Genomic DNA, 57,671 nt, shown 5'->3' with positions numbered 1-57,671 from the left:
TTTGGCAATCTCTGTCACGGTCTCGTCATAGATATTGATAATCCAAAGGGGAGGCTGCGGAGAGATCGCAAGAAGAGCCTGACCGGCGCTCTCCCGAGCGAGTGGAGCAGGATCATCAAGGAACATGGCGGCGAGCCGTTCTTCGGCCACCATTGCCCGCTCACCAAAACCGCCAATCGCCTCTGCCGCCATGGCTCTTAAAGCGAAGTCTTCATCATCGAGCCAGCGCATGACCTGTGGTAAGAGCATCGACGCTTCCTGCCGATAGGCAATGACCCCCTGCATTCCGGCTGTTCTCAATTCGAGCGGCAAATGACGATTGGTCAACAGCTTCTCGATCACAGTCAAGCCCTCGCGAGTGGCTCCCATCTCGACGAGTGCCGCAATGGCACTGAGCTGAATTTCCTCCGGGTAATGGCTGTCGAACGCAATCAGCGCCAGATCGGCGGCTGTGTCATATGCCAGCGAACCATACCGGCCCAGTGCAGGTAACACCCACAGAAGTGTACTTGCAGGTTCTTTGCCCGATTTCACTTCAGTCAGCACTTGCTTTAATGAGACCACTCCCGAAGGTGCTCGCGATCCCAGCCTGGCCAGAGCAATCGCAGCTCTGCGGCGAACCAGATCATCCACGTCGTGGCTCTCGACCAGTCGTTTGAGATCAGCCAGCAACTCCGGCGCAGGAGGCTGTGTATAGTCGAGCGTCTGCAAGGCCAGATCGACGCGCTGGCGGGCATCTTTGGCAGCATCATCTCGTGGCTCTCTTGCAGGTTGTTCTCCTTCAACCTGCATTCGTTCAACCTGTGGATGATCGGCCCAGGCAAATCTTCTCAAGACTTTTCCGCCCGTCGCCTGTTCAAAGCCCGATAATGGCCAGTCGCCAGGGGACAGACAGATTCCGAGAGACACCATCGTCAAGAAGATACGGGTGGTTCGAGCGGGCGGGCAGAATTTGTGCTGGCAGGACATGAGTCACCACCATAACGACCTGTCACAGTCGTCACGATGCAAGGGGCCTTGGTCACCGGATGCACCCTTGAATCTACCATAATCCTGCCAATGGCCCACCTCGAATTGCCAATTGATCGATTCGGGCAGAGACCTGAGGATCTTCGATCAAAGGTGGGGCATGCTGAGGCTTGATTCGTGCATCGATCACGAGGCTACCTGTGCAGCCAAAATGCTTGGCTTCGGTAAACGCACCAATGCCATCGATATCAACGGCAGGGTTCGATCGGGTGAACGTCACCCATAACCAGTTGTTGAGTGTGCGTGCCGAGAAATCAGCATCATCCACCAGCAGAATCAGAGGGAAACGGTTGATCGGCGAATCTGCGGGAAACGCGTCGCAAAACTCGCGCAGATCTGCGTTATGCGGTTGAAAGGCTGGAGCTTCAATCGCCAGCACACCCGGCATACAGAGTTTGGGATTTCGAAATCCATCTGGCAAATGAAACTCTTCTGTGATGCTGGTGGGTAGCTCGCGACGAACGGGCCCGGTGGCAGCCATGACCACTTTTGAGCCTTCGTTGAAACCACTCCCAGAATAATCGAGTGTGTCAATTGTTGTTTTGGTTTGAAAATGCAGATCACGCGACCAGTCAATCCGTCGCAAGAGATGAGCGAAGTAGGCCTCGATATCGTGAATGTCGAGCGATGGTTCGTCTTCATGAGCCACAATCAACAGATACTTGGCCAGCGAGAGCTGCCCCTGTCCAAGGATTGCATTGGCCTGTGTGAGGAGTTCCTGGGGACGATTTCGCTTCGCATAAGGCGTATATCGCTCACTGCCAATTGCCAGCAGCAAAGGGTGCACACCAGCCGCATCGACGGCATGCACGGCCTTCACACCGGGTATGACAGTGGGAATGATCGGGCCAGTGATCTCATGAATGATCTCACCAAACGAGGTATCTTCCTGAGGTGGCCGACCGACGACCGTTAATGGCCAGATGGCGTCTTTGCGGTGGTAAACCTTATCGACCTGCATCACCGGGAAGGGATGCGGCAAGCTGTAATATCCAAGGTGATCACCAAACGGGCCTTCAATCTTGGTTTCATGGGGATCAATCGAGCCGGTGATGACAAAATCGGCATCGGCCCAGAAGGGAAGTTCTCCCCGGCGCGAAACCATGCGAATAGGCCTGCCACCCAGTGCGGCCCCAAAGAGAAGTTCCGAGAGCCCTTCAGGCAAGGGCATGACGGCGGCCAAGGTCATCGCCGGTGGGCCACCGACGAAAATATTAACCTTGAGTCGTTCACCACGCTGGGCCGCATGGGCATGATGGACTCCAATACTGCGGTGAATCTGATAATGCAGTCCGATTTCACGATCGGGCAGATAATCGTTTCCTGTTAACTGGACTCGGTACATCCCGAGATTCGACTTAGCAAAGCCCGGTGCGAAAGGATCTTCACTATAGACCTGCGGTAAGGTAATAAAGCCGCCTCCGTCGTTGGGCCAGCTCTTCAGTTGTGGCAATTGGCCGATCGTCGTTTCGCAGGCTGTGACCGGGCCCGAACGCACCCGCCGCACCCACATTTTCCAGAGAGTCAGTGGCACATCCCAGTATCGCCACGGCTTTTTCGCCAGTTGCTGCGGATCGATCTTGAGTTCGACCAGATGACGAACCGCTTCGAGCTCTTGACGAAAAAGAAATCGTGTCCGTTCAATCGTTCCAAACAGGTTGGAAACCATCGGAAAGCGGCAACCTTTGGGTCTGGTAAAGAGAAGAGCCGGGCCCTTGGCCAGATAAACCCGCCGCTGGATCTCAGCCATTTCCAGGCAGGGATCGATCTCGACATCAATACGCTTCAGCATTTGATGTCGTTCGAGATCACGCACACAGGCCTGTAAACTCGCATATCCCATAGTGTTTTCAGTCATCCTCGGGGATGGGGTGGATTCCAGACCACCCGCAGATTTTCGACTTCTCGCGGTTTGCTCTTGATGGCGGACGAGTCAGTATGAAGTTCAAAACAAAAGATTATAGCGCCACCTCTTGAAGCCAACCTTTGTGCATTGCATTCTTCCAGTGGAATTGCGCGAACAGTTCTTGAATTCACAATTCTGCCAGTCCCTCAAATTTTGAGACTTGGAGAGCCGGGAATATGTCCAGTTCACAGATTTCGCCAGAGAGTGTTCCCTTTTCCGATCCACCACCTCTGGGCTATCGATCTGAACAGGGCCGAAAGGTCTATGTTGGTCTGATGATCGCGTTTGCCATCGTGACGGTCGCGGGCCCGTTCGCGATTCAGTTTTTTGAGCAGTTCCGCATGCAGCGGCAAATCGAGAAGGGTTTTACGATTGTCCGCAGCTTCAAGCCGATGCTTTCTGCCCGATGGGGAGATTTCCTGGTTGTCGCAACGGAAGACCAATATGTCGGTGGTGTGGGTGGCATGAGCGTTCGTGGTTCACTCGTGGCGTTCTCTCTGAAGGATGGATCAAGCGTTAAACTGCCGATGGAAGCCAATGGCGACATTGCGAGGCCACTTGCTGATAGTGCCGCCGTAGCAGTCCTTGCGAACGACCAGCAGGCGCACCTTGTCACCATCGATGCACTGTATCGCGTGGAGAAAATTGAGGGTGGTCTCTCGGTCGAGCGAGAAACGCAGTTTGATATGACCGCCATTGGCCCGGGCGAAGTCGAGTCGGATGCGATGTTGATTCGCGGCAGACCTGTCTGCAGGAATTCGACCTCGATTTTATCTATCGAAGGAAAACCGGTTCTGCTCCTGGGATTAGATCTCATCGATGGTGATCTCAAAAGTTATGATATCGAGCTGAATCTTCCCGAATTCATGACTCCCGCTGATGAGCCACCGGCAGGCAACGATGAAGAACCTGCGATGGTTGCCCCGCCTGGCGAGAATATGGTCGTCTCGACGAATAACCTGCACGTGAAGACGGCCTCTCTGGGCGCCAAGGTGTATCTGGTTGCATCGCAGGATGGAAAAACCGTTTATCGCTCGATGGAGGCTGATCAGTTTCTCCGACCGGACGAACCCCTGTTTGATCAGGATCCCAAACCCAATCCTGCCACCTCGAACGCCGAGGACTGGGAGAAGCTCGATGTTCCCGCCGATTTGTTACCACTCGCGATTCTGCCGACGCCCAACGTCACGCGGTTGGTGATGCGGGACGTGAATGGCCAATTCTATTCGGTCTACGAACGAACTGCTGCTGGCTGGTCTGCCGAACCCAGGCTGGTCACCCGTGCGGATCTGGAGGTGAATGCCGATGCTGACGTCTTTGCAGTTCCTGGTGCCAGTGAAGACACAATCGTCTTTGTTACGAACGATGTGGCCCACGGATTGCGGATGCATTCGCTGGTTAACGGAGACCTGCAGAAGCCGATCAAGCTGGCCGGTTGGGCTGCTCAGCCCGCAGTGGCCTATTACCTGGGGATCATCCAGTGGAACATGATCTTTGGCTTTTCCGTGCTGATTTTCATTGGCCTGGTACCCACCATTCTCATGGCCATGTTCCGTACCAATCAGTTGGAGCTTTCGGATCAGACAGTGGAGATGGCCTCGATTCTTCGCCGGGGAATTGCCCGCACCTTCGACTTTATGATCTTCTCCATCCCGCCGTATGCACTGGCCGGTTACTACATTTATCAGATGGACTGGTCCGAAGTGATCGGGACTTTCCAGAATGGAAACATGGTTGAGAAGGAGCTGACGGAATGGGCCATCTGGGCCTTAGTGGTGGGCCTGGGCTACTTCAGCTATTTCCTGATTGTGTTTCTCATGTACTGCTGGGTCGAAGGGACCTGGGGCACGACTCCCGGCAAGTTTCTCTGCCGGATTGAGACCTTGAGAACGACACTCAGACCCTGTGGCTTCTTTCGCTCGATCTTGCGAAATGCGGCCATTCTCATCGATGGTTTTTTCAACTACGTCGTGGGAGTCATGCTGATTGGCCTGCAGTACAAATGGCAAAGAGTCGGCGACCTGCTTGCTGATACCGTGGTGGTACGCACCTATCGACCCCAGCACAATTCTGACGAAATTTGAATCGTTTAGACTTTGCCAGACTTGTGAAATGTCCGAAATTCAGGGGATCCACAGGTTAAAAAGCAAAGGGCGTTCGTGCATGATTGCAGACGCCCTTTTCGTTCAGCAAAGCCTTTTCATCCATCCCACCACGAGAGCCAACCTTAGTTTGTTGGAGAACTCGGCTTCGTATTCGATGGGTCACTGATCCGAATCAATCCTCGACCAGTGCGAACAATCCAACTGTTATCAACAGCGGCGACTCCATAAACGACCTCGGTGGTCGAGATATTGCTTTCGGCGACCTCTTCAATCTGTGGTCCGCTTTTGAGCGTCACGACAAAGCCAAACTTTCCAAAGAAAGTGACGTGTCCATTATTGGCAACTGGAGAGGCCCAGACTTCACCGGGGAGCCTGTGTTGCCACTGGATCGCTCCATCGCTGAGTCTTGCACACGTCACGACACCCACTCGATTCACAAAGTAGACGAAATCTCCCACAACAACGGGTGAAGCATAGCCCGAAGAAACCTTATCAGACTTCCAGACCAGACGAGTCTGCTCGGCCGAACGATCATCCAGGCGAAAAACTCCACTTCCCGTAGGTTTGCTGGAAGGTGGACTCTGCGGACGCTCACCGCTGGATGGCGAACCCGCCGATTCATTTCCTGAAGGACCCGGAGGCTTTGATGTGACATCCTTAGGCTGTTCACCTTGAGAAGTCTGAGCAGGTGCAGTTGAAGTCGTCGAAGTCGATGGAGTGGCGCCAGGTGGGGTTGTCCCACTGCGTCGTCCGCCGCCACCGCCCCGCTCTGTAGCGGCACCAATCACAACGAGATCTCCGACCACTGTGGGAGATGCTGTGGAGTTCCCCTGAATCTCTTCGCTGATCCAAAGTGTGGCCCCATTCTCAGGATTCAAAGAGCGGACACTCCCAGCAGTCGAAATGAGGATCTGAGACTGGCCAGCCTTGTCGTAAACCGCTGGCGAACTCCACCCTGTTTGTGACGGATGATCAACCTTCCAGCGGTTCTGGCCAGTCTTTCGATCCAGAGCCAGAATGTAGGAAGGGCCTGCATGCGCCACTTGAATGACACACAGGTCGTTCACCAGCAGCGGTGAACTGGCATAGCCATGCGGGCCCTTGAACTCACCATAGTCTTTGACAATAGATCGCTCCCACTTCAGATTTCCGGAGTGGTCGAGTGCAAACAGATCGCCGCTTTCAAACATGGCGTAAACATGACCATCATCGACAACGGGCGTCGGAGCCCCCCGGCTGACAGTGTCGCTATCCTTCACCTTCTGAGTGGCGGAAAACTCCTTCTCCCAAAGAAGGGCACCGTCAGCAAGATGAAACGCGAAAAGGTGCAGGTGCTCCTTCATCTCTCCCGAGATGGATGTCACATAAACGACATTTTTCCAGACGACAGGGCTGGATTGCCCGTAGCCTTTGAGTCGGATCGACCAGTTTCCCTGAACCTGACCTCGCGCTTCCCAGGACCATGGGAGCTGGCCACCATCCAGATGGCTGTCTCCCCGGCCTCGAAAGCCAGGCCATACTTCTGTCGCCTGAGATGTGCCCCAAAGAGACAGACCAGCCGTGATCCATCCACAAACCTGCAAGTACAATCGATTCATTTCATTTGCTCTCTATGGACGACCGCTAAATTCTAATGTTGTGGAGAAGTCATGCTGTTTCCGCCAACACATCTTTATCGAATGGCAGAAAGTCACCCACCGCACTCAAGCGATGAAGTGACTTTCCAGGCAGTATGCCTGAATGAAGATTTTCTGGAAGCGTAGGCGCCAATCATTAATGAACGACTGGCGGCCATATGCTGCAATAAACCACGCAAGGGGGTGGACAATCATCAAATTGTTCTCTGGCAGCGTAAGCCCCAAACGAGGATGAACAACTGGCCCTCATCCGCTGCCCCCAAAGCCCGCAAGGGCCCGCAAGGGATTAGAATTCGGAAACGACTTCGTTGCCGTTGCGACTGTGAAGTGCGCGATGGAGTGTGATATCGATGTTTTCGGAGAGGAAGCGAACGGTTCCGTCGCCGATTAATACGTGAGCGCCACCTGTGTGGAGACTCCGTGGGCCATAGAAGCCGACGCCGTGAACTTGAACATCGGGGATGTTGCTGTTGGGTCGGTTATAGCCATTGGTGGTGACGTAAGTGCTGAGTGAACGAACCCAGGAGAGGCCGCGTCCCGAGCCATCCGTTCCACCTTTCCAGGTCTTTCCGGGAATGACGGGAGCGAGATCAGGATTGCTGATGAGGCCTGTTGGCCAGCCACTGCCAGAACCCATGTAGCCGCCCGTGGCGGGAGCTCCACTGCTGGAGGCACCAGCAGTCCCAGCGAGGAGCTTTCGATAGGGGAACGGTTCGCTCGTGCTGTCGGGGCTTCCATCGGCGCGAATGGTTTCACTCATGAAAACGGTATTGGAAGTCCCGTCAGTGATATCCCGGAAGCGGACGCTGGAGTTAAACCAGAAGATCCCATCTGTGGGAAAGCGGTCGTCGTAAAAAGTGCCGGTCCCGCTCCCGGTGCTGACCATGTAATTGTTGCCGCCGTAGGTGAAAGTATTGGCTCCGGAAGCAAATCGATATTGCGTGGGAGCAGGATCACTGGGGCAGAGGAAAACGGGCACCACGTTCGGGAAAACGGTCGCGAGTGCCGGATTGACTGTAGAACTGGGGCCGGAGCCAATCTGTGGAGGCACGCTGAAGTTGATCAGATTCTGCACATTGCCCTGATCAATATACGGGAGAATTCGAGCCTGGACCGAGTAAGTTGAGCTATTTCCACCCGTGGGAAAGACTGTGAAAGTGCTCTCGTAGTTATGGAGAGCCAGGCCCAGTTGCTTGAGGTTATTTCGGCATTGAGTTCGCCTCGCGGCCTCTCTGGCCTGCTGCACGGCAGGTAACAGCAATGCGATTAATATTGCAATAATCGCAATTACCACCAGCAGTTCAATCAAAGTGAAACCATGTCGTTTCTGGATGTTCATGCGAAGAGACCTCCTCGATCAGTTGTGTGAGAGAACAACATTTTGGACTGGAATTTTGATAAACACTGACAAATCAAGCTAAAAATGACGCTCCTGTCGTTGCGATCCACCACTGGATTGCGGGGTAAAACCAGGCATCCCAACTACTGCAACTGCATAACAGAATCTTTAGAATCGTCACTGCAAAATCATTCTAGAGCCCACTCGATTAATTGCAATTCAATTGCAATAAAATTCTGGTTGTGTATATTCGCGTGCTCAGGAGAAGGGGATCGCCACGACATCTGTGGTGGGTGTTCTTGAGTTTTTCACTTTCGGGACGGGAGGGCTGGTATGCCTCGCAATCGTGTCCATGAAGCACAGCAGTCGGGATGGTCGTCACTAGCCGCCCGGCATCTCCTCGCGAGGACGGGATTTGGCTTCGATCTGGAGCAAGAAGAGAAACTGGCGGTCTTATCACGAGAACAGGCCGTCGATCAGCTTCTCGAAGACGCTCAGAATGCCCCCTGCCCTACGCCGCCCGAGTGGGTCAAAACACCCTGGGTGAATACAGAACGGCGTTATGCAGATACCTCGGCTGACGAATTTCGCGGCAAGCATGGTGCGACCAACGGACGGTACGCCCGCGAGATCGCCGATCTTCGCCGCTGGTGGGTCAATGAGATGATGACGTCTCCGGTGCCACTGCGGGAGATGATGACACTCTTCTGGCACGGCCACTTTGCGTCGAGCATTGGCAAAGTTCTGATCTCCCAAGCCATGTACGAGCAGAATGCGACTCAACGAAAGCATGCGTTGGGGAACTTTCGGCAACTGCTGAAGGCCATGACGATTGATGGCGCCATGATGATTTATCTCGATCTGGAGGACAGCGAAAAAACACAGCCCAATGAGAATTACGCCCGCGAACTCTTTGAACTCTTTGCTCTCGGGCACGGTCATTACACCCAGGCCGATATTCGCGAGGCGGCTCGTGCACTCTCGGGGTGGCAACTGAATGCTCCACCTGGCACAGCCCTGCCCCAGAGACCAACCAACCCAGCGGATAACCGGCGCTTTACACGCGATGGTATTGTCGCAGAACTGGTGGTCGAGCGGCACGATGCGGGCACCAAAACAATCTTTGGAAAAACCGGCACTTTCGGTCTCGATGAAGTGATCGAACTCACAGTCAATCACCCGGCTTGCGGATTATTTCTTGCTGAAAAACTGGCCAGCTACTTTGGTCTGAGCGATGAAACCGGTCGAGTCCAACAGCAGATGGCCGAGGTGTTCCGATCAACCGGCGGTGAGATCGCACCGATGCTGCGCGTGCTGTTCACTGCCGACGAATTTTACACCGATGGGTCCAGAAATCGTCTCATCAAGAGTCCGGTCGTGCTCTGGGTGAGCACCTGTCGCCAATTGCAACTCGACACGACCTTTACGCGGGGAGTCAACAAATATCTGGCAGCCCTGGGTCAGGAACTCTTTGAGCCACCCAATGTCAAAGGCTGGCCAGGTGGTGAAACATGGATCAGTGCAGGAACTCTGGCACTGAGATACCACCTCACGGATATTGTTCTGGAATCGAAAGAGCCACCGGGAATGGATCCCATGGGCCGGGATCGCGGTCGGCCAGTCATACTTCCCAAAGATCCTGCCGAGCGAGCCAAATTCCTCGCACGTCTGGAAGGAGGAATGTCCGACGGTGAAGGGATGATGGCACCTCGTCGCGGCGAACGGGAAGCCGGCCCCGCTTACGACGTCAAATTCTCGCCAGACAAACTCTTTCCTGCCGGTATCCCGGACTCGTCTGCCGATCTGGCGGATCAGCTGCTGAATCGATTGCTGGTGGATTCACCACGGGCAGAACTTCGGGCAACTGCTATGGAGGCCGCGACACGAAACGTGGGACCTTTGCGGGTTCAGGCAGTCCTGCGGCTGATCCTCAGTTCGCCCGATTACCAGCTCACATGATTGGTTGTATCAAGCGGACATTCTCATCCATCGATTCAGTGCGAGGTCAACATGGCAATCTCTCTTTCCAGTCGACGCGAGTTCTTGAAGCAGGCAGGATTGTTGACTGCCTGGAGTCTGACACTTCCGCAGTTTGTGGTGCAGTCACGCCAGGCGCTGGCTCATGCACCCATCGAGGGTTTACCCGATGATCGCATCCTCGTGCTGGTTCAACTGGCTGGCGGGAACGATGGGCTGAACACACTCGTGCCTTATGGTGATGATCTGTATTACAAGGCACGTCCCAAGCTCTCTGTAGCGCCACAAGACGTACTCAAGATCGACGATTACTGTGGTTTTCACTCCGAAATGTACGCTCTGCGGGAGTTGTGGGAAGATGGCCTGCTGAGTCTGATTCAGGGTGTGGGATACCCGAATCCTGACCGCTCGCACTTTCGATCCACCGAAATCTGGGAGACTGGTTCCGGATCGGAGAAGAACATCGCCAGTGGCTGGATTGGCCGATACTTTGACAGCGAATGCTCAAAAGCGGTGACACCAACGCTGGGTGTGCAGCTTGGCGAACGAACGGCACAAACCTTTGCCGGCGATCATCCGCGCGTTGTGACTCTCTCGAATCCTCAGCTCTTTCAGTTTTCCGGCGGATCAGCGCGAGAAGACGAGTTGGCCAAAGTTCATGTTCCCTCAGTGAGTGCGAATTCTTCTTTGGCATTTCTGCAGCGAACAGGGAACGACGTCCTGTCGGTTTCGAGACAGCTTTCCGAAAAGGTGAGGTTGCAGCCGACAACAAGGGATTACCTGCCCTATCAGTTTTCGCAGACACTCCGACTGGTGGCGAAAATGATTGCCGCAGAGGTTCCGACCAGGGTCTATTACGTATCGTTGCCAGGGTTCGATCATCATGCCACACAGAAGATGCGTCATGCGATGCTGTTGCAGGAACTGAGTGAGAGCCTTTCAAGCTTTGTGCGCGATTTGAAAAACTTAGGGCATCTGGATCGCACACTGGTCGTCACCTTTTCTGAGTTTGGCCGCCGTGTGGCCGAGAATCAGAGTGAAGGTACGGATCATGGGACAGCGAACCTCATGTTCATGGCGGGAGGAACTTCCCGAGCAGGGTTCCATGGCACGCGTTCCGATCTTTCCCGACTGGATGACGTGGGGGACTTGCATCACACCACCGACTTCCGCAGCGTTTACGCCTCGATTCTCAAAGACTGGCTGGGAGCCAACCCCGCCGGCATTCTCGATCCGTCAATTCTTCCCATGGCGGGAATCCTGGGCTGATCTCCACGATTGAACGGCGGGCATTCTTTTTACTCAACAAATCACGGTCAGTCGCTGTCACAGCAACTGACCGTGATTCATTTTCGGGACTGTTCAGTCGTGATGATTTGTCAACCAGAAATCAATTTTAATTCCTATCAGTTACTTAACACGACATTCATACAGAATTCACATCAACAAACGAGTGTTTGCACCTAATTCCATGTGATTGAGAATGCTCAAACTTTCCCAATTTCTGTAGCCAGGCAAACTGAACCTGTGCCCCGCAGGTTTGCTCATCGCACGGTTTTTGAATTGCGTCATTGAGTCAGGTTCGCGAGGAGCGAACCACCAGCTCTTCCCTGTTATCCAGTCATGATTTGAGGATTTTGTTCATGCGAAGCCGAAGTGGTTTCACTCTGATTGAGTTACTTGTGGTCATTGCGATCATCGCCATTCTCATCGCTCTCCTGCTCCCGGCTGTTCAGCAGGCGCGAGAAGCGGCTCGCAGAACTCAGTGCAAGAACAATCTCAAGCAGATCGGCCTGGCACTGCACAACTATCACGATGTCTATCAGGCACTTCCTTCCGGGAGCATTGTACTGCTGAATGCTGCCGGGACAGCTTACAACGGCCACGGTTGGACATGGCATGCCAGCCTGCTGCCGTTCATTGATCAGGCTCCCATGTACAATGAAGTTCAGGGATTGAATGGTATGGGGACTGAGGGTGGTGGCGTAGGCGATGCGAAGCAGGATCTGGTGGGTAAAGCTCCATTGACTGTCTTCTGGTGTCCTTCACAACCCGATGTCACATTGGGTGTTCAGAAGAATGGCTACGCACCATCCAACTACAATGCCAACATGGGAACATTGATTGGAAACGATGGCGACGACTGCCTGAGTGGTGGTCGCACATTCGCCACGATGACACAGGCCGGTGGCTGCATGAATTGCGATGGAATTTTCTTCATCAGCAGCAGCGTACGCTTCCGGGATGTCACAGATGGGCTCTCCAATACAATCTTCATCAGCGAAGTGGTCGATTCGGGTGGAGATGCCGACCGGCTGGGTGGTGGCGGCAGTGATCGCAAGCATGGTTTTTCAGGTGGTGCGGACAGCAATCCTCCCACAGAAATGTCGGAATATCTGATTGCCGCCGAAGGTAACGACCCCATCAATTCGTACACCGAAGAAGCTGCAGGAAGTTATCACACCGGTGGTGCCCACTTCCTGATGGGTGATGGCAGTGTCCGTTTCCTCTCTGAAAACATGCACATGCCCACTTATCAGGCCATCAGCACCCGCGGCAAGAACGAAACTGTGGGTGAATTCTAAAGCCCGGTGCCGATATGTGTCGGGGCTGACCTATCAAATCCAGTCGAGAGAATCAGCCCCATTTCTTCGATGATGAGGCCTCGACGCAACGATCATCGTGTGGCTTATCAGAGATTCATCTACACCTGTTTTGTGGGAGTTGAGAATATGAGCTTCCCTGCCACTGGTCGTAAACTCCTGCTCTGTTTGTGGGCGATCGTCGCTGTTGTGACGCCCGGGTGTTTCGGCGTATCCGATGCTCCCGCACTGGGACTCGTCTCTGGGACAATCCTTCTGGAAGGTGAACCCGTCAGTGGTGTTCGCGTCACCTTTCATCCGGATCAGGGGCGACCGGCATTTGGAATTACCAATGCCAGTGGCCAGTATGAACTGACCTACATTCGGGAGACTCGTGGTTGTAAAGTCGGCCATTGCCGAGTTGTGCTGGGATCCGGAGAAGAGGGGTTGGATAACACGTCTGCCGAAGGAGATGGCGCCGCCCAGTTTGAAACAGCCGCCGACGAAAAATGGTTACCGGCCAGGTACACCACGGCATCAACACTCGAGGCCGACGTCAAACCTGGCAAGAACGTCATCGATTTTAATCTGACGAAGTAGCTGCCTGAATCATTGAGGCCGTCCTGTGGATTGCCCGCGTTCTTGTCATGCAGTAAAGGATGGTGCATTCCGTCGAAACTTCATGATACCCTACAAAACCGGGATGGGTATCACTTCTCTTTCACGGCCAATCTGATACCTCGTGTATGCTGTCTCGATTCACAATGGATTGAATCCATAACATCACTCCAGGGAGGCATCTCAATGTCTCATCGGCAACAATTACAGGCGGCATCTCCAGCATGTGAACTTTCCCAAGTTCCATCGGAACTTACTGAATCACTGCTGGCGAAAAAGTGTCTCCCTTGTGAAGGAGGCATTCCTCGACTGGGACCGGCTGAGATTGCCACTCAATTGCCGCTTGTACCGGGTTGGCAGGTCTCGGATGACAACAAGATGATCAGCCGCTCGTGGCGAGCCCGCAATTTTGTCTCGGCAATGGAGCAACTGAATGCGCTGGCCGATATGGCCGAGGCTGAGCAACATCACCCTGATCTGCATCTGACAAGTTATCGCCACATACGAGTCGATCTCTGGACACATGCGATTGATGGGCTCTCAGAGAACGACTTGATCCTGGCAGCAAAGATCAATCAGTGGCTGCAGAAGCAATCGATCACTTAAACCAAAAGTCGATCATGCTCGCTTTGATCCTGCCTGTCACTCGCTGGATCATCACCAGGCGCTCATCTCATATTCTGTCAGGTAACCTCGCAGCAGGTTTTCCATCACTGCGATCAATGGGAGTGGCCGTTCGACTTCCAGAGTGATCGCGCGGGGTGAACGCACAATGGTCGCTCTCCCCGGTTGGAGATAAGGCAGAATTGCTGCTGCGGAGGGAAAATCAATCGCCTGGATGCGACTGGACGCTTCTTCACCAAATCCATCATTCACAAGACCACTGTAATCAATCCAGGTGGACCACAGTGAAATCATGGGAGTCAAAATCGTCGCGCTGTCCATCCACAGGTAACCCAGCCCCTGCCCCTCCTTAGGCAACGATTTTTTACCGGTCATCGTTTTGGCAAAACTTGCCTCGTCATTTTGCAGAAAACGCAGATAGGCCTTGATCGCTTGAGGATGCGACGCCACGACCAGATGTCGATCGGTCAAACATAATGACCATGTGGTGCGCAGAATCGAATAGCTTGGGGTCTCGATGGTATAGATGGTGCGATCCATGAACTCGGTCTGCTGGACTTTGGCACCATCTTCAATGCTCACACTGTTCGCTACGACTTTCATAATCTCAGCAAAAGCAGCGACCGCCTTGCGCGGGTCACGCACTTCCCAGCTTCCGATCAGACCACCGTCGAGCATGGCCCCCTGCTCACTTGAAGCAAAAAGTATCCATGTGTCGCCGAAAGCCGAAAAGATATCTTCCTCAACCATCACTCCCAGTTCGGTATTCATCTGCTGAATCGTTTCATCCAGCAGTGTCTGACTCCCGGGGACGGTTTCCTTCATCGTTTTGCGAAGCGAGTTGAGCCACTGAGCCGGGCTGAGTTTAAGTGCTGCCACGAGTTCGGCTTTGGCAGGCACACGTTCAAAGTCTTTTTCAGTGAGTGCCGGAGTATCGAGCACGTGCCACAGACCCTGGGGTTCCTGGTTGAACACGATCTGGCCGCGCATGGTGAGTGTTCCTTGAGAAACACCCGTGGCACAGGCACAGCTTTGTACGGAACTTAAACCCGCGAGATCAGCCAGCAAGAGTTGGGCTTGAACCGCAGGATCGGGGATTTTTCGCAGCAGTTCACGCAGACCCTCGACATCCACGAAGTGAGTCACACCCACCCGGCTGATCCCTAATCGGGAAATGGCCTGCTCGTATCGAGTCGCTTTTTCCGCCTTGATTTCAGGTGTCTGGCGTGTGCGATCGAGGGCTTGTCTCAGCGCTGATTCCCCAATCGCCACCCAGAGATCGTTCTCATGGCGATGCATGATGACGGGGACAGCCATCAGATTCGCATGGCGGTATTCGTTGGCCTGGTTGCCGGTGGCCTCTTCGAGACCCAGGCAAAGCTCCAGCACTTTCTGAACTCGATCGGCCTCATCACCGGCCCGAATGAGCAGGATCATCGAGCTCACTCGCCAGAAGGGAGGGATGGCCTCCAGAGTTCCCGGAAACGAGGCGTCACCATTCTCGTTCGAATTGCCATCTTCCAGTTTTTTCCGCGCGCGGGCCATGATGGCTTCGTCAAAGGCCGGTGTAGGTTCAATCCACAGGCTGCCGGCATGGCGAACGAGGACATGCTTCAGAAATTTCATGCGGAACAGATTCGCTTCGGCGTGATCCCAATCGGCGAGTGTCACTCCAAAATCGTGATCCAGCTCTTCAGAAAAATCACGATGGGCACGATCGAGCGCCTGCCGGAAATTGCTGATCTCAACATCGGCAAAAAAGCCATCGATCCCCGGGGCACCGGGATCACCTTTGCCTGGTGCCGTCCATTCACTGCGATAGACCGCCGTGACAGGTGCTGCCCGCTGGACAACCAGATCGGGCTCCCCGGGTGGTAACCCCGCCTGATCGACGCCAAACAGCATCAGCAGGAGTTGCAGCAAATGCATCGTTGTCGATTGTGCTTCCATTGGCCGGCTTCCCTGGTCAAAACGTTTTTCCACATGGCATGCTAATCATGCAGGAGCTGGCTTACCATTTCAGAGAGGTTTCTGTCGTGTTTCTCAGTCAACAACTGATTGAAGCCAACGCAGGTTATGCCTACCTTCAATGAGGATCGTGGATCAGCCAGCACGACCCGCATGCTTATACAGAATCAGCACAATTGAGAATCAGCACCATACGAGAGGGAGTCAGGCAACATGTTGAAAGAATGGCACCGAAAGATTTGCGGCGGGCTCCCTTGGGTGTTCCTGAGTGCCATGATGTTTGTGGCTTTAGGACATGCGAATTCAGCCCTGGCCGCCGATACGATTGATTTTTCGAAAACACCCACATCCGGTGCACAGGTCGCGCAGAAGCTGGTTCTTGAAAATCTGCCAGCTCCGGCCATTCAGTATTGGATTTATCTGCCCAAAAATTACACCGCCAGCGATACTTCGAAGAAATGGCCCGTGATGCTGTTCTTGCATGGCGCCGGGGAAAGTGGTTCTGATCTGGAGAAGGTTAAAAAGCATGGCCCCCCCAAACTTGTGGGAACCTTGCCGGAACTCGAACAATTCATTGTGGTTTCACCTCAAGCCACGGAGACGAACCGGCCCGTGTTCGAGCGGTGGGATGCTGGTGAATTGCAGGCTTTGGTTGAGCATATTCTCAAGACCACGCAGTCAGACAAAGATCGCGTGTATCTTACGGGGCTGAGCATGGGTGGTTTTGGTTCATGGCGACTGGCAGCAAAACAACCGACGCTGTTCGCCGCCGTAGTGCCTGTCTGTGGAGGTGGTAAGGCCGAATATGGCGAAGCCATTAAATCGCTCCCCATCTGGACGTTTCATGGCGATGCAGATTCCGTAGTACCACTGAAGGCGACAACCGATATGGTAGAGGCGATTCGTGCTGCCGGTGGCCAGCCGAAGTTGACCGTCTACCCAGGTGTCGGCCATGACAGTTGGACGGCGACTTACAACAACCCTGAACTTTACAAGTGGCTCCTCGAGCAGCATCGCTGAAAGTTCTGACTCGGATATTATCACACTGACGCAGAGTCAAAGCCCGGCAAGATCAACAGTCATCTCGAATCTCAGGAACATCTCCTCACCAGTGGATGACCACTGGTCAAAGGTTCGAAACAAGGAACGTAACTGATGGATGGACTCGGTGGGCGGGCTTTAGAACTGGCGATGCAATTGATTCGCATCCCGACGGTCAGCCGAGACAGTAATCATGCCGCGACGTTGTTTGTCGAAAACTGGTTGAAAGAGCATGGCTTTGAGACTGAGGTTCTCACTTACCACGATTACAAAGGGGTCTTGAAGTCAAGTGTGATCGGACGCAGAGGCCCTGCAAAATCGACAGGTGGCGTCGCCTACTTCTGCCACACCGATGTCGTTCCTGCCGAGGGATGGGTGGGTATTCAAGAGAGTGACTCTCAGCAAGTCCCGGCTCAGCCACTACAACCTTTTGAACCCGTCATCATGGGTAACCGCCTGTATGGGCGCGGTGCCTGCGATATGAAAGGTTCAGCAGCGGCTTTTCTCGCCGCGATTGAGCAATGCCCTATCGAGGAACAGGCAGCACCGATTTATGTGGTGGCCACTGCTGATGAAGAAGTCGGGTTCTATGGGGCCGCCGATGTGGCTGCCCGATCGCAACTTTATCGACAACTCGTTGAGGAAAAGGCGGCGGGTATTATTGGCGAACCCACCGAGTTGAGTGTGGTGCATGCACATAAGGGGATGTACGTTCTCAAGGCGACTTCCGCAGGCAGAGCCGCCCATTCGAGTACTCGCGAAGGCCTCAATGCCAATCTGGCAATGATCGACTTTCTGTATGAAATGAAGCGATTGCATGACCAGACACTGACAGATCCTGCCTGGCTCGATGCACGCTTCGACCCACCCTGGATCAGTTGGAATATTGGAATTAACGACTTCACGCATGTGGTGAATATGACACCCGCGCAAAGTGTCTGCACCGTTTCGTTTCGTCCCATGCCTGATCAGCAGCCAGATCAACTTGTCACACAGGTCGAACAGTTTGCGGCTGCCTGTGGACTGACGTTTGAAGTCATTCGCCGCGGACAACCACTCTATCTCGACCCGGAATCGCCCTTTGTCAAAACGATGTGCGAGCTTTCGGGGTCTGGATCATCGCAGACAGTCAGTTATGGCACTGACGGTACAATGTTCACAGAAATCGAACAGATGATCGTCCTGGGACCGGGTTCGATTCGACAGGCACATACTGCCGATGAATTCATCACTTTGGAGCAACTACAAAGTGGGGCTGAACTTTACAGCCGAATTATCCGGCAACTGGTCACCAATCCGAGTGAGTGATCGATAAAGACCAGAGCTGGACGGGCAAAAAGACTTACTGATCGTAAGGTTGCAGAACAGCCGGCGGTGCCACGCCGGGAGCTGGCGGGATGGCAGGCTGCGCAGGACTGACTGATTGAGCTGGTGAAGGTGGGACAGGCATTGGAGTCACACCACCGGCTGGCGGCACTTCCTGCCACTGCGTCCGCTGCAAAGCGTCATTCGGGTAAACGTAAGGATACGCCTGCGGATAAGGGTGACAGCGGCAAGGAGGTGTATAAGAGCCTTCTTCCTGGCACCGCTCTTTGCAGCCACCGCAAACCACGCACTTTGTCCCGCACCAGTCAGCTTTACCGATACGGGTCAGATCCCAACGGGGAGACCAGAAGACCTGGGCATTTCCTTCGTGATCGGAAACATCGTCAATCACATCAGCATAAGGGTTATACAGACGGCAGCACTGGCAACCACTCAGCCCGAACAAAATCAGGCTGCTCATGGCAGGCAACAGCATGATGCTGAACACAGTGTGGCGCACTTTGAACCCCCGTACGGAACCATCTCCAGAAGTGGTTATCGGCGGCAACCAGTTTCAACCTTGACGAATTTGCCGAATCTAACAGCTTTGACGCCATGACCGAAAATCGGTGACTCTTAAGTTCGCCGAACGACTGGCCCACACATGGCGGGACGCAAGGCGTCGATCATGTCGAATCCCGCCCGTCAATTTGTAACGGTTGTAGTGGTTGTATTGCCGCAAGGGGGGTGTCCTCGCTGGATTCTTCGGCAGGGCCGGTTGTTGCGGCTGATTCCACACAAGCGTCACAACCGATACTTCGAGTGATGGAGTCCGAGAAGGTGTCCATCGCTGAGAAAGAACTGCCGGATCCGAAGAGTGATCAAAGACACTTGCACAACTCACCCGGCGAATTTGATCTCGTGAATGCAGGTTGAACTTAGAAACTCCAGCGACAAATGAATGGCTGTTCCTCTGCCACACCTGGTTGAGAGCAGCTACCAGATCATTTGTCGGACAGTGAGTGTTGGGCCAAAACATCAGGGACTGCCGGAGAGCATTGAACAACTTTTCTGGCTCAACACTTCAGTAGGCGGGCTTCACAACGGAAGGTGAAGAAACATGGTTAAGTGGTATCTTCTGCGAAATGTTTTGCTCGCCGCTGTCTTGGCCAGTGTGGGATCGGGCTGTGCTCGTTCGAGTCAGACGTTGACAGGCTGGTTCGACCGGGAACCTAAAGTTGATGCTCAAGGGAAGCCGCTCTCGAAAGAGGAAGCTGGCAAAGAGTCCCTCACCTCCAAGGAGAAGGCTTCCAAGAAGTCGACTGCTGAAAAAGAGCAGCTTGCTGACGCTGACGAAGCCAGTGAAGGGATCAAGAAGGCCAGTTGGTTCTCGTGGGGTAAGGACGACGACAAAACCTCATCTTCATCGAAAGAAGACAAGAGCAAGTCTTCCGTGGCTTCTCAAGATTCCAAAGAAAAGTCCTCCGCTTCAAAGTCATCGGCGAACAGTCAGGTTGCCAAAAGCGATTCCAAAGCCAGTACAGGCAGCAAGACTCCTGCCTCGACAGAAAGCAATCCGACCAAATCCACCAAGGGTCTCTCCAGCACAAAGGCCTTTGAAGGGACAGCACTGGCCGACACCAAGTCTGACAGCACTTTGAAAGATACCGCCAGTAGCGAAAAGAAAGCGGTCAAGCCGACACGCGGGCCTTCTCGTGATCTGATTCCAGCGGATGAAGATCCCTTCCTGGCAGAAGCGTTGGCAGATATTGCCGCCGGTCGTGGTAACGGGCCGGAGCGTGTGCAGAACAAATCTGAATCCGGGCCAGTCGCCAAATCCGATTCGGCCAAGACGGCTCCACCAAAATCTGCCACATCCAAAGAGACGACCCCAAGCAAGCCGGCCGCAGATCTTGTTGCGGGTAAATCGCCTGAGAAAGAGAAAGTCTCTCCCAACGGCACACAGGCACAAGTTCCTTCGAAGCCAATTTCAGAAGTGACAGGTGAGGAAGATTTCGCGGCCTGGATCTCGAAAATCGAAGGGCGAGGCGAAGCCGAAACCAAGCTGGAAAAGCCCGCCCAGGAGACTCCTTCCAAGTCTGAACAGCTTGTGGCTGCTGTGAAATCGGGTGGAAAGATTCCCGAAGCTAAAGCGACTCAGCAACCGACCAAAACTTTCGACTGGGCGAAGGAAACGCCTGAACCTCAAGTGGCTCAGGCAGCAGCGAAAAAGGGAGAGACGTTTGCCGAGTTGCAATCGGACTCCGCCAAAAAGATCGAAAGCCTCAGCCGCTCCCTGAAAAGCTCGGCCAGCAATGCTCGTGATAAAGCCGCCGATGAGTTAATGGAATCGAAGGCAATTGCCAGCACTGAATGGGCCAACACCACAAACTCTCTGCGGGAAAAGGGTGAAAATCTTTCTGGCGAGTTGCGGAAGGAAGTCAAAGATCAGGCGGTTCAATTTGCTGACCTCGCCACGGAAACTTCTGAAGCTGCTGCCGATATGGCCTGGGCTCAGGTCGAAAATGAGAAGAGCCGAGTGGTCGCTTCGACAGCCAATGCTAGAACTGAGGCTGCGAATCGAATTCAGGATGCCTTTGATTGGGAAAAAGAGACGACTGTCACCCCCACGGCTATTGCCAAAAAGACCGGGGCCACTGCTCCTGTCATTAAAGGGCTGATTGAGAAATGTGGTGCGATCAGTGAAGAGGTGAAACCCCTCGTGCAGGGGCTGGAAACCAGCAGTGTGGATGCGATTCGTCATAACGTTCATCGGTTAGGTCAGATGGATGCCAAAGGCCAGGAAGCTGTTCCTGCCCTCAACGCTCTGCTCGACCACGAAGATCCTTATGTGAAAGTTCACTCGGCTCTCGCTTTGAGCCGCCTGGGAGCCGAATCGCCGAAGGTGCTGAAGACACTGGTGGGGGGACTGAAGTCGCAGGATTCCGGAGTCCGCAGCTTCTCGGCGGCTGTGATTGGCGAGTTGGGTCCGCTGGGAGCTGAGGCTTTGCCAGCCCTGGCCACGTCGCTCGATGATCCCGATGGTTATGTTCGTCTGCATGCGGCTGAAGTTCTGGTACGGAATGATCGCTTTGCTGGTCGGGCTCTCGATACACTTCAGAACTGCCTGAAGGATTCAGATGAGAACATCCGCTGGCTGGCGACATACTCACTGGCTGAGCTGGCACCACAAAGACCCGATACAGTGCTGTGCCTGATGAAGGTTCTGAATGATCCAGCCAAGCGAGTCCGTGTGGGAGCAATCTATGCACTGGGTGAGATTGGTGCCTTATCGCGAGTCGCGATTCCAGAACTCGAACAGGCCGCTACTGATCCTGATCAGGAATTGCGGGCTGCTGCTCAGTACGCCTTACAGCAGATCAAGTCCTGAGTGACCTGTGGGTTATTCGTAGAGAGTTTGCAATGTGTTCAAGCACGAACCTCACTCGCTAATCGCGAATGAGGTTTGTGCTTTTTGCTTACCGCTCGCGCCAGGAATTGGACGCGATGGGCTGTTGGGGCAGGGAATGATCGGCGAGGGAATACGTCCATGCCCACGCACAGGAGTGTTCCTCGATATTGAGCGTGGGATGCGGCTCAACTCTCACAATCGTGCGGTGGTACATGGCATAGGCACCATGTGCCAGAGCGGGATAACCTGGAAACTCTTCCACAGGGTCGAGAACCTGCCAATCATGGGCCGGATCCTGCAGCTCAAAGAGCTCGCCGGGAATTTTTTGCTCCGGGGCCATCGGCGATCCTTGTCTCTCCGACGATGAGTTTACTGGCAGGATCAGTGCGGGGAATGTTCCCAGATTGACGAGGCTGCCGCGTGTGACGCTTGCGCCCACCCACCGGCTGCCCACCTCTCTCATAAAGTGATGGCGGCATTCGCCCTGCATTAATGTGCCATAAACAAAGAGCTGCTTTATAAGAAGTGCAGGAGTTTGACCAGCAGCGACCTGGTCCAGAACTTCACTGGCGGTCGGGCTCACGAGACCATCGTTCAAGGCCAAGTGAGCGTATCCTTGATGAACAATGGCGACATAATCAGGGTGAGGTTCGACATAGGCTTGCCTGGCAGTCGGTTTGGCGGTGTAGGTCTCAACCTGTTGAGGTACTCCGGCAGAATTGATGGCGAATGTCGCGTATCTCTGATAGCCACCCTTCGTAGTGCGTACCCCCTCCTTGCGATCTATCGCGTCCCAGGCGGTTTCGTCCATCTCGAAGAGCACGCCCGGGACGACATGGCCCGTCGCTGGCTCGACATCGAGCACACCTCCCTGGCGGCGTTGGGAGTGAAGGCTGAAGACGAGCCGATGATCTGGTAACCACGCGCGACCCAGAGAAGTCATGGCTCCCAGTGATACGTTTTGTTCGAGTGCCCACTCTTGCAGGTCTGCCTGGTTCAGATTGGAGCCATACGCGAAGTAAAGTTTTGAGGACATGGTCACGAAGAGGAACCTGAAGGTTGGGCGAAGGAAGTCAGCGAAAATTTCTTTTGATCAACGATTGAACCGCAACGGATTCCCCGGTGTCCAGAATCTGCAGAGGGAGTTTTCGCCAAAACCAAGGCAGAGAATCTCTCACTAGACCTGGCGCAACAGACTGGTATCAAACGAGTTGCCTTCAGAGCCATACGAATGGCACCCAGGCCGCATGCGGAATTCATGAAAATTTTCGCTGCCTTGCGAGCAGGGAGGGAATTGGAATAACATTCGCGAAGTTGCGGAGAGGAATCCTCTGGATTTCTGGTCGTGACGAAATCCTGGCGATGTAGCTCAGTCGGTTAGAGCAGCGGCTTCATAAGCCGTGTGTCGTGGGTTCGAGTCCCTCCATCGCCATTTCATTTCACCAGTTCATATGACTGGTCAAGCTACGGTGATCCACTTCCTGAAAATGAAGTTGAGCCTCGCCAGCTATTTGGTCTCGTCCAGTTCGTCTGTTTTCCTCGGTTTTGTAACGAACTTGAGGACGGCCATCAGAGCACCCACCAAGAGCACTACCGCAATCGCGAGAGTGAATAAGATCACTGGTAACGTTTCTGAAACGGCTTTAGCAAATGCCGCATCATTGGCCAGAACTGCTAACTGATTTTTGTCCAAAGCATTACCTTTCATGAAGTGGATGAGCGTCACTCCCGCGACTGCCCATATTGCCGGTCGCGGTTGAATGAACGCGAACTGGGTGTTTTCTCAAAAGTTTCGGGCCGATCATCAGTGATGACCGGCCCAAAATTGCATTTACTTTTCGTCTATTTCCATTTCACCCGTACTCAGCTCTTGGCAACCGGGCCAACGTATTTGGCATTCCCGAAACCAAGGAGTGGGAAAAAGATGAAGCCAAAAAATGCTAGCCCTAACCCCCACGCCACATCTTTGCCAAAGGATTTTGCCAAATCGATGAGAATGACAATCCAAACAACAAAACTTACGCAAGGGATCAACATCAGAATGATCCACCAGAGAGGGCGACCGACAATTTCCAGCATCACGATGAAGTTGTAAATCGGGATGATGGCTGCCCAACCTGGTTTACCAGCTTTGGTAAACACTTTCCAAAGACCAGCAAAGAACAAAACAAGTAATGCAAAGGTAAAGAGCATCACTACTAAGACGATGGTCATTGCTGCTGCTGCGGCAGCGGTCTCTGCATCGGAACCGCCGAAGTCATCCTGTGCCAGCATTGCAAAACGAAATAGATCCATCGCGTTCTCCCCACCTGAATGTTGTGTGAACAAATCCCCATTAGGGCGGCAGACTAATGTTCAGACATTTGCAGGTCAAATACGATCTTGGAAGTTTTGCCTGACCAACACAAAATTCTTTTCCGTTGGCTGCAAATGGTGCCCTCGTTGACCACCACAAAGCTGACCACCACACTGTTGACTACGACAGCTATGGCAATCAAAGCTCACGAAGGATTGGCAGGAAGGGCACGGGGATTCGTTAGACCCTCGGGACGCAATGTCTCTGACAAGGTTTTTACCGGCTCGCCCATTTCGTGTTCACCGGCTTTCATTTCCTGAAAGAACATGAAATGCGGATAGGAGTCGAGCTTGAGTTTGTCCTGCAAGGCGGGGAATAGATAATCGCGCGAGCAATAGATCATCCGCCGCAAAGCCTCCCGCTGACTTGATGCAATCGTCTCCAGTTCAGCGGTGATTTTCTCAAGCTGTTGCCGGGATTTGGTCAGATGTTGATCCCAGTCCTGATCACGCGGGTTGGTGTCGAGCAGTTGTCGGCTCTCGCGGTAAATCCCCAGCAGTTGATCGTGATAATGATGATCGAGATTTCTTCGGGGCCAGTACCACCAGGCAGCCCCCAGGCAACCCAGCAGGACAACCGGAAAGCTGCGCCGCCCAAACTGCACCAGATGTGTCGATAGCGGGCGCCTGGCAATCGCAGTCAGTGCTTTACTCCGGGACGGAAAAACTTCCCAGACCGTATCGACTTTCATAATGCGGAGAACATCGAGCATTTCTGTCGAAGGATTGGCGAGTGCGACTCGCCCACCTTTGGCTTTGACCTTCTGGCTGAAAACAATCAATTGCCCAAGCACCTGCGACCCAAAATATCTGGCTCGACTGAGATCAAAAACGAGATGTTTCAACTGGGCTTTATCGAAAAAATCGATTGCGGCAGACATCTCGGCATGGACATGAGGAAGATGAAAACCGGCAGCATCCCCGGCGGGCGTGACGACCAGCGTATCTCCAAACTCTTCGAGTGGAAAAATCTGATGCAGATGTGTTCGATCAGAACGTGACATAGCAACCCGTCGAATAGATCCGATTCGGAACCGCGTGATGGCGCCTGTTGTTCATGACTCTGGCAAGTCAGGTGGCCCGCTTTCCATCAGCGACACAGTTCTCAACACGCTCCTGATGGTACCTTCAAGTGATTGACACACTCAAAGACTATGGCATACCAGGAGGCTTCGCCACTGTCCGTATTTGTGTGCCGCACTGTTCGTAGCACGCGACATACGAAGGAAACTAGTGGCTTCGGGGAGTCGTGGCAGGGCCGAGTCGGCGACGATTGGGTTCCTGTTTTTTGGCAGCCGCATTCCCCACTTCGAGATCCTGAGGGGTGGCAGACTCGGCGACCGTGATCATCAAGGGAGATTCCGTCGACAGGAACAAAGAACCGAACCCGACTTTCGGGCCCTCGCCGTGTCCTGCATCCGGGGTGTGACCTGCGGAAATCGACACGTAATGCTTCCCCAGAGGAGCCTGCCCTGCAAAGGTTCCTTCTTTAGAAACGGGGATCGTGACGGCCGCCGATTGATCAGCAGGCATCAGGACCAGAGAAACGCCTTCGACCTCAATCGGTTTGCCATCGACGAGAATGCGCCCGGCCACAGGTCCTTTGGCACGCGAATCAACAGCCACTCGACTCCCACAACCCGTGACAACAATCGCAAGTAAAAAAACACAAATCCATGGTGCAAAACTCACAGCCAAACAGAGTGACGACTGTGTTGAGATCACATCAGGAGCCGCGGCTTCTTTCGGAAGGGGTTTGATTCTGAGACACATAGGAAATCTTTCGAAAATTGGTAGAAACACCATAGAGAGGGGCGGTTTTGCAGGTGACAATCCCGATGATATCAGTATACTTTAATGTGACTGTGGAAATCCAGACAAACCTGAAGAGTTTGTCTGGAATGCATAAGAACGACTCGGCGATCTCGCTGATCAACTCAGAACCACAAATCCCTATCAATAAAAAACTCAATTCACTGATAAGATTCTCAAAATTTTCGTCTGGGACTTTTCTGTCGCCCTCCGAAAACTGTATGTAGTCATTTTGGTTGATTTTGCTCTGACGGATCATGTCTGAATTCGCGTTTTCCGGGCCTTTGCTACCCAATCTTTTTTGCATGTCTTGAGCCACATTCTGTGGCATTCACTTCCTGCCAGTTCTGGCAATGTTCTTTTTGGAGCTTCTTATGCGCTGCTTGACTCTTCCCACTGCACGGCCTGGACGAGTTGCTCGTCGTCCGGGGTTCACATTGATCGAGCTGCTGGTGGTCATTGCGATCATCGCCATCCTGATTGCACTCTTGCTCCCGGCTGTTCAGCAGGCCCGCGAGGCAGCCCGGCGGACTCAGTGCCGCAACAACCTCAAGCAATTGGGGATTGCGATGCACAATTACCACGACACGTTCCGCGTCTTTCCTCCAGCAGGTGTCGATGGCATGAAAGGGACATCCGGCCGTCGGTATTCCTTTGCAATCAGCATTCTGCCGTATGTCGATCAGACACCGTTGTACAACACGATCATGGCCAATACCGGGGCGGGAATGGCTGATCCCTGGAATCGACCTGCTTACTTTACCGTCGATATTCCCGGCTTCATCTGCCCCTCCGATGTGCCGCCCGGTAATCGAAATGAAAGCCCCAGCCTGCTAAACTATCGCGTCAGCGTGGGAGATACTCTCAACGACAACAATGGCACCAATACTCGTGGCATGTTCGCCTACCGCAGCAATACGGGAATGCGTGATGTGACCGATGGGACCAGCAACACGATCATGATGGCAGAAGCTGTCATGGGTGGAGTCGATACCACAGCCATTCTGGGTGGTGTGGCCGTGGGTGTCACGACCAGCACTCCTCAGGCCTGCCTGAGCCTGATTGACCCTGCCACCCGTACGTTAACTGGTGCTGTGCGGACCGACTTCCGACCACCGGGGGGACGTGCCTGGGATGGACGGCCTTACTTCGCCTTTGTGGCGACGGCTGTTCGACCCAATGGTCCTTCCTGCCAAAGCTCAACGGTCGATGGTGGCTGGGGCCACGCCACGGCTTCCAGTCGGCATACAGGAGGGATTCATGCGTTGATGGGTGATGGCGCTGTGCGATTTATCAGCGAAAACATCAGTGCCGGTGATCCCAATGCGACCTCTCCTGGCAGCGGCCCATCTCCTTATGGTGTGTGGGGCGCGATAGGAACTCGTGCCTCGGGAGAAACGGTCAACGAGTTCTAAGGACACCCTCTGTTTCTTAATCCACTTCGACGTCACAGGCAGTACGGGAACTTTTTCTCGTGCTGCCTGTGTCGCTTGACATCTACGTTGATCCGGGTGTCGAGATGTCGTGTTATTCCTGCTTTTGGCCCTAAAAACGGGGGGTTTTTCTCAAGTTGTTGGAGTGGAGGAATGGTTGGTTCCGGGATGTGGCTTTCTTGCAACAGCAAAAACGGTTCACCCTCCGATTTTCGACTGGCGAAGGCTCTTTTTCTGCGGCAAGCTCTACTGCCTGCGAATGATGAACTGAGATGTCGAACGATGATGCATGGCCGTCGATAAGGTAGAGCAAAGCTTGAATTCCACCGGGTATCGAGAACTGCTGGGGTCCTTATTCCGCTGGACGCTTTTGCCATCGGCACAGCGCCGGCTGATGACTGACAATATCTGGCTGCCACTCAAGCAGACTCAGAAAACCTTGGGTACGGAGCTGGTTCGCACGACAGCCAGTGAGCATGCTTTGAGCCATACCGCGTCGGCGGCTCACCTTCCCACGACTGACCTGCTGATGCATGTGCTCATGTCGGATGGCATCCTGCGTGCCTGGTCATCTACCACGTTGGCCGACCATCAATCAGCGTTGAGTGACGACTTGATTGCTGTGGAGCGCCTGGTCCTCTCGTTATCGCAGTCTCAGCAGCAACTGATGGTCTGGGCCTACCGGACGTTACAAAAAGAGGATCGAACGTCTGGTTTTTCCGAGATCAATCTCTTCCGGAAACGATATGAGCGATGGGTCGATATTCTGATTTCCTGCACATGTTCCAAGCATGAAACTGCTCTGGAATGGGGCTACGACAGCGACAGTGTGGCCGATTTTCTCGACAGCTTTGCGGCCAGGCCGCATCCTCTGGCGACAGTTCTGAGCGCTGGCTGGGAAAATTTTCTGGAGAGCGTGGAAAAGCTGACCCCTCGTTTGATGGCTCCACTGCCTCGACTGGCGACGGCATTTTCAGGGATTTCGCCGGAAACATCCCGCCGTGAAAATGGTCTGCTTAGTAGCGCACTTCACAGAATTTACAACTCATCAAATCGTTCATGAGCAGAACATACCTCATGGCTGTAGAATTGCGGGGACTGCCTCTCTAATGGTCAATGCCTGCAATTCAGGCTTTGTTGGACAGAAAAATCCGGTGACTTCTTGCGGAATTCATGAATTCACGTTCCGTTTGCCCCTCTATCGACTACGATAATGAATGTAGTGTAGCAACCCGTCCTATGCACAATCGAAACGGCTTGAAGTCATTACGATCAGAAGCTGAGTCGGCCCGGCCCCTCTAGTGTTCTCTTGATCACATCCCTTGGGCGGGTTTGCTCTGTCATCCGCCTTCGGAATTGGATTAAGATACAAATCTGTCGATTTTAGTGATGCATTGGCATGGCAAACGCTGTGTGATAGTTGAGTCTCCCTAGTAATTGATGCTTGATAACTGTGCCAAGGCAGGCTTTTGAATTGTGGATATGGAATCCGGCAGGATCGTTTTGTTCAAAGACAATTTTGAAGAGATCCCTCGGAAGGTGGATCGTTGAATCAAATTGTCCTGTCCGCAGTGACAAGGTAATGCCATGCCAGCTTTCCTGATTCCTCTCGATGCCGGTGGTACGGTGATTCCACTGGAGAAGTCGATTGTCCTCGTGGGACGTCAGGCTGACTGTGATGTCGTACTGACTCACAGTCGCAAAGTCTCCCGCAAGCATTGCTGCTTCGCTCAGGTGAATGATCGCTGGATAATTCGCGATCTGGGAAGTACGAACGGTGTTTCCATCAACGGGGCCCGTATCCGCAAAGAACATCGGTTGCGACTGGGCGATGAGATTCTGATAGGGGACATCGGTTTTAAACTGCACAACAAGCCACAACTTGTTGACAACAAAATTGTGGAGACTGCGGGCTTCACACCAGCGCTGAGAGCTTCTGCCACGTCTCCAGTCAGTTCTGAACTGCCACTGGCAATTCCCGAAAGTGATGCCGAAATGCCAGGGTATTCACTTCCTTCTACAGCATTTCCTGGAAATGGCTCCCCAGCCAGTGAGAGTGGGATTTCTCGTCGAAAATTCAGTGATCACTCTGCGATGAATGAGCCACCGCGAGGATCGCAACCTTTGAATGATTCGCCTCGTTTTGACGACCTGTTTTCGGCCCCCAATGATGATTCCGGGGTCGATCTCAATGGTCATCACGGAAAGCGCCGTGATGACAGTCACGAGATGCTCGCCGTAGGTTCTGACAGCTTTGGTTAACGGTCTCAGACAACTCACCTGCCACTGATCACCCGGATGAGGCGCATCTTTCAGGACTGTCACCCATCGACAGCATGCGAGCAGCCCGACCAGTCGATTTCCATGACCTGATAATGGGTTTTGCACCATCCCAGAGTCTGATAGACCTGCTTGGCTGATTGATTGCTGCCATCGACGTACAGCCTCAAACCTGTGCATAAGTTGTCTTGCCGGGCGGCCTGTTCCACATGCTGCAAAAGCTGGCGAAAAACTCCCTGGCGTCGATCTTCAGGCCGCACGTAGACACTCTGAATCCACCAAAACTCACCGGCTCTCCAGTCACTCCACTCCCGCGTGATCAATAGCTGGCCAGCAAGCCTTTTTGTCGCGCACTCTTCTGCCACAAAATAGGCTCCACGCTGCTCATCGGCGAGCAACATTTGCACACCACGCAGGAGCGTCGGCCCATCCAGTTTTCGTTCTTCGGTCTCCAGCGCCATGGCCGCATTAAAGGCGGCAAGAACGTCAGCATCAGCAGAATTCCCCCGCCTGATGCTGTATCGACCAGAGGCATGCGTCATGGCTAACTCCTTATTCAGTGACAATTTCGAAAAAACGAGCCCCGATCATACGCCATCGCCTCCTCGCAGACTCATCGCAGCTTTTGGGATGGTTGTAATTGTTAATCTTTGAGCAGGCTGCCCAAACCATCAACCGAGCGGCGAAAAGTGCCGATAGAACTCACAGCAAAAAGATTGGCTGTGGATTGGCAGATGCTCCCAGTTGCAGCCCTAACAACAAATGATCGGAGAAATCATTGTGTATATGTCGGAACAGGGAAAACTCAGAGCGATGGAACAACAGATTCAGGATCAGCAGCGTTTGGCCTGGGCCATGCTGATTGTGGGAGTGGCAGCCGGTTTATTGGGAATGCACTTTCTTGTCGCTCGGCCCATGAATGCCGAGATTGCGTCACTCAGGCAGAACCTGAAGACGGTGAATTCGCAGGTGGAAGTCCTGATTCAGGAATCTGTGGATAGTGGCTATACCACCAGCCTGCTTTCGGAACTCAGGTCGCAACGCGAACATCTGACAGAAGCGAAAGCCGCTTTGCGTCAGTGGGAAAATCTCAACAAGGCGATGCTGGTCGAATCGAATCAGACAGCTCAGTTGGCTCAAAGCCTCACACAATTGCAGAAGTTGACGAAAGACCTGGTGGCAATTTCTCCTGCTGCTGAGCAGGCTCAGGTGGCTTACGACCGACTCGACCAGATGCAATCCGAACTGATTGAACTCGGAAAAATGACCGCTACGGCACAGCAGGCTCTGGAGCAATCACACTCCCTGCAGAGCACAGCCATTGCTCAGAAACCTTTGATTGCCTCAGCCAGGGAAGTTCTTGTCCAACAGGAAAATCTGTATCAATCGCTCACTGGTCAGACAGAAATGTTGCATGCCGCCCGGGGAACTGTCGGACAGTTTTCACAATTGAACAAATCGCTCATTGATGCTGCCAGCCAGCTCGATGTAGCTCAGCGAGTGAGTGACGTGCTTGTGCAGATCGAGCAAACCTTGCACGATCGTCCTGTGTCGGCAGAAGCGACGCTTGAAGAAGCCCAGCAACTGGTGGCCGTCTCGAAAAAGCTGCATGAAATGCAACAACTTCCTCTCGCTGAAGCGAATGTCAATCGAGCCGCCCGATTGGTTGGCGATCTGGCGGGAAGAACCAGTTCTTTGGCCGATGCTGCTGAGAATCTGGAGTTGATCGTCGATTTCCAGCAGGAACTTGGCACTCAGATTCGCAGTCTCACAAGCCTCCGAGAGCAGTTCTTCCAGTTATCTCTGCTGGAGAAGTCGATTGGGAACACCGTCCAAATTCTTCAGCCACTCTTTGAACTGACGAATCTCAAGCGGCTGGATGGCGAAGAGCTTCGCACAGCGGCCCGTTCGATTCTCGAACAGCGTTCTCACCAGGACCGCGCTCAACTGGTTGATCAGAACCGGCCAGCGATCCACGGAGTCACCATTTCGACGGGAACTGAAAACAAAATCGATGGACAGAAAAACGATGCGGTCCCACAGCCACTCGATTAGTTCGAACAGGTGATCAATTCGCCAAAGCGATTATGCCAGAAGCCCTGATGATCGAGCTGTGGCATCCATCCATACACCTTTCAACACCCGGACTCGTCATCGAGTCCGGGTGTTGATGGTTTTGAGGCAGACTCGATGTGGGTTGGTATGCATTGACCTCGTCTTCAAGCAGCCTTCAAAGATCTTTGGGAGTTGTGACCAGACCATTGATCCGTGTCAGAGAATTTGTGAACCAGATCTGGTTGTGCGACAACATCGTAAACGCGAAGAAAATCCTCTTCGGTGATATTCTTCAGGATGGGCTGGAGTTTGGAGTAGAGATAACTTCCATCATGCACCAGACGCGGATACTTGATCAAAGTGACCGGGATATTGGCATCAGCCAGAGCCAGAACTAATTGGTAGAGATGAGCGAGCAGCACCTGCTCCTGGGCCCCGGCCTTCAGGCTGCTCGAGTTCCACAAGCCTCCTGCCAACTCTCGCGAGTGAAAAAACCGCTTGGCGCGTTTGAGGAGTGGCATCTTCGCGACAGCCGATCGAGTCACATGCCGACGACTTTCTGCCGCAGCAGCCAGATCCCGCATAGGGATCAAGACATGCTCGATGACAATGTTCGCATCGGCAAGAACGTCGGCTGCATACTCGGCAAATTTGGGGTTCTTGACCAGGTAAGGCGCGGAGGGTTCGCGGATGTCATGTTCCAGACCCGCCCTGGCGACTTCGTTTTTGAATCGAGAAAGGTCTTCCGGGCGAAACCCCGTATTGATTCCCAGATGAGTCAAAAGCTCGACAAGAAAGGTCGTCCCGGTGCGTCCTGTACCGGTAATGACCACATGGTGACGGGGGGCCATACGCCATCCTTTGTATTTGAATTCCGTTTCCATCTTCAGACCATTCCATTGGTCACTGATTCGTCATTGTCAATCAGCAAAGGAACCGATGGCTGCCGTGCGGGCCCGCAGACACAGCAGACTTCAGTTCAAACCTTGCCAATCAACCTGACGACCTCGTCTCTCCTGAACTCTCAACGAGTCATATCGACGCGTACACACACTTGGAGACGGATCAATCTCGTCTCACTCTGGTCTGCCCACGCACTGATAATGTTTCTCGACGAATTCGAGAGTTTACGATCATCGCCTGAATTTCTGCTGAAGCTCTTTTGCGGAACTGAGACGCGAAGTTCGCAAGCCACAAGCCATATTCATGAATGATCGTAAGCGCTACATACGATGCGCACGTCTGGCAGACAAGGGCGATGTTCTTCAGGTCTGTTGGTTGTATGGGCATAATTTGCCGGTCGCTTGATTCTTGACCGGCGATCAAGCGTTGATCGATGCCAGAGCCTCACGAATCACCAGGCACAGAACAGCAATCTGTTTGACAATTTTCGTCAACACCGGCAGATTGAATTTGAAGAGAAACGTCACCTGATATCGGAAAGACCATGAACCACCGATCAATGACCCACCAGGTTCTTTCACACATAGCTGCTGCTTTGTTCGCGAGCAACTCCCTGCGATTTCTGGCCGCCATAGGTGCCGCTGGTTTGCTGATCGCAGCCTGGGCAGGAAACAGCCTGGCGAGTGATCCGATCGCACCCGCTGCTGTCGTTACTCCCCCTCTCTCGGCAGAACAACCGAGCCCAGCCGACATGGCCAGGGCTGCCGGAGTGAAATTACCTTCACTCCCCTGGCATACAGCCAATATCTGGTGGGAGCTGGCCAGTGAAACCGAGAATTTCGAAATGCTGGAACAGACCGTCACCATTGATCGTGATGTCCCCTCCACCATGAATCTGTACATCGCCCCCATGGGAATCGCCATGATCAGCGGCATGCAGTGTTACGGTGGCATTCAAACCAACATCAATGGCTGGGCAACTAAGGAAAGTCGCGAACGGGTTTTTCGCGGGAAAGGTGCTATCTTCTCTCGCTGGTCGAATGACAAAAAGACCCCCATTGGCCTCGATCACGTGCTGACCGCAGGCGAAGATTGCCTCGTGGAAAGTGCCGGCTACGAGGGAGAATTTGCCAGCGTCCGCAGACCTTTCGAATGGACGAAAGGGACCTACACTTACCGGATCCGCAAAGACAAAACCGAACAGATCGATGGACAGCCTCACACCTGGTTTACCTGTGAAGTCGAAACCAAAGACTGTTGCCAGATCACCGTCGGCAGCCTGCGATTTGAAGGCGAAACATTCAAATTCTGGCCCAGACAATCCGCCTTTGTTGAAGTCTACAGCACCCGCCAGATCCCCCGTTCCCACATACCGGCTGTCGAGGTCACCTTTGGCTGGCCCAGGATTAATGGGCAACCTGTTAAACTCAAAAGAGCACATGCCTACTATCCCAATCAATCCACACAAGCGAGTCCCGATTGTGCTGTGGTTACTGCGGAACGAAGCCACTGTGTGGTCAAAGTGGGACCCATCTTTGTGCGCGACGAAGCCAACCGCCGACACGAACTTCTCATTGTTCCTCCAGCCGAATAAGGCATGGAGAAGTAGCTTCTGCGCGGATGGGAAAACTCGTCTGGCACATCTTCTGCATTATGGTGTGAATCGAAGATCGACAAGATCCTTGCTCTGAGGTCTGTGGCTGGATGTCTTGCTCAAAAAAGAGAAATTGAACATCGATCAGCCTTACAGACCCCGCCTGAGCCTCGATCATTAGGGCTTCAGAAACCGGGTCAGGTTGATCTCTGGCGGAAGGGGCTGGCCTTCCATCGAGTCGAGTAACCATTTGGCAAGAAGTGGAGCCCAAAGAGCACCACGTGAACCCAGTCCGTTGATCACCCCGCAGTTTTTTTCCTGTGGCCAGGTGACTTCTGAAACTCTGCCGAGAATGGATTCTGGCAGACTCCAGCCAATCGCTGGCATCTGACCAGGGAGAGCGGGGCGGATGGCGGCCTGCTGAGAGCAGATTTGCGGATTTCTGATTCCCCACTGCGCGAGGCCCCCGCTTAACTCCAGACGAGCCTCAGATGTGATTTCGTAATCGAGGTGCTGCGGATCGTAGGTTGCTCCCACCAGCCAGCGATCCTGCTCCTGCGGTGTCATCCAGATCCCTCCATGCCACGAATAATCTTTTCGAGCCCCAGGAAGTTCGATTTCCATTAACTCCCCTTTGGCAGCGAGAAATGGCAGCCGGATCAATTCTGGGGTGTAGCCGGTGCATAAGACGATGCGCCGGGCGGCAATTGATTTCCATTGCCAATGGCACGCCACTTCATCCCAGAGAAGATCACAAGGCCTAAACTCCGCACTTGAAAGACACGCTGTTTCCCTCAGCCACTTCTCTGTCGCCTGCAGAAAGACCGGCAGGAGCACTCGTGCCGCCTCGAGCATGACATAGGGTTTTGTACCGGCTGGCCCATGGATGCCATGTTCTCGCGAAGCGACAAAATCCTCTTCGACGGGCTGAAGATAGTTGGCGGATGCGGGAAACTTGTGGCAGCGCGATAACCACAGTTCTTCCTCGGCTGTCGTCAACCAGCGCAGGGCGGGTCGATTCCGCCAGCAGTCTCGATTTGTCTCGTTGGCGACAAAACGATAAAGATCCAACGCCGACGATCGAAATTCTGCAAAACGCCAGGCCAGTGCCAACCTGGAACCGGTAATCGGTGTGATCAGCCCTGCTCCCACTTGAGAGGCAGAAAGTGGCCATTGGGCCGGTGAGCTGATGACATGAATTTTTAGCTGTCGGCGCAGTGCCTGCCAGGCCAGAGCCGATCCTGCGACACCTTGACCAACAATCAGCAGATCAACGGTCGTTTCACTCACACTCTTGACACTCTGGAACGAGAACAGATTTTCGATCAGACGAGCGATAAGAACCCGAAAGCTCCCCTGTTCACAAAAAGAGAATACTCTCGGAGTTCTTCTGCGGGCGAACTCTTCGTTTAAAACAGAGTTTACTTCACTGGTCCATCGTTGCGGGGTGGTCGTTGACCTGGACCACGTTCACCGGAATTTCTCTCACCGGAATTTCTCTCACCGGGTGGTCGTTCACCGGGGGGGCCATTTCCTGGCGGGCCACCATTTCCGATCCCTCCCGGGCCGCCACCTCCAGGGCCAAACCCGCCCAACGGAAAGCCCAGATCGCGACGCATTTCAAAGAGAGCCTTCAGTTCGGGAGATTTTTCCTGAATGAAAAGATACGTCAGCCGTTTACGGGCATCCTCAGGTGGCAGACGCATCAGTTCGTCTCGACGAGTGCTGTCCATCTCGCTGAAGAATGCCTGCAGATCCTGCTCAGCGGGCAGATTGCGCTCAATTTCTGCTCCGACCATGTTGCCCAGCCCGCGATAGAACATGCTCAGAAATGTGAGGCGCTGCTCCGTCCCTTTTTTCGATTCCAACTGCTTTTTCAGATCAGGATCCTGAACCGCATCAATAAGTCGCACCAGTTGAGGCTCCGCAGGCCAGCGCAAGCGGCCACCCGCCTGTCGGAAAGACGATTCCAGAATGCGCCGTGAGCGGGAAAGCCCGGTTTGTGTCTGAGCATCCCGTTGAAGATCGACTGGCAAATCTTTGTAGCAGACTTCGATCAGTCCCTGAAGATCCTGAGACGACAGGGCTGGCCCACGGCTGGCGGTTCGATTGCGACGTTCATTCCAGGATCCCACATACATCGCCTGCGCTTCGTTGCGGGCATCCTGTTCTTCTTTGAATTTCTTAACGAGCTGCATTTTCTTAAGGGCATCGGTCTCGCGACGTAGATCGTCTCGCTGTCCGGGAGTCAGTGTCTTCAGCCACATGCTGTAAGTTTCCATGATGGCATGCAGGTCTCCACCACTTTTCGTATCGGCCTGCAATTCACTGTTCAGTTGCCGCAAATGCTGGCGGCGTTCCTCAGGAAGAGCTTCAAAATTCTCGAAGTTGCGCTCAATTCGATCACGTTCGATCGCATTCATACCGGCGACCTTCTGATAGGCCCGCTCGATATCTGCTTCAGCCGCAAACGTGGCCAGACTCCCCAGGCAGCACATCCCGATGATGCCGGCAATTCGTACAAAACGTATCTGGTTAGTTGTCATTGGCGGCTCCCTGTGCTGCCGGTGCATTGGGTTTACTGCCAGCCGCTGAATTACCGCCCGTTCCTGCATCAAACAGCCCGCTGGCTCGAAGCTCCTTCAGAAACTGGATTGAATCGACTTCAATCAGTTCATCGTAATCCTGCACCAAGGGTAATTCAGAAAGCATTCGACGCGAACGATCCGGCACCCAGTCATGAGCCGCCAGATAGCCGACAGCGGCTGTCACCACCACCAGCACTCCGCTGGCCACCCAGGGCAAGGATTGCATCAGCTTCTGCTGCCCCAGCATGAGCCACGGAGTCAGCTTGGGTTGCTCTGCCAATCGAATATGCGTGATGGTCTTTTCAGAAAAATCAGCAGAAGCTTTTGTCGCGGGGAGCAGATCCAGCAATTCCCAGGTTCGGGCCAGGACCTCGACCTCATGACGAGCCGTCTCATTGTGCGAGAGTAATGTATCCACATTCTGGGCGGCTTCTTCCTCGAGTTCACCATCGAGATAAGCCACCAGATCTTCACGCACTTCAGAGGTCAATCGTGTCGGACGATTCATGATTTATGCCAGAACAAACGCAGTTTACGGAATTGCCGCATGATCCTTGACGGGCCATTCCTCGTTTGCAAGTTTAACTGTCGGTAAGTCGAACTCATGATGCTCGAAAGAAATCATCAGATTGAAGGTGCAGTGTACCAGAACTCATGAAACAAGAGTTGAAGACTTTCATTTCCACTTTCTGGAAGGCTCTCTTTGAACCCCACTGGAGTCGTACAGGGTTCGCACGAACCCGAAAAGTCTACCAAAAGTTCTGCTCAACCTGCGGGACTTGATCCTTCACTTCCACCAGCCGTCGCGACCACGACGATTTTTTCACGAACGTCGTCTTCCACATTTTCTGATTCGGATAAAAACACACAACCACTTCCCAGGCAAGTGGTTATGTCGCAAAACAGAATGGAACCGAGCGGCTCCATCCCGGATTACCGGAGTCTGGCTGCTCATCGAATTGTCGAAACTGCCGAACGGCTGGAACGTCGAATTCAGGAGCGATTTGGACAGATCGGTTTATCCAGAGTCGCTCACGAGGTCACGCTCCTCAGTCGAGAAGCGATGGCTAAGGGCGCCCGCATAGCGCGACCGAATCTGCTGCTCAGGCTCGGGATCTGGCTGACTCTGGGAGTGATCGCGTTTCCTATCGTGAGGTTAATGCAATCGACGCGCTACCATGTCGATGGGCTCGAATTCACCGAAATGGTGCAGATCTTTGATTCTTCCTCGCAGAGTCTGATCTTTCTCGCTCTGGCGGGAGCATTCCTTTTCAGCCTCGAAACCCGGTTGAAACGCAGAAAACTGCTGACAGCCCTGCACGAATTGCGCTCGCTGGCTCACATTGTCGATATGCACCAGTTGACCAAAGACCCGGAAGCGGTCATTCGCGGCGGAGACAAAACGCTCTCCTCACCCGAGCGAATTCTCGACAGGTTCAAGCTGGGCCGATATCTCGATTATTGCAGCGAGCTGCTCTCTCTCATCAGCAAAATCGGGGCGATCTATGTCCAGCATTTCCCCGACTCAGTGGCTCTGGCTGCGGCCGATCAACTCTCTGGTTTGACAAACGATCTCTCTCGAAATGTCTGGCAGAAAATCATGATTCTCGACCAGGTCGCCTCCAGAGAAGATCCCGTCGAAGAACCATCAGAAACCAGCCAGACTGGCCATTAACTGCCGAACGACTAGGATCATTTCAATCAACTCGATCGTCTGGATCCCACCCACCGATCTTCACCTCACTCACTGCCTCTCGGAAAGGTTTGTGCTTATGTCCGCTGTTCCTGAAGTCGGGAGTAAAGCCCCTGCCTTTGATCTCCCTGCATTTCCCAAGGGTCGATACAAGCTCAGCGGCCTCAAAGGCAAATATGTCGTGCTGTACTTCTACCCCCGTGACAACACGCCCGGCTGCACCACGGAAGCCTGTGACTTCCGTGATCGGCATGAGGCCATAACCGCAGCGAATACGGTGGTTCTGGGTGTCAGCACTGATAGTGTCGAATCTCATCAGAAGTTTATTGAAAAGTTTGAACTTCCTTTTCCGCTTCTGGCTGACGAAGACCACGCCATTGCCGAGAAGTACGGCGTCTGGGTCGAAAAAAACATGTACGGCAAGAAGAGCATGGGGATGCAGCGGGCCACATTTCTGATCGATCCCGCCGGAAAAATTGCCGCCGTCTGGCCTAAGGTCAAGGTGGATGGCCATGCCGAGGCTGTGGTGGCGAAAATCCAGGAACTCCAGGCTGCCGGCTGATTGGAGTTGGCTTTCAGGATTTCAAAGCGCTGTACGTACCACTGCTGGATTGTCAGCAGTGGTCTTTCGATGATTGCAGGCTCAATTCGTAGGAAGTTGCGCTCATCCCGGCCTTCTCCCGTCGGAACGGGAGAAGGGGTAAAAAACCCTCGCCCGCGTCTGCGTGGGAGAGGGTGGCACGAAAGTGCCGGGCGAGGGTCTGGCCAATCGATATGGATCGGTCAGTGAGGTATCCGCAGGGGCGCTGATTGATTGCCAGTGGTCAGAGATGACAAGCAGATTGCGATGAAACTGGTGGTGGATCGTACGCCTCATACGTTCGAGCTCACCCTCATCCCGGCCTTCTCCCGTCAGAACGGGAGAAGGAGCAAAAAACCCTCGCCCGCGTCTGTGCTGAGTGGGCCATGACAAAGCTCTCGACATCCGCACGATCGCCGGGAAGATGATCACGCGAAGTAATCGATGGCGTTCTGGAAGATCTGCTTGCCAGCTCCATCCCCTGCCAGATTCATGCGAGTCCAGTTCGGATGTTGAGTTGCGAAGAGAAATCGCTCGGGGTGCGGCATCAATCCCAGCACTCGACCGGTGGGATCACAAAGCCCAGCCAGATCCGCAATCGACCCATTTGGGTTGCCCTGTTCCATCAAAGCTGAAGTTCCCTGTCGACTGCCTGGCGAGCCACCAGCCTGTGCGGTGAGCAAGGTCACACGCTCGGCATTGTGGTACTTCCGCCACGGAATGTAAGCCAGTGCCATTTGCTGGCGTGCTTCCCACTCAGTCAGCACTGCTGCATCCCGAACAGCAATCCGACCTTCGGCATGTGCCATCGGCAGGTCGATTTCATCAATACCGCGCAAAAAGATCGAATTCGTGGAGGTGACTTTGAGCCTGACCCAGCGGGCGGTGTAACGACCATTTTCATTCCAGGTGAGCGTGGCTTTGGCAGGCTGATTGCCAGAATCGGGCTGATTCCAGCCTTCGTCACCATCGGGAAGCACGCCCGCTTTCAAGAGCGTCTGAAAGCCATTACAGATCCCCAGTGCCAACTTGTCACCAGCCAGAAACTCTCCGATTTCTTCGCGCAGTGCCGTTTTGAGCTGGCTGGCAAAAATCACTCCTGAGCCAATGTCATCGCCATAACTGAAGCCACCGGGAATACAGAGGATCTGGTAATCCTTGATTCGCCCCGGATTTTCCAGAATTCGATTGAGGTGCAGCACTTCTGGCTTACCACCGCAAATCTCAAACGCGTGGGCCGTTTCCTGATCGCAATTTGTTCCCGGGGCACGCAAGACACAAACGCGGGGTGAGATCATGGCGTGGGTCATCCACCATCTGCAGGAATATCAACGGAACCATTGGTCACCCACCACAGGGCTGGCCTTCTCACAAACAGTCTGGCTGAACATCAATTCAACTGCAATCGAAACCGCTACCAAGATTTCCTGCGCAGGCAGCAGGTCCACCAGTTGATGATCAAAAATCGAACGAAATCACAGCCATGTGAATGAAAATCGGTGTTCCATCAGTAAAGACAGAAACGACTCACTCGATTGAGGAGCAAAGCCCCGTCTGACCAACAAATTCGTCAGGAATGTGCCCATTGACGAATGCAAATGCCTGAAAATGATTGATCTTCTCGCTCGCCCCCTCAGACGCTACGGTCAGAGGTGGTTGAAGTTACTGGAGATTCCAACTAGAATCCGGCGGTCAATCTGGCGTTAGCTGAGATTGTGCGAACTCACTGCAAAATAACAGGTTAATGACACGCAAGACCTTCATCGGATGAATCTCTGCAGTTGAATCGAGGATTTCAAAAACACGGCTCGGCATTCTCGGTTTGTCTGCACTATTGACCTGAGAATGGATCAATTCACGGTCTTCAGAATGGATGGAAATGGACGGCTTATTCGCAGTTCTGATCTATACCGGAGTGCTGGTCGGGTTCGTGATCACGAATCTGATTCTGACTCACATCATCGGGCCCACCAAAAAGACGGCCGTTAAGCAGATGCCTTATGAATCGGGCATGGATCCCGTGGGAGATGCCCGTCAGCCCTTCGATGTCAAGTTTTATCTGGTTGCGATTCTCTTTCTGATCTTCGATGTTGAGCTTTTGTTCATGTACCCTTGGGCGGTCGCTGCCTACAAAGGTGATGGCGGAGTTCCCGCGGAGCTTTCCTCGACAGTTTACGGTGTCATGCTCGTCTTCTTCGGCACTCTGGCAATTGCCTACATCTACGCCTGGCGAAAGGGTGTGTTCAAATGGCGATAGCTCAACCCCCGGGATCAGGTGGAGCCTCGGCAACACCAGGTTCTTCAGCTCCTTTTGTGAATCCGCAAAAAGGCTTGCCCGATAACGTCTTTCTCACCACGCTCAATGCCGCTTCAAGCTGGGCGAGAAAGAACAGTCTCTGGCCAATGCCCTTTGCCACAGCATGTTGCGGGATCGAGTTAATGGCCACGGCCTCATCCCGGCACGACCTGGCTCGCTTTGGTGCAGAAGTCATGCGATTTTCGCCCCGGCAGTGCGATCTGATGATCGTCGCCGGTCGAGTTGCCATGAAGATGATGCCCGTTCTGCAACGCATCTGGCTGCAGATGCCAGAACCCAAGTGGTGCATTTCCATGGGAGCCTGTGCCTGTACCGGTGGAGTTTTCGACACTTATGCCGTCGTGCAGGGAATTGACCGCTTTATCCCAGTCGATCTTTACGTTCCCGGCTGCCCGCCACGTCCGGAGCAACTGATTGCAGGGATCATGCAGATCCAGGATCTGGTCCAGAAGACAGGAACCATGCAGGGGACGGAATTCCAGTATCGAACTCGACCAACGGGCCCCGCCCCGTTCGATGCCGACGAGATTATCCGGATTCGAGAAGGTCAGATGCAGCTTACTCCACTGGAGCTCCCCGCATCGCTGAAAAAGGGTAATCCAGCTCTTGAAGGGTCTGCTTAATCGAAAGAAATCGATCGGTTTGGTTTTCTGTTCAGGCTAATAGCGTTTATTTGAAATTGAATCAGACGCTGACGTTTCAAATCCAAATGAATCTCGACAGTGACTCGGAAAGTCGTCATTGAGAAGGGTAGGTTTCGGTGGACTTCGCAGCACTCAATGAGCACTTGGGCGGTCTCCTGAAATCGGAATCTTTCCGAGACAACACTCGCCTGATCGTCCCGGCTGCTCAACTCGACGATCTCATGTCTCACCTCAAACATCACCTGGGGTTCGACATGCTCAGTGATGTCACATGCTGTGATTACCTGGAATACCCCGGGGCCACAGATCGCTATGGCGTGATCTACGTCCTGGTGAATACCAAAACTCGAGAGCGGCTCGTCGTCAAAACTTTTGTGAATGATCCAGCTCCCACATTGCCCTCCATGTACCGTCACTGGAAAACGGCAGACTGGACGGAGAGGGAAGTTTATGACCTGTTTGGCATTCACTTCACTGGCCACCCCAATCTGCAGCGAATCCTTTGCCCCCCTGAGTTTGAAAGCCACGCACTCCGCAAAGATTATCCACTCAAAGGGCGTGGAGAACGACATAACTTCCCGGTGATCACGAGAGCCGAAAGTTAACCATCCGCGGCCAGCCATCCGACGACCCGCCGATGATATTGATCAATACCATAGAACCTGTTTCCTACCTGATCCGCGAAACTTCACTCATTGAAGGTTGACCATGCCCGTAGTTGCCTCTTCGCTCCACCCGGCGACGTCCCGCAATGCGGCTGGCGGGCCGGCCTCATCACATGCCGAGGCGGCGAATTCCGAATATTTATGGACACTGAACTTCGGTCCTCAGCATCCAGCCACTCACACCACACTCCGACTGGTTCTGACGCTCGATGGAGAAAAGGTCGTTAAGGCCGAACCAGACATTGGTTATCTCCACAGTGGTTTTGAGAAGCTGGGGGAATCGCTCGATTTCAATCAGTATGTCACCATTGTTGACCGGATGAATTACATCTCGCCTCTGGCGAATGAAATTGCCTGGCACCATACCGTCGAAAAGCTGCTTGGTATCGAGATCACTCCCCGTTGCACTTATCTGCGGACAATCCTTGCCGAGCTGATGCGTTTGCATGACCACCTGTTGTGTGTTGGTGCTGTCGCCCTCGACCTGGGAGCATTCACCGCCTTTTTGTATTTCTTCCAGCAGCGGGAATTGATTTACGACATTGTGGAATATGCCTCTGGCCAGCGCTTTCACACGAGCTACACCCGTGTCGGTGGTGTGCTCTTCGATGTGAATAACCTATGGGCAGACAAGGTTCGCTCATTCGCGAAGAACTTCCCCAAAATCCACAGCGAAGTGGATCGTCTGCTGACGAAGAATCGCATTTTCGTGGATCGCGTCAAAGGTGTAGGTGTTCTTTCGCGAGAAGATGCCATCAACATGGGCTGCACCGGTCCCATTGCCCGCGCTTCGGGCGTGGTGCGAGACCTGCGAAAAGATGAACCTTACCTGGCCTATGCCGATCTCGACTTCAAGATCGCAGCCTCAAAAAATGGCGATTGCTATGCTCGCTATTTAGTCCGTATGCAGGAAATGCTTGAGAGCATCAAGATTATTAACCAGGCCATTGAAAACATCCCTTCAGGCCCGGTGAATGTGGAACTGGAAGGGAAGTCAGTCCTGCCCTCCAAACCCGCTGTCTATCGAAGTATTGAGGGTTTGATTCACCACTTTGAAATGATCATGCCCAATCGTGGCTTCAAAGTTCCGGTGGAAGAACTTTATGCCTGTACGGAATCTCCTAATGGAGAATTGGGATTTTATATTGTCGCCGATGGCGAACCACGTGCCTATCGGGCTCGATGCCGGCCACCCTCGTTCATCCACTTTGCGACATTCCAGCACCTGATGCCGGGCTATATGCTCAGCGATGTGCCAGCCATTCTGGGTAGTTTGAATATCATTGCTGCGGAGTTGGATCGATGACGGTACTTTCGGACGATTTACGGGCACGCATCGTTGCGGAGTTTCCGAAATACCCGAACAAGCGGGCGGTCACTCTCCCAGCGCTGCATCTGGTACATGATGAACTCCGCCATGTTTCGACGGGTGCGATTGAAGAGATTGCAGAACTTCTCGAACTGCATCCATCCGAAGTTCATGACACGATGACCTTCTATCAATTCTTCCGTACGGAAGAGAATCCACTCGGAAAGCATCGCGTGTGGGTTTGTCGCAGTATCAGTTGTGGTCTGCGCGGCGGTGAAGAATTGCTGGCTCACATGTGCGAGAAACTGCACGTCACGCCAGGCGGCACCACCGAAGACGGCAAGATTACTCTGGAGTTCGCGGAATGCCTCGGCGTCTGCGATGGGGCTCCCTGTGTTCTGGTCAATGAAGACTGTGTCCACAACGTCACTCATGAAATGGCAGACAAACTGATTAGTGAATTAAAGGCGTAGTCTCTGGGAGTTGGAAGGGAAATCTTAATGCAGCTAAGTTTTGAGTCTTCTTCTTCCAGCGTCCAAAGTGACTATTCTCGACGAATGCAAGAAGCTGCGAGAGAGGCAGTCCAGGCGGCAGTTCGCGAGAACTGGTTGCACGGAATTCCTGCCAGTACCTGGCAAGAGGGAAAGATCGTGTATGTCTGGCCTTCAGACGAAGAAATTAAGAAACTGCCTTGCTACGAATTGATTGCAGATCAGGTGAAACGAGAACTTTCCCTCCCAAAACTTCCTCAATAGTTCATTACGCTCATAGATTTCAACAGACATTGTCCTTTATCGATACACGGATGCTTTCCCATGTCCACATATGAACCTGTCCTTCTGGCTCGCATCCATAAAGAGCAGAGCCATACTCTCGACAGCTATCTGGCCGATGGGGGATACGAAAGCTTCAAAAAGGCGCTCGGTATGACGCCTGTCGAAGTGACCACTCTAGTGAAAGATTCGGGCCTGCGTGGTCGCGGCGGTGCAGGCTTCCCCACTGGTCTCAAATGGACGTTCCTCCCCAAAGATCATCCCGGCCCGATCTATCTCGCCGTCAACGGCGACGAAAGCGAACCCGGGACATTTAACAATCGCATCCTGCTCGAAAAAGACCCGCACCAGGTCCTCGAAGGGATCGCCATCAGTTGCTACGCCATCCGCTCGAACACGGCCTACCTTTACCTCCGGTACGAGTACGGAGCTGCCTGGCGAGCCCTGCAAAAGGCCGTCGCCGAATGCTATGAAAAAGGGATTTTCGGGAAGAATGTTTTCGGTTCGGGCTTTGATCTGGATGTCCGCCTGCACCGTGGTGCGGCTGCGTACATCTGCGGCGAAGAAACTGGCCTGATCGAAAGCCTCGAAGGCAAACGCGCCTGGCCACGGATCAAGCCGCCATTCCCTGCCATCGAAGGGCTCTTCCGCAAGCCAACCATCGTCAACAACATTGAAACCATGGCTTGCGTGACACAGATTCTGAAGCGCGGTGTCGAATGGTTTAAATCGATTGGGGTCCCGCCCGACCCGAACAATCCTCGCGATGCTGGCAGCTATGGCCCGAAGCTTTATTGCCTCTCTGGCCACGTCAACAAGCCCGGCTGTTACGAAGTTCCCCTGGGAATCACCGCTCGGCAGCTGATTGAAGAGTATGGTGGTGGTGTTCCCGGTGGTCGCGGAATTAAAGCCGTCGTCCCCGGTGGGATCAGTATGGGTTTTCTCGCTCCTTCCGAACTTGACACTCCACTGGATTTCAACGGTCCAGGGAAGGTTGGTTGCCTGGGTCTTGGAACCGCTGCCGTGGTGGTGATTGATGACCAGACCAGCATGGTGGATGTGGTCTACAACACGGCCCGCTTCTTCGCTCACGAGTCCTGCGGTCAATGCACCCCTTGCCGTGAAGGGACGAACTGGATGCAGCGGATTCTGCATCGGATTCGCAGCGGTCAGGGCCGCATGGAAGATCTTGACCTGTTATTGGAAGTTTCGGGTGGAATCGGGATGATGCCCGGTACCACAATTTGCGGACTGGCCGACGGTGCCGGCTGGCCCGTGAAAAATGCCATTCGCAAATTCCGCAGCGAGTTTGAAGAGTACATTCAGAGCGGCCGCTCCACGATTAAACCATGTGAACTGATCGGGGCACATTAAGCGTATGAGGGAAAAAGAGGGGAAGGAAAGAAGGTGAGAAGTCAGATTTTCCAAACAAGTGTTGACCAGGCACGATGAGAGGAGAATCTCCATGGCTGTCGGTGATCATCGAGATTTGATGGTTTGGAAGAAGTCGATTGACATCGCGAAAGCCTGTTATCAGATCACCGAAGCGTTTCCCCGGAACGAGCAATTTGGACTGACAAGTCAGATACGAAGAGCATCAATTTCCGTTTCAGCGAACATTTCCGAAGGAAAGGCGTATGGTCAATCAAGGTCAATGCTTCACTTCCTGCAGATTGCGATTGGTTCGTTGGCAGAACTCGATACTCATTGGGAGATTGCATTACAACTGGGATACATTAGTGAAAGTGACTGCCGGAATATGCAGGCAAATTTGGACGAAGTATCAAGAATGCTCATCGCTTTCCGACAGACGATTGCCAGCAGCTTGATCTAGATTCTTACCTCGTTTTCTGGCTTTTTACCTTCATTACTTCTTCCCTTTTTACTTACACCTATTCAAACAAGCTTCTTAAAATGCCCACAGTTTACGTCAACGATCAGCCCGTCGAACTGAAGCCAGACGAACGGCTGAACTGTATTCAGGCAGCTCAGAAAGCCGGTGTGGAAATCCCACACTACTGCTGGCATCCCAGCTTGTCAGTCGTCGCAAGTTGCCGTATGTGCCTGGTTGAAGTTGGAGACAAAAAGCCCGATGGAACCGTCGCCATGGTTCCCAAGGTTGTCCCCGGCTGCCAGACACCCGTCAAAGATGGCACTGTGATCGTCACCAATTCTCCCAAGGTACAGGCAGCCCAGAGAGGGACACTCGAATACCTGCTGCTGAATCATCCTCTCGACTGCCCCGTATGCGATCAGGCCGGCGAATGTGGTCTACAGGATTTCAGCTTCAAGTACGGCCGGGCTTACAGTCGTCTGGCAGAGCCCAAAAACCAGAAAAAAGACAAGCCTTATATCGGCGATCAGATCACACTCTTCACTGATCGCTGCATCATGTGTACCCGCTGTGTGCGGTTTACCCGTGAAATCTCCGGCACCGCTGAGCTACAGGTCGTCAGCCGTGGCTCGGGCGAAGAAATCGACATCTTTCCCGGCAAGCCCTGCAATAACAAACTGGCTGGCAACGTCGTCGATCTCTGCCCGGTCGGTGCGCTCTGCAGTAAAGATTTTCTCTATGAGCAGCGTGTGTGGTGGCTGAAAGGGAAGAACTCCGTCTGTGCCGGTTGCAGCACAGGTTGCAGCATTCGCGTCGATCAGAACAAAGATGTGGTCTACAGACTCAAGCCACGCTCGAACCCGCTCGCGCAGGGCGAGTTCATGTGCGACGAAGGCCGCTTCGGCTGGAAGTACATTCACTCCGAGCATCGCCTGAAGTTCCCCATGCAGAAGCTCCCTGCAGGGATCACCCCCGTTTCCTGGCCACAAATTCTTCCGGCTCTGCGACAGGCCCTGACAGAAGCTGCCAAAAGGGCTCCAGAAAAGCTGGCTGTCGTGCTGACTCCCTTCATGACAGTAGAAGAGGCCTACTTACTCTGCAAATTTGTAAAGTCTCTCTCGCCTGCTGCCAGGTTGTTCATGACACCCGCCCCCGTTGTGGGTGAAGATGATTCGTATCCGAAAGACCTTCGCGGGCAGGCAGCACCTCAACCCAAATTCACCATTCGAGCCGAAAAAGCTCCGAACCGAGCCGGTGTTGAACTTGTTCTCCAGCACTTTGGAGGAGCAGTGGAATCGCTCGACGCGGTTTTAGCACAGGTCTCTCAGGGAACTCTCGAAGCGGTCTATTTGACTGCAGGATCCCCCGAGGGCTGGATCACCGAAGAGCAGGCCAAGTCACTGGCCAAGGCGAAACTGGTGATCGTGCAGGATCTGCTCGACTCCCCCGCACTTCCCTGGGCGACATTTATGCTTCCTGGCACTTCCTGGGCCGAGCGTGATGGCACATTCGTAAATCATGCCGGTCTGGCACAAGCCATTCATCGCGGCTTACGTTCGCCAGGCGATGCCTGGCCCGATGGACGCATCTGTTTTGAGCTGGCAGGTCGGACAGGTATATTCCACGCTCCCACCATCCGTCAGGAAATCGCGGGTGAGATTCCTGCACTGGCCGCACTGATTGTGGGTGACCTGGGCGATGAAGGGATTTTCCTGAAGTCGGCAGGTGAGACGGCCTCTGCAGCCGGTACTGAGTCACAGGTTCCTGTTACAGGAGGTAGCCGATCGTGAGTTGGGAATTCTTCCTTGTCACGTTGATAACGATTGGTGTGGCCTTCGGGGGATTGATGGGCACAATTGCCTATCTGATCCTGGTCGAGCGACGTCTGGCCGCCTTTATTCAGGACCGCTACGGTCCGAACCGTGTCGGCTGGGCCGGGCTGTTGCAACCCATTGCCGATGGTGCCAAATTCCTGCTCAAAGAAGACGTGATCCCTGGTTACGTCAATAAAACGCTCTATATCCTGGGCCCCAGCATTGCTGTCTTCACTGCTATGGCAGGCTTTGCCATCGTCCCTTTCGGACCTGTCGATCAGGCTCCTTCCTGGATGCGGTTTGTCATCGCTCCGGATGTCAACATCGGGATGATTTACATTTTCTGCGTGGGCAGCCTGGGTGTCTATGGAGTAATTCTCGGCGGCTGGGCGTCGAACAACAAGTACAGTTCTTTAGGCTCCATGCGGGCCAGTGCTCAGGTCGTAAGCTACGAGATTCCTCTGGGCATGTCGATCATTGGCGTTGTGCTCATGACCAGCTCTTTAAGTCTCAACGATATCCTCATGCATCAGGCGAAGTTTGGAATTCTCGGCTGGAACGTCTGGACTCAGCCACTTGCACTGCTGATCTTCTTCGTCTCCGCTCTGGCCGAAACCAATCGCCTTCCCTTCGACCTTTCCGAATGTGAACAGGAGCTTGTCGGTGGCTTCCATACCGAATACAGCTCGATGAAATTCGCCCTCTACTTCCTGGGCGAATATGCACACATCATTACCGTCTGTTTCCTGACAGCCATTCTCTTCTTCGGTGGCTGGCAGTTCCCCTTGATTGCCGAAGCCGACAGTGCCTATCTGGGAGCGACTCTGGTCAAAGTGGTGGTGCTGCTGACCAAAGTTCTGCTGATCATCCTGCTGATCATGTTTATCCGCTGGACGATTCCCCGCTTCCGCTTCGATCAACTGATGAATCTGGCGTGGCTGGGCCTGATTCCCATGGCCGCTTTGAACATTCTCGTTGTCATGACTGCCAAACAGTTCGACTGGCCCATCTGGACACTGCCATTAGGTTCGCTGGCGATCTTCGTGGCAGCAGGTCTGATTGGCACCAGTGGGAAATTCATTGTCAGCGACCAGACGGTCGATTTCGGTGAATCACCCGAAGGATATGCCCACGTTCATTCCTGATGGCGAATTTTTAATTCCTGCAGCGATCCTTTTTTGACATCATCCTGCCCATAACCTCAGGCAGACATTTTTCAGGTGCCCCATGGCTGAAGAACTCACACCGATCTCGAATGACGATGTCGTCTGGATGGAAGAGCCAGAAATGGGATTCTGGGAATCGACATTTCTGCCCGCCATTTTCAGTGGCCTCAAAAATTCCTTGCGGCATGTGACCGATTTCAAACCCGTCACTCAGCAATACCCCGAGGAAAAACCCGATCTGCCACTGAATTACCGTGGTGTTCATCGCCTGAATCGCGACGACAAAGGCCGGGTGAAATGTGTCGCCTGCATGATGTGCTCAACTGCATGCCCTGCACGTTGCATCGATATTGTGGCCGAAGAAGCTCCCAAAGATGACCCTCTCTGGGCAGACCGTGACAAGCGTCCCAAGTCTTTCGTCATCGACGAACTCAAGTGCATTTACTGTGGCATGTGCGAAGAAGCCTGCCCCGTCGATTCGATCGAATTGACTCACATCTACGACCTGACAGGGATGACCCGCCAGGAAATGAAGTTCAACAAAGAGAAGTTGCTGGAAGTCTTCGACAAAACCAAAGACAACCCCCGGGATCCCATTCGCACTCATCGTGGTGTTCTGGGCCCCGCTTCAGATTTCACCTCATTACCTCCCGTGGGCCCTGCCACCCAGATCCCCCAAGGTGACAAAGCCTCGAAACCAGTATCCACCGATGTGATCAAGCAGGGCTGACCAAGGCCACGCTCCCCTTCAATTTCTTGGATCAACTTCTCATTTGGCGAATGAATTGTCTTGGATGACTTGAGGGAGCAGCGGGCGGAACTTACTCTGGGGCACAGGTTTCGACCTGAGTCGATTTTCCGACAGGCTCCAGGAACACTTTCCAGAACCTTGCTCATGCTTGCATCACGGTTTTAATGACGGAACTACTCTTTCTCTTTGAATGCAGTTTATGAACTGGGTTTCCGAGAACATCGCATTAATCGGAACGCTCGTCCTGTTGGGGGCGAACATTCTCCTGTTGTTTCCATCGACTGGCCGCAAGTCAGGGATCCCGGGCTTTCTCCTGCTGCCAGTCACCGTGGCCGGTCTCGGCTGGGTGTTTTTGCAGCCCACAGGCGATCTTGTTCGCGATCTCCTGTTTTATATGGCTTCCGGGACGGCTGTCCTGGGTGGCCTGCTGATGACGACACAGCGGAATCCGGTTTATGCTGCTTTGTGGTTTGCCGTGGCTACGCTGGGAGTCTGTGGTCTGTTTGTCATCAACTCAGCACCATTCCTGGCGGCTGTCACCATCATCGTCTATGCCGGTGCCATCGTTGTCACGTTCGTCTTCGTGATCATGCTGGCTCAGCAGGAGCAGGGATCAGGTTACGATCGCATTCCGCAACAACCTTTCCTCGCGACAGTTCTCGGTTGCCTGCTCGTCGGGACGATGCTCCTGGGGATCGAGAAAACCTTCGGGCCAGATTCTTCCAGACTTTCAGTCGATCGAACGGCACTTCACGTTTCTTCACTGCCTGTTGAGAATGATCTCGGTTCGCCAGGTGGCGTGGGCCGGTCGCTCTTCACTGATTATCTGTTCGCTGTTGAACTCGCTGGAACAGTTCTACTCGTGGCTACCATTGGTGCCATTGCGATTGCACCTCGCCGTCCACAGGGGAGTTTATGAGTCCTGATCCTTCCCATTACCTCGTCGTGGGTGCCTTGCTCTTCGGCCTGGGTGCAATCGGCTTTCTTACACGCCGGAATCTGATTCTGATGATGCTCTCATCGGAACTGATGCTCCATGGCGTTTCCGTCAACCTGACAGCCTTCAGCCAGTATCATGGCCAGCATGACGGTCAGGTGCTGACTATTTTCGTACTCACCATTGCGGCATGTGAAGCCGGTTTATCGCTCGCGATTATCCTGGCTCTCTACCAGCGAACACGCTCACTCGATATCCGGCTCTGGACCACCCTTGGCGAAGAGGAACTCATGCCACCCATGGCCGATTCTGCATCGCGTGAAATTGAACCTCCCGCCCAACCACTTCCCAAACTTGTTCCCGCTGGCCGCCGCCCAGTGATTGGTGCCGATGGCCATGTCGTGACACCCGTATTGTCGAATTCACAGGCGAGTGGCAAGGGAGCCAAAGCCTGAAGAAAGTCCCAAAGTCCAAGTAAACATCCAAGCGTCTGTCTGCTCACAGGTCATCACCACGTCCATCGCTGTCAACCTGACTGAGATGGATCAGATGAGGTTCAACCTGATGAGAGGTTCGAAAGAATCTAACCCTTAGAGTGGGCCTCGATTCACAGGCAGTGTTCATAAAACTCAACAGATAAGCAGATTGCAGAGTCAACTCGAAGCTCGGTTTCGAGGCGAAAAATAAAGGAAGTAAGGCTGTGGCAAACTGGTCTGACATCGCCCTGGCGACGATTCCCGCTGCACCTCTGGCTGCCGCCATCTGGTGCGGCACAGTCGCTCAGGTTGTCCGGCGCACAACAGCCCACCGGCCCGTTGTGCTCGCCCTAGCACTTTCATTGGTAGCGGCTGCCTATGTCCTCTTCGTCGTCGTTCCCGGTTCAGTCGTCGATTCACCCGCCGCTCACAGCCAGATAACTCCCATCGAGAGCTCTGGCGAAAGCCTGGTGAAGCCTATCTCGTTGATAGCTTCCGAAACCCCTGCTTCAGCAACCGGCGAACATCATGGGCCAGCCCATAAGGCTTACATTTTTGAAGTTTATCGCTGGATGTCTGTCGGTGGATTGACAGTGGATATCGTGCTCAGAGCCGACGCGATGACAGCCCTCATGCTCGTGATGGTCAACTTTGTCAGTCTGCTGGTGGCGATTTTTGCCTCCAGCTACATGCATGGCGACAAAGGCTATCCCCGCTTCTTCGGAGCCATGGCTCTCTTTGTCTTCTCCATGAACATGCTGGTACTGGCAGGGAACTTCATCGAAGTCTTTATCTTCTGGGAAGCCGTCGGACTCTGTTCCTACCTGCTGATCGGCCACTGGTATCACAAACCCTCCGCAGCCGCCGCTGCCCGCAAAGCGTTTGTCGTGAATCGAATTGGCGACTTTGGTCTCATGACTGCCATTTTCCTGATTTACCGCACCTTTGGCTCAGTGGATTTTGAAACTGTTCTCGATCCCGCGAGGCTGGCCGAACTCGCAGCAGCTCAGCCCGGCTTGATCACCACCATTGCCTTATTGCTCCTCCTGGGGGCGATTGGTAAATCGGCACAGTTCCCCTTGCACGTCTGGCTTCCCGATGCGATGGAAGGCCCCACTCCCGTCAGTGCTCTGATCCATGCCGCTACGATGGTCACTGCCGGAGTCTATCTGATTGCCCGCACCACGCCGATTTTTGTCCATTCACCAACCGCACAGTTAGTCGTGGCTGGTGTGGGAGCAACAACTGCTCTCGTCGCTGCCGTCACAGCACTTTGTCAGTACGACCTTAAACGCGTGCTGGCGTACTCCACAGTCAGTCAACTCGGTTACATGTTTATGGCTCTAGGAGCTGCGGCAGCCAGTCCTGCCCTTGCGGCCCATGCCGAAACGTTCGCCATGTTTCACCTGCTGACTCATGCGTTTTTTAAAGCCGTCCTCTTCCTGGCAGCAGGGAGCGTGATGCACGCCATGGGCGATGTCATCGACATGCGCCGCTTCAGTGGCTTAAAGAAAGCACTCCCTATCACGCACATCACCTTCCTCTGCGGAGCATTGGCACTGGCTGGCTTCCCGCTCCTCTCGGGCTTCTGGAGTAAAGACGAAATTCTGGCAGTCGTCTGGGAAGCGACTCAAACCGGCGATTACAAAACTTACTTCTACCTGATCCTGGGTGTCGGTCTACTGACGAGTCTTCTCACTGCGTTCTATACATTCCGCGCTTACTATCTCACCTTCCATGGCCCGGAACGATTCCCGGAAGAAGCCGGTCATCATCCTCACGATGCTTCACCGGCAATGGCCATTCCGCTCTACATCCTGGCGGCACTGGCTGTCGTTGCAGGCCTGATTCTCGGCCCCACACATATCTATGCTCACTACATCGAAATGACCCCCAATTTCCCGACGGCTGCTCCCGCTGGCATGAATGTGGGCATGATGATTCTCAGCACGGTCCTGGCGCTGGGCGGGATCGGACTGGCTTACAGCATCTATGGCAAAGCCACTCGTCCGGAGTACTCAGATGCTCGACCACTCAGCCTGTGGGAGAATGTCTCTCTTAACGGGCTCTACCTGGATCAGCTCTACGGAGCATTGATTGCCCGCCCTATGGCCACACTGTCGGCTGTCTGTGAATTTGTTGATCGCATGATCCTCGACAAGATTGTGGATGCCGTCGGGCTCATCCCGATCATTGCAGGGGGGATGATTCGGCCATTACAAAATGGACTCGTCAGTTCTTATGCCGCCGTCATGCTGCTGGGGGTGATTGTGGCCTTGGCCAGTGTTTTAAGAGCCATCGCCAGTGTGACCTGACATTGAATATTTTTAGTCGCATCAAGCAAATCGAATCCGGTTCTGATCGATCAGAGTGAATGAGCCAGTAGTTCGTGTGAAGGTTGGAAAACTATGACAACGCTGGTCTTTGCCATGTTGCTGCTACCAGCTATAGCCGCAGTGTTAATGCTGGTGCTCGATGCCAAAGCCACAGCAGCGCGTGCGCGGGGTTTTGCTCTGGTAGCAACCGTTGCCACGCTGATTCTTTCGTGGAGTGTGGCCTATCAATTGCCCGCGACTTCTCAGCAGGCAGGCCCGGTCACCACGCGCTGGGAATGGCGGCACACGTGGCTGACTTTAGCCAGTCCCGCTCCCGCCCCTACGGTCGTCAATCATGAAGCTCTTTCGCCGAATGTCATTCGCGGACAATCGCCAGAAGAGCCGAAGAACACCGCCAGCACTTCGAAGCCTCAGGATCCATCCACATCCCGCTCTCCGAGTGGCGACTTCATCAATCTCGAATTTTATCTCGGGCTGGATGGCCTCGGGATGGCCATGATCCTGCTCACGACGGGCCTCTGTGTTTCAGCGATCCTCGTCTCCTGGAGTGAAATTCGAGAGCGGTCTGCTGAATTCTATGCCGGGATTCTCATTCTCGAAGCCGGTCTGATTGGCGTGTTTCTCGCTTATGACCTCATACTGTTCTACGCCTTCTTCGAATTCACCCTGCTGCCACTCTTCCTCACGATTGGTGTCTGGGGTGGCCCCAAACGTCGTTATGCGGCTGGCAAGTTCTTCATTTACACCCTGGCTGGCAGCCTCGTCATGCTCCTCGGGCTGGTCTCTCTGGTGGTCGAAACCCAGAGCCTGACTGGGATCTCCACACCATTCTCCATGCCCGACATGGCGCGTGCCCTGCAGGATCAGCCTTTGCCTGTCGAGACACAAACGATTCTGTTCCTGCTGATTGCTACCGGCTTCCTGATTAAAGTTCCCATGTTCCCCTTCCACACTTGGTTGCCACTGGTGCATGTGGAAGCTCCGACGGCTGGCTCTGTGGACCTGGCTGGTGTGCTGCTGAAGCTGGGTTGCTACGGCTTTTTGCGAATTGCGATCCCCATGCTACCCGATGCCAGTCTCACTGTGGGTCAACCACTGGTGGCCATACTGGCTGTGATCGGTGTGGTCTATGGTTCGCTTTGTGCTTATCACCAGACAGATATCAAACGGATGGTGGCCTACAGCTCAATTGCTCACCTGGGGGTCTGCATGCTCGGGTTATTCGCTCTCAATGCCGAAGGCTTGAGTGGCGGGATCTGCATGATGATCAACCACGGTCTGGCAACGGGTGCTCTTTTCTCCCTCGTCGGGATGATCCATGAGCGGTATCACACGAGGTCGCTGACAGATCTGGGCGGGCTGGCAAGTCGCATTCCTCTGCTTTCGGCACTCCTGGTTTTCATCTCGTTTGCCAGCATCGGGCTGCCCGGCCTTAACGGCTTTATTGGCGAAATCCTTTCCCTTTTAGGCATGTTCCAGGTCAGTGCGATCTATGCCGTCATTGGCACTACGGGCGTGGTCTTGAGTGCCTGGTATCTGTTGCGAATGGTTCAAGTCGGATTGTTCGGTCCACTCCGCGAGCCGGCTGGTGATCACTCACATGTCTCCGACCTGACAGTTCGCGAAGGCCTGGCAATCTGGCCTCTGGCTCTGGCCTGCCTGGGATTAGGACTCTTCCCCCAGACACTGCTCAACCTCATCGAGCCAGACGTCAAGGCTCTCGCCGTGATTTACTACGAACCAGATGAGGTCATCGTTCAGAAAACAGATGCCATACAGCCCTCTTTCGCCATGACGAATTCCACAGCGATTGTGACGTCTGATCAGGCTGTCGAGACAATTTCTTCGATTCAGACAGGAGAGCGGCGATGAGCCAGCCAGATGCCGCAATGATTTCTTCGGTCACCAGTGCTGCAGGAAAAGTGATTCCTGAACTGGTGTTGCTGGGGACGGTCTGCATCAATTTTCTGGTGGGCCCGTTTCTGGTAACACCCAGTGGTCGCGCTCTTCCTGGCCTTCGCCATCGCTGGGGTGGTATTGCCATCGCAGCGATTTGCACAGCCCTCTATCTCTGGTGGACAGGCTCGACAGAAGTCGTCACCACCGGGCCTTTTCGCGTCGATAACATTGTCTGGTATGTGCGTGGCGTCATGCTGATTGCCGCCCTGCTCCTGGTGCTGGTCAACTGGTCTCAAATTGAAGATGGTAAAGCGGCCGAGAGCCATGCCTGCCTGCTGGCCATCACGGCGGGTGTCAACCTTGTGGCACTGGCCAACGATCTCACCACGTTGTTTCTGGCACTCGAACTGATCAGTATCCCGACTTATCTGTTCCTGTTTTTGCCTCGAAAAGATGCTGCTACACAGGAAGCTGGGGTTAAATACTTCCTGCTCAGCGTCTTCTCATCTGCCATCATGCTCTATGGCTTCAGCCTGATTTACGGCATGGCCGGAACAACCGATCTCCCGGCCATTCAAACAGCACTGGCCAACAGCAATCAGACACCCGTGCTCGCGATCCTCGGAATGGTCTTCGTTGTCGCGGGATTGGCCTTCCGCCTGACAGCCGTCCCGTTCCACTTTTATGCACCCGATGTGTTTCAAGGTTCTGCAGCCAGTGGTGCAGCTCTGCTTTCGTTTGTCCCGAAGCTCGCCGGTTTTATCGCACTGATCCGCCTGCTGGAGCCTGTCGTTGATGCTGCTCCGGGCCTGCTGCTGGCCGATGTCATGCTCCCTATGCTCTGGTGGCTCTCGGTCATCACCATGTTTGTCGGGAACTTCCTGGGGATTCTGCAGAACGATCTCCGCCGGATGCTGGCTTATTCGGGTGTTGCTCATGTGGGCTACATGCTGGTCGGTCTCAATGTCGGGCATCACACGACATCGGTCCCGGATGGTATTGAAGCACTGCTCTTCTATCTGGCGGTCTACGGCTTAATGACCATTGGAGCTTTCGCCGTCCTGATTGCTGCCGAACGAGATAACAAGCCACTTGAAACGCTGGATCAACTGGCCGGCCTCCACCGCGTCAGGCCAGGTCTGGCTCTGATGCTGATGGTCTTCATGTTCAGCCTGGCAGGCATGCCGCCTACCGCAGGGTTTCTGGCCAAATTGAATCTCTTCTTTGCTGCCTGGGCACAAGGAGATGTTTCTAATCGCTGGCTGGCTCTCTTCATGGTCATCAATGCCGCCATGGGTTCGTGGTACTATCTGCGGGTCGTCGGAGCCATGTATTTGCGTGAACCTCTCGACGAGCATCATGGCTCTCACGCACCAGCTCCCATCATCGCTTCTGTCGCCTGTACGGCGATGGTGATCACTCTCTTCTTTGTGCCGACCTGGCTCTGGACCATGGTGCAGACCGTCCGCAGCAGTTAGTTATCACTTTGACCTGGCAGAGGCTTCATTGCGGCTGCAAAACCAGAATACTCCGGTCCTTCAGTTTCGAGACGTATCATGGCCCCACTTGTTCATGTCGTGTACTTCGAGTTGCACGAACCCACCCCCGAGAACACACGCAAGCTGACCGAAGCCTGCCATAAGTATCTCAAAGATCACCCGGGAGTGGTGTACTTTGCCGCTGGCGGACTGGTGGAAGAACTGGCCAGACCTGTCAACCAGCGCGACTTTCAAGTGGCCCTCTGTGTTGCTTTCGCGACAAAAGCTGATCACGACGTCTATCAGACAGCCCCCAGCCATCTGCAGTTCATTGAAGAGCACAAACCCACCTGGAAACGTGTCCAGTTGCAAGGGAGTCTGGGCGAAACCACAAAGTCCCGTGAAAATGGCATACGTGAGCACTGAAAGACTCATG

General features: G+C 53.7%; 50 protein-coding genes and 1 tRNA gene (1 of these 51 running past the window's edge). 33 read left to right on the top strand and 18 right to left on the bottom strand.

Features of this window, described 5'->3' with window-relative positions; all coding sequences use genetic code 11:
• Both A6X21_RS03390 and A6X21_RS03385 read right to left on the bottom strand, forming a co-directional pair.
• Window positions 1-969 carry the 5' portion of a HEAT repeat domain-containing protein gene (locus A6X21_RS03390; protein WP_131818172.1) on the bottom strand. The gene continues 663 nt to the left of window position 1, outside the view, so only the first 969 of its 1,632 coding nucleotides appear in the window; it begins with the start codon at window positions 967-969; the stop codon falls past the left edge of the window.
• A 73-nt stretch (window positions 970-1,042) separates the two neighbouring features.
• On the bottom strand, window positions 1,043-2,872 hold the full coding sequence (locus tag A6X21_RS03385) for a UbiD family decarboxylase (RefSeq protein WP_068846104.1): 1,830 nt from the start codon (window positions 2,870-2,872) through the stop codon (window positions 1,043-1,045).
• Between the two features lie 239 nt (window positions 2,873-3,111).
• Here A6X21_RS03385 and A6X21_RS03380 point away from each other — a divergent pair, with 239 nt between their 5' ends.
• The gene (locus A6X21_RS03380) at window positions 3,112-5,019 is read left to right on the top strand and encodes an RDD family protein (RefSeq protein WP_068846103.1); all 1,908 of its coding nucleotides are present in this window, start codon (window positions 3,112-3,114) and stop codon (window positions 5,017-5,019) included.
• Between the two features lie 143 nt (window positions 5,020-5,162).
• On the opposite strand, the gene A6X21_RS03375 is transcribed toward A6X21_RS03380, so the two are convergent.
• Both A6X21_RS03375 and A6X21_RS03370 read right to left on the bottom strand, forming a co-directional pair.
• On the bottom strand, window positions 5,163-6,638 hold the full coding sequence (locus A6X21_RS03375) for an outer membrane protein assembly factor BamB family protein (RefSeq protein ID WP_068846102.1): 1,476 nt from the start codon (window positions 6,636-6,638) through the stop codon (window positions 5,163-5,165).
• A 325-nt stretch (window positions 6,639-6,963) separates the two neighbouring features.
• Window positions 6,964-8,016: a DUF1559 domain-containing protein gene (locus A6X21_RS03370; protein WP_068846101.1), complete on the bottom strand. Its 1,053-nt coding sequence runs from the start codon at window positions 8,014-8,016 to the stop codon at window positions 6,964-6,966.
• Between the two features lie 333 nt (window positions 8,017-8,349).
• Here A6X21_RS03370 and A6X21_RS03365 point away from each other — a divergent pair, with 333 nt between their 5' ends.
• The 5 genes from A6X21_RS03365 to A6X21_RS03345 all read left to right on the top strand — a co-directional run bounded on the left by A6X21_RS03365 (window position 8,350) and on the right by A6X21_RS03345 (window position 13,799).
• Window positions 8,350-9,975 carry a DUF1800 domain-containing protein gene (locus A6X21_RS03365; RefSeq protein ID WP_068846100.1) on the top strand — a complete coding sequence of 542 codons (1,626 nt, stop codon included), beginning with the start codon at window positions 8,350-8,352 and terminating at the stop codon, window positions 9,973-9,975.
• A 51-nt stretch (window positions 9,976-10,026) separates the two neighbouring features.
• A complete protein-coding gene (locus A6X21_RS03360; protein ID WP_068846099.1) occupies window positions 10,027-11,262 on the top strand; it encodes a DUF1501 domain-containing protein in 1,236 nt (411 codons plus the stop codon).
• Between the two features lie 374 nt (window positions 11,263-11,636).
• Entirely contained in the window at window positions 11,637-12,578 is a 942-nt protein-coding gene (locus A6X21_RS03355; RefSeq protein WP_068846098.1) for a DUF1559 domain-containing protein, read from the top strand.
• Window positions 12,579-12,677: 99 nt separating this feature from the next.
• A complete protein-coding gene (locus A6X21_RS03350) occupies window positions 12,678-13,175 on the top strand; it encodes a transthyretin-like family protein (RefSeq protein WP_131818171.1) in 498 nt (165 codons plus the stop codon).
• Window positions 13,176-13,379: 204 nt separating this feature from the next.
• On the top strand, window positions 13,380-13,799 hold the full coding sequence (locus A6X21_RS03345) for a 4a-hydroxytetrahydrobiopterin dehydratase (protein ID WP_068846097.1): 420 nt from the start codon (window positions 13,380-13,382) through the stop codon (window positions 13,797-13,799).
• 51 nt (window positions 13,800-13,850) lie between these two features.
• Here A6X21_RS03345 and A6X21_RS03340 read toward each other — a convergent pair whose 3' ends face one another.
• The gene (locus A6X21_RS03340) at window positions 13,851-15,767 is read right to left on the bottom strand and encodes a DUF3352 domain-containing protein (protein WP_068846096.1); all 1,917 of its coding nucleotides are present in this window, start codon (window positions 15,765-15,767) and stop codon (window positions 13,851-13,853) included.
• Between the two features lie 231 nt (window positions 15,768-15,998).
• Here A6X21_RS03340 and A6X21_RS03335 point away from each other — a divergent pair, with 231 nt between their 5' ends.
• Together A6X21_RS03335 and A6X21_RS03330 are read left to right on the top strand one after the other, a co-directional pair.
• The gene (locus A6X21_RS03335; RefSeq protein ID WP_068846095.1) at window positions 15,999-16,805 is read left to right on the top strand and encodes a carboxylesterase family protein; all 807 of its coding nucleotides are present in this window, start codon (window positions 15,999-16,001) and stop codon (window positions 16,803-16,805) included.
• Window positions 16,806-16,940: 135 nt separating this feature from the next.
• Window positions 16,941-18,134, top strand: a complete 1,194-nt coding sequence (locus A6X21_RS03330; RefSeq protein ID WP_068846094.1) for a M20/M25/M40 family metallo-hydrolase — start codon at window positions 16,941-16,943, stop codon at window positions 18,132-18,134.
• 34 nt (window positions 18,135-18,168) lie between these two features.
• On the opposite strand, the gene A6X21_RS03325 is transcribed toward A6X21_RS03330, so the two are convergent.
• Complete coding sequence (locus A6X21_RS03325) at window positions 18,169-18,651, bottom strand: hypothetical protein (protein ID WP_131818170.1); 483 nt, start codon at window positions 18,649-18,651, stop codon at window positions 18,169-18,171.
• Between the two features lie 600 nt (window positions 18,652-19,251).
• On the opposite strand from A6X21_RS03325, the gene A6X21_RS03315 reads away from it, so the two are divergent.
• On the top strand, window positions 19,252-21,522 hold the full coding sequence (locus A6X21_RS03315) for a HEAT repeat domain-containing protein (protein ID WP_068846091.1): 2,271 nt from the start codon (window positions 19,252-19,254) through the stop codon (window positions 21,520-21,522).
• An 88-nt stretch (window positions 21,523-21,610) separates the two neighbouring features.
• On the opposite strand, the gene A6X21_RS03310 is transcribed toward A6X21_RS03315, so the two are convergent.
• Window positions 21,611-22,579: a gamma-glutamylcyclotransferase gene (locus tag A6X21_RS03310; protein WP_068846090.1), complete on the bottom strand. Its 969-nt coding sequence runs from the start codon at window positions 22,577-22,579 to the stop codon at window positions 21,611-21,613.
• 322 nt (window positions 22,580-22,901) lie between these two features.
• Between A6X21_RS03310 and A6X21_RS03305 the strand changes: the two genes are divergently transcribed.
• A tRNA-Met gene (locus tag A6X21_RS03305) sits at window positions 22,902-22,975 on the top strand.
• A 75-nt stretch (window positions 22,976-23,050) separates the two neighbouring features.
• Here the strand turns inward: A6X21_RS03305 and A6X21_RS03300 are convergent.
• The 5 genes from A6X21_RS03300 to A6X21_RS03280 form a co-directional block, all read right to left on the bottom strand.
• Entirely contained in the window at window positions 23,051-23,269 is a 219-nt protein-coding gene (locus A6X21_RS03300; RefSeq protein WP_131818168.1) for a hypothetical protein, read from the bottom strand.
• A 137-nt stretch (window positions 23,270-23,406) separates the two neighbouring features.
• Window positions 23,407-23,838, bottom strand: a complete 432-nt coding sequence (locus tag A6X21_RS03295; RefSeq protein WP_068846088.1) for a DUF5684 domain-containing protein — start codon at window positions 23,836-23,838, stop codon at window positions 23,407-23,409.
• Between the two features lie 206 nt (window positions 23,839-24,044).
• A complete protein-coding gene (locus A6X21_RS03290) occupies window positions 24,045-24,902 on the bottom strand; it encodes an STAS domain-containing protein (protein WP_068846087.1) in 858 nt (285 codons plus the stop codon).
• A gap of 226 nt (window positions 24,903-25,128) precedes the next feature.
• The gene (locus A6X21_RS03285) at window positions 25,129-25,524 is read right to left on the bottom strand and encodes a hypothetical protein (protein ID WP_131818167.1); all 396 of its coding nucleotides are present in this window, start codon (window positions 25,522-25,524) and stop codon (window positions 25,129-25,131) included.
• Window positions 25,525-25,624: 100 nt separating this feature from the next.
• The gene (locus tag A6X21_RS03280) at window positions 25,625-26,041 is read right to left on the bottom strand and encodes a hypothetical protein (RefSeq protein ID WP_068846085.1); all 417 of its coding nucleotides are present in this window, start codon (window positions 26,039-26,041) and stop codon (window positions 25,625-25,627) included.
• A gap of 43 nt (window positions 26,042-26,084) precedes the next feature.
• Between A6X21_RS03280 and A6X21_RS03275 the strand changes: the two genes are divergently transcribed.
• From A6X21_RS03275 to A6X21_RS03265, 3 genes are all read left to right on the top strand, one after another.
• Window positions 26,085-27,125 (top strand): DUF1559 domain-containing protein, encoded by a 1,041-nt coding sequence (locus tag A6X21_RS03275; protein WP_068846084.1) that lies wholly within the window; start codon window positions 26,085-26,087, stop codon window positions 27,123-27,125.
• Window positions 27,126-27,432: 307 nt separating this feature from the next.
• Window positions 27,433-28,206 (top strand): hypothetical protein, encoded by a 774-nt coding sequence (locus tag A6X21_RS03270; protein WP_068846083.1) that lies wholly within the window; start codon window positions 27,433-27,435, stop codon window positions 28,204-28,206.
• Window positions 28,207-28,730: 524 nt separating this feature from the next.
• Window positions 28,731-29,405 carry an FHA domain-containing protein gene (locus A6X21_RS03265; RefSeq protein WP_068846082.1) on the top strand — a complete coding sequence of 225 codons (675 nt, stop codon included), beginning with the start codon at window positions 28,731-28,733 and terminating at the stop codon, window positions 29,403-29,405.
• 59 nt (window positions 29,406-29,464) lie between these two features.
• Here the strand turns inward: A6X21_RS03265 and A6X21_RS03260 are convergent, their stop codons facing one another.
• Window positions 29,465-29,965, bottom strand: a complete 501-nt coding sequence (locus tag A6X21_RS03260; RefSeq protein WP_068846081.1) for a GNAT family N-acetyltransferase — start codon at window positions 29,963-29,965, stop codon at window positions 29,465-29,467.
• A 271-nt stretch (window positions 29,966-30,236) separates the two neighbouring features.
• Between A6X21_RS03260 and A6X21_RS03255 the strand changes: the two genes are divergently transcribed.
• The gene (locus tag A6X21_RS03255) at window positions 30,237-31,478 is read left to right on the top strand and encodes an HlyD family secretion protein (protein ID WP_131818166.1); all 1,242 of its coding nucleotides are present in this window, start codon (window positions 30,237-30,239) and stop codon (window positions 31,476-31,478) included.
• Between the two features lie 164 nt (window positions 31,479-31,642).
• On the opposite strand, the gene A6X21_RS03250 is transcribed toward A6X21_RS03255, so the two are convergent.
• Window positions 31,643-32,329, bottom strand: a complete 687-nt coding sequence (locus A6X21_RS03250; protein WP_131818165.1) for a hypothetical protein — start codon at window positions 32,327-32,329, stop codon at window positions 31,643-31,645.
• Window positions 32,330-32,925: 596 nt separating this feature from the next.
• Between A6X21_RS03250 and A6X21_RS03240 the strand changes: the two genes are divergently transcribed.
• Entirely contained in the window at window positions 32,926-33,975 is a 1,050-nt protein-coding gene (locus tag A6X21_RS03240; protein ID WP_068846077.1) for a DUF3472 domain-containing protein, read from the top strand.
• Between the two features lie 177 nt (window positions 33,976-34,152).
• On the opposite strand, the gene A6X21_RS03230 is transcribed toward A6X21_RS03240, so the two are convergent.
• The 3 genes from A6X21_RS03230 to A6X21_RS03220 form a co-directional block, all read right to left on the bottom strand.
• Window positions 34,153-35,265 carry an NAD(P)/FAD-dependent oxidoreductase gene (locus A6X21_RS03230; RefSeq protein ID WP_068846075.1) on the bottom strand — a complete coding sequence of 371 codons (1,113 nt, stop codon included), beginning with the start codon at window positions 35,263-35,265 and terminating at the stop codon, window positions 34,153-34,155.
• A 131-nt stretch (window positions 35,266-35,396) separates the two neighbouring features.
• Window positions 35,397-36,521, bottom strand: coding sequence for a hypothetical protein (locus A6X21_RS03225; RefSeq protein ID WP_131818164.1), 1,125 nt, complete (start codon window positions 36,519-36,521; stop codon window positions 35,397-35,399).
• Window positions 36,511-37,071 carry an anti-sigma factor family protein gene (locus A6X21_RS03220; protein ID WP_068846073.1) on the bottom strand — a complete coding sequence of 187 codons (561 nt, stop codon included), beginning with the start codon at window positions 37,069-37,071 and terminating at the stop codon, window positions 36,511-36,513. Before A6X21_RS03220 ends, A6X21_RS03225 begins: the two co-directional genes overlap by 11 nt.
• Before the next feature lie 384 nt (window positions 37,072-37,455).
• Between A6X21_RS03220 and A6X21_RS03215 the strand changes: the two genes are divergently transcribed.
• Together A6X21_RS03215 and bcp are read left to right on the top strand one after the other, a co-directional pair.
• Entirely contained in the window at window positions 37,456-38,238 is a 783-nt protein-coding gene (locus tag A6X21_RS03215; protein ID WP_131818163.1) for a hypothetical protein, read from the top strand.
• A 97-nt stretch (window positions 38,239-38,335) separates the two neighbouring features.
• Entirely contained in the window at window positions 38,336-38,818 is a 483-nt protein-coding gene (gene bcp, locus A6X21_RS03210) for a thioredoxin-dependent thiol peroxidase (RefSeq protein ID WP_068846072.1), read from the top strand.
• 446 nt (window positions 38,819-39,264) lie between these two features.
• Here bcp and A6X21_RS03205 read toward each other — a convergent pair whose 3' ends face one another.
• On the bottom strand, window positions 39,265-40,134 hold the full coding sequence (locus tag A6X21_RS03205; protein WP_068846071.1) for a phosphoribosylformylglycinamidine synthase subunit PurQ: 870 nt from the start codon (window positions 40,132-40,134) through the stop codon (window positions 39,265-39,267).
• A 581-nt stretch (window positions 40,135-40,715) separates the two neighbouring features.
• On the opposite strand from A6X21_RS03205, the gene A6X21_RS03200 reads away from it, so the two are divergent.
• From A6X21_RS03200 to A6X21_RS03120, 16 genes are all read left to right on the top strand, one after another.
• Window positions 40,716-41,093: an NADH-quinone oxidoreductase subunit A gene (locus A6X21_RS03200; protein ID WP_068846565.1), complete on the top strand. Its 378-nt coding sequence runs from the start codon at window positions 40,716-40,718 to the stop codon at window positions 41,091-41,093.
• Entirely contained in the window at window positions 41,084-41,776 is a 693-nt protein-coding gene (locus tag A6X21_RS03195; protein WP_068846070.1) for an NADH-quinone oxidoreductase subunit B, read from the top strand. The genes A6X21_RS03200 and A6X21_RS03195 overlap by 10 nt, the downstream gene beginning before the upstream one ends.
• 137 nt (window positions 41,777-41,913) lie before the next feature.
• A complete protein-coding gene (locus tag A6X21_RS03190; RefSeq protein ID WP_068846069.1) occupies window positions 41,914-42,402 on the top strand; it encodes an NADH-quinone oxidoreductase subunit C in 489 nt (162 codons plus the stop codon).
• Between the two features lie 103 nt (window positions 42,403-42,505).
• A complete protein-coding gene (nuoD, locus tag A6X21_RS03185) occupies window positions 42,506-43,768 on the top strand; it encodes an NADH dehydrogenase (quinone) subunit D (RefSeq protein ID WP_068846068.1) in 1,263 nt (420 codons plus the stop codon).
• Window positions 43,765-44,244: an NADH-quinone oxidoreductase subunit NuoE family protein gene (locus tag A6X21_RS03180; protein WP_068846067.1), complete on the top strand. Its 480-nt coding sequence runs from the start codon at window positions 43,765-43,767 to the stop codon at window positions 44,242-44,244. Before nuoD ends, A6X21_RS03180 begins: the two co-directional genes overlap by 4 nt.
• Before the next feature lie 342 nt (window positions 44,245-44,586).
• Window positions 44,587-45,918 carry an NADH-quinone oxidoreductase subunit NuoF gene (gene nuoF, locus A6X21_RS03170; protein WP_068846065.1) on the top strand — a complete coding sequence of 444 codons (1,332 nt, stop codon included), beginning with the start codon at window positions 44,587-44,589 and terminating at the stop codon, window positions 45,916-45,918.
• A 91-nt stretch (window positions 45,919-46,009) separates the two neighbouring features.
• Window positions 46,010-46,378 carry a four helix bundle protein gene (locus A6X21_RS03165; protein ID WP_068846064.1) on the top strand — a complete coding sequence of 123 codons (369 nt, stop codon included), beginning with the start codon at window positions 46,010-46,012 and terminating at the stop codon, window positions 46,376-46,378.
• Window positions 46,379-46,458: 80 nt separating this feature from the next.
• Complete coding sequence (locus A6X21_RS03160; protein WP_068846063.1) at window positions 46,459-48,168, top strand: NADH-quinone oxidoreductase subunit G; 1,710 nt, start codon at window positions 46,459-46,461, stop codon at window positions 48,166-48,168.
• Window positions 48,165-49,337 (top strand): NADH-quinone oxidoreductase subunit NuoH, encoded by a 1,173-nt coding sequence (gene nuoH / locus A6X21_RS03155; protein ID WP_068846062.1) that lies wholly within the window; start codon window positions 48,165-48,167, stop codon window positions 49,335-49,337. Before A6X21_RS03160 ends, nuoH begins: the two co-directional genes overlap by 4 nt.
• A gap of 82 nt (window positions 49,338-49,419) precedes the next feature.
• Complete coding sequence (locus tag A6X21_RS03150; protein ID WP_068846061.1) at window positions 49,420-50,088, top strand: NuoI/complex I 23 kDa subunit family protein; 669 nt, start codon at window positions 49,420-49,422, stop codon at window positions 50,086-50,088.
• Between the two features lie 220 nt (window positions 50,089-50,308).
• Window positions 50,309-51,028: an NADH-quinone oxidoreductase subunit J family protein gene (locus tag A6X21_RS03145; RefSeq protein WP_068846060.1), complete on the top strand. Its 720-nt coding sequence runs from the start codon at window positions 50,309-50,311 to the stop codon at window positions 51,026-51,028.
• A complete protein-coding gene (gene nuoK / locus A6X21_RS03140; protein ID WP_068846059.1) occupies window positions 51,025-51,501 on the top strand; it encodes an NADH-quinone oxidoreductase subunit NuoK in 477 nt (158 codons plus the stop codon). Before A6X21_RS03145 ends, nuoK begins: the two co-directional genes overlap by 4 nt.
• Before the next feature lie 245 nt (window positions 51,502-51,746).
• Complete coding sequence (gene nuoL / locus A6X21_RS03135; protein WP_068846058.1) at window positions 51,747-53,837, top strand: NADH-quinone oxidoreductase subunit L; 2,091 nt, start codon at window positions 51,747-51,749, stop codon at window positions 53,835-53,837.
• Between the two features lie 93 nt (window positions 53,838-53,930).
• Window positions 53,931-55,730 (top strand): complex I subunit 4 family protein, encoded by a 1,800-nt coding sequence (locus A6X21_RS03130; protein ID WP_068846057.1) that lies wholly within the window; start codon window positions 53,931-53,933, stop codon window positions 55,728-55,730.
• A complete protein-coding gene (locus tag A6X21_RS03125; RefSeq protein WP_068846056.1) occupies window positions 55,727-57,235 on the top strand; it encodes an NADH-quinone oxidoreductase subunit N in 1,509 nt (502 codons plus the stop codon). The genes A6X21_RS03130 and A6X21_RS03125 overlap by 4 nt, the downstream gene beginning before the upstream one ends.
• Before the next feature lie 78 nt (window positions 57,236-57,313).
• Window positions 57,314-57,661: a Dabb family protein gene (locus A6X21_RS03120; protein ID WP_068846055.1), complete on the top strand. Its 348-nt coding sequence runs from the start codon at window positions 57,314-57,316 to the stop codon at window positions 57,659-57,661.
• Window positions 57,662-57,671 lie beyond the last annotated feature (10 nt).

It is taken from the genome of Planctopirus hydrillae (assembly GCF_001707835.1).
Classification (GTDB): Bacteria; Planctomycetota; Planctomycetia; order Planctomycetales; family Planctomycetaceae; genus Planctopirus; species Planctopirus hydrillae.
This window is presented reverse-complemented; position numbering and strand designations above follow the sequence as displayed.

What these genes read in the sequence shown, in the direction of transcription:
- A6X21_RS03385 (WP_068846104.1), bottom strand. Translation starts at nt 2,872, where the DNA reads ATGGGATATGCGAGTTTACAGGCCTGTGTGCGTGATCTCGAACGACAT.
- A6X21_RS03380 (WP_068846103.1), top strand. Translation starts at nt 3,112, where the DNA reads ATGTCCAGTTCACAGATTTCGCCAGAGAGTGTTCCCTTTTCCGATCCA.
- A6X21_RS03375 (WP_068846102.1), bottom strand. Translation starts at nt 6,638, where the DNA reads ATGAATCGATTGTACTTGCAGGTTTGTGGATGGATCACGGCTGGTCTG.
- A6X21_RS03370 (WP_068846101.1), bottom strand. Translation starts at nt 8,016, where the DNA reads ATGAACATCCAGAAACGACATGGTTTCACTTTGATTGAACTGCTGGTG.
- A6X21_RS03365 (WP_068846100.1), top strand. Translation starts at nt 8,350, where the DNA reads ATGCCTCGCAATCGTGTCCATGAAGCACAGCAGTCGGGATGGTCGTCA.
- A6X21_RS03360 (WP_068846099.1), top strand. Translation starts at nt 10,027, where the DNA reads ATGGCAATCTCTCTTTCCAGTCGACGCGAGTTCTTGAAGCAGGCAGGA.
- A6X21_RS03355 (WP_068846098.1), top strand. Translation starts at nt 11,637, where the DNA reads ATGCGAAGCCGAAGTGGTTTCACTCTGATTGAGTTACTTGTGGTCATT.
- A6X21_RS03345 (WP_068846097.1), top strand. Translation starts at nt 13,380, where the DNA reads ATGTCTCATCGGCAACAATTACAGGCGGCATCTCCAGCATGTGAACTT.
- A6X21_RS03340 (WP_068846096.1), bottom strand. Translation starts at nt 15,767, where the DNA reads ATGGAAGCACAATCGACAACGATGCATTTGCTGCAACTCCTGCTGATG.
- A6X21_RS03335 (WP_068846095.1), top strand. Translation starts at nt 15,999, where the DNA reads ATGTTGAAAGAATGGCACCGAAAGATTTGCGGCGGGCTCCCTTGGGTG.
- A6X21_RS03330 (WP_068846094.1), top strand. Translation starts at nt 16,941, where the DNA reads ATGGATGGACTCGGTGGGCGGGCTTTAGAACTGGCGATGCAATTGATT.
- A6X21_RS03315 (WP_068846091.1), top strand. Translation starts at nt 19,252, where the DNA reads ATGGTTAAGTGGTATCTTCTGCGAAATGTTTTGCTCGCCGCTGTCTTG.
- A6X21_RS03310 (WP_068846090.1), bottom strand. Translation starts at nt 22,579, where the DNA reads ATGTCCTCAAAACTTTACTTCGCGTATGGCTCCAATCTGAACCAGGCA.
- A6X21_RS03295 (WP_068846088.1), bottom strand. Translation starts at nt 23,838, where the DNA reads ATGGATCTATTTCGTTTTGCAATGCTGGCACAGGATGACTTCGGCGGT.
- A6X21_RS03290 (WP_068846087.1), bottom strand. Translation starts at nt 24,902, where the DNA reads ATGTCACGTTCTGATCGAACACATCTGCATCAGATTTTTCCACTCGAA.
- A6X21_RS03280 (WP_068846085.1), bottom strand. Translation starts at nt 26,041, where the DNA reads ATGCCACAGAATGTGGCTCAAGACATGCAAAAAAGATTGGGTAGCAAA.
- A6X21_RS03275 (WP_068846084.1), top strand. Translation starts at nt 26,085, where the DNA reads ATGCGCTGCTTGACTCTTCCCACTGCACGGCCTGGACGAGTTGCTCGT.
- A6X21_RS03270 (WP_068846083.1), top strand. Translation starts at nt 27,433, where the DNA reads ATGGCCGTCGATAAGGTAGAGCAAAGCTTGAATTCCACCGGGTATCGA.
- A6X21_RS03265 (WP_068846082.1), top strand. Translation starts at nt 28,731, where the DNA reads ATGCCAGCTTTCCTGATTCCTCTCGATGCCGGTGGTACGGTGATTCCA.
- A6X21_RS03260 (WP_068846081.1), bottom strand. Translation starts at nt 29,965, where the DNA reads ATGACGCATGCCTCTGGTCGATACAGCATCAGGCGGGGGAATTCTGCT.
- A6X21_RS03255 (WP_131818166.1), top strand. Translation starts at nt 30,237, where the DNA reads ATGGAACAACAGATTCAGGATCAGCAGCGTTTGGCCTGGGCCATGCTG.
- A6X21_RS03250 (WP_131818165.1), bottom strand. Translation starts at nt 32,329, where the DNA reads ATGGCCCCCCGTCACCATGTGGTCATTACCGGTACAGGACGCACCGGG.
- A6X21_RS03240 (WP_068846077.1), top strand. Translation starts at nt 32,926, where the DNA reads ATGAACCACCGATCAATGACCCACCAGGTTCTTTCACACATAGCTGCT.
- A6X21_RS03225 (WP_131818164.1), bottom strand. Translation starts at nt 36,521, where the DNA reads ATGACAACTAACCAGATACGTTTTGTACGAATTGCCGGCATCATCGGG.
- A6X21_RS03220 (WP_068846073.1), bottom strand. Translation starts at nt 37,071, where the DNA reads ATGAATCGTCCGACACGATTGACCTCTGAAGTGCGTGAAGATCTGGTG.
- A6X21_RS03215 (WP_131818163.1), top strand. Translation starts at nt 37,456, where the DNA reads ATGTCGCAAAACAGAATGGAACCGAGCGGCTCCATCCCGGATTACCGG.
- bcp (WP_068846072.1), top strand. Translation starts at nt 38,336, where the DNA reads ATGTCCGCTGTTCCTGAAGTCGGGAGTAAAGCCCCTGCCTTTGATCTC.
- A6X21_RS03205 (WP_068846071.1), bottom strand. Translation starts at nt 40,134, where the DNA reads ATGATCTCACCCCGCGTTTGTGTCTTGCGTGCCCCGGGAACAAATTGC.
- A6X21_RS03200 (WP_068846565.1), top strand. Translation starts at nt 40,716, where the DNA reads ATGGACGGCTTATTCGCAGTTCTGATCTATACCGGAGTGCTGGTCGGG.
- A6X21_RS03195 (WP_068846070.1), top strand. Translation starts at nt 41,084, where the DNA reads ATGGCGATAGCTCAACCCCCGGGATCAGGTGGAGCCTCGGCAACACCA.
- nuoD (WP_068846068.1), top strand. Translation starts at nt 42,506, where the DNA reads ATGCCCGTAGTTGCCTCTTCGCTCCACCCGGCGACGTCCCGCAATGCG.
- A6X21_RS03180 (WP_068846067.1), top strand. Translation starts at nt 43,765, where the DNA reads ATGACGGTACTTTCGGACGATTTACGGGCACGCATCGTTGCGGAGTTT.
- nuoF (WP_068846065.1), top strand. Translation starts at nt 44,587, where the DNA reads ATGTCCACATATGAACCTGTCCTTCTGGCTCGCATCCATAAAGAGCAG.
- A6X21_RS03165 (WP_068846064.1), top strand. Translation starts at nt 46,010, where the DNA reads ATGGCTGTCGGTGATCATCGAGATTTGATGGTTTGGAAGAAGTCGATT.
- A6X21_RS03160 (WP_068846063.1), top strand. Translation starts at nt 46,459, where the DNA reads ATGCCCACAGTTTACGTCAACGATCAGCCCGTCGAACTGAAGCCAGAC.
- A6X21_RS03150 (WP_068846061.1), top strand. Translation starts at nt 49,420, where the DNA reads ATGGCTGAAGAACTCACACCGATCTCGAATGACGATGTCGTCTGGATG.
- A6X21_RS03145 (WP_068846060.1), top strand. Translation starts at nt 50,309, where the DNA reads ATGAACTGGGTTTCCGAGAACATCGCATTAATCGGAACGCTCGTCCTG.
- nuoK (WP_068846059.1), top strand. Translation starts at nt 51,025, where the DNA reads ATGAGTCCTGATCCTTCCCATTACCTCGTCGTGGGTGCCTTGCTCTTC.
- A6X21_RS03130 (WP_068846057.1), top strand. Translation starts at nt 53,931, where the DNA reads ATGACAACGCTGGTCTTTGCCATGTTGCTGCTACCAGCTATAGCCGCA.
- A6X21_RS03125 (WP_068846056.1), top strand. Translation starts at nt 55,727, where the DNA reads ATGAGCCAGCCAGATGCCGCAATGATTTCTTCGGTCACCAGTGCTGCA.
- A6X21_RS03120 (WP_068846055.1), top strand. Translation starts at nt 57,314, where the DNA reads ATGGCCCCACTTGTTCATGTCGTGTACTTCGAGTTGCACGAACCCACC.